At 64.2% G+C, this 57,671-nt stretch carries 44 protein-coding genes and 1 tRNA gene (1 of these 45 cut by a window edge); 22 read left to right on the top strand and 23 right to left on the bottom strand.

Annotated elements, in window-relative coordinates; genetic code table 11:
* Positions 1 to 635, top strand: the 3' portion of a protein-coding gene (locus Sj15T_RS14455; protein ID WP_013038781.1) for a class II aldolase/adducin family protein. It extends 241 nt beyond the left edge of the window; the window shows 635 of its 876 coding nt (coding positions 242-876); its start codon lies off the left edge, out of view; its stop codon occupies positions 633 to 635.
* A gap of 57 nt (positions 636 to 692) precedes the next feature.
* On the opposite strand, the gene Sj15T_RS14460 is transcribed toward Sj15T_RS14455, so the two are convergent.
* Positions 693 to 3,164, bottom strand: a complete 2,472-nt coding sequence (locus Sj15T_RS14460) for a TonB-dependent receptor (RefSeq protein ID WP_070108711.1) — start codon at positions 3,162 to 3,164, stop codon at positions 693 to 695.
* Between the two features lie 382 nt (positions 3,165 to 3,546).
* Between Sj15T_RS14460 and Sj15T_RS14465 the strand changes: the two genes are divergently transcribed.
* Positions 3,547 to 4,545, top strand: a complete 999-nt coding sequence (locus Sj15T_RS14465; protein WP_013038783.1) for an ABC transporter substrate-binding protein — start codon at positions 3,547 to 3,549, stop codon at positions 4,543 to 4,545.
* A gap of 68 nt (positions 4,546 to 4,613) precedes the next feature.
* Here the strand turns inward: Sj15T_RS14465 and Sj15T_RS14470 are convergent, their stop codons facing one another.
* Both Sj15T_RS14470 and Sj15T_RS14475 read right to left on the bottom strand, forming a co-directional pair.
* Positions 4,614 to 5,981, bottom strand: coding sequence for an LLM class flavin-dependent oxidoreductase (locus Sj15T_RS14470; RefSeq protein ID WP_013038784.1), 1,368 nt, complete (start codon positions 5,979 to 5,981; stop codon positions 4,614 to 4,616).
* Positions 5,982 to 6,113: 132 nt separating this feature from the next.
* Positions 6,114 to 8,507, bottom strand: coding sequence for a TonB-dependent receptor (locus Sj15T_RS14475; protein ID WP_013038785.1), 2,394 nt, complete (start codon positions 8,505 to 8,507; stop codon positions 6,114 to 6,116).
* Positions 8,508 to 8,690: 183 nt separating this feature from the next.
* On the opposite strand from Sj15T_RS14475, the gene Sj15T_RS14480 reads away from it, so the two are divergent.
* The 13 genes from Sj15T_RS14480 (at position 8,691) to Sj15T_RS14540 (ending at position 27,322) form a co-directional block, all read left to right on the top strand.
* Positions 8,691 to 10,436 carry an arylsulfatase gene (locus tag Sj15T_RS14480; RefSeq protein ID WP_013038786.1) on the top strand — a complete coding sequence of 582 codons (1,746 nt, stop codon included), beginning with the start codon at positions 8,691 to 8,693 and terminating at the stop codon, positions 10,434 to 10,436.
* Positions 10,433 to 11,314: an SUMF1/EgtB/PvdO family nonheme iron enzyme gene (locus Sj15T_RS14485; RefSeq protein WP_013038787.1), complete on the top strand. Its 882-nt coding sequence runs from the start codon at positions 10,433 to 10,435 to the stop codon at positions 11,312 to 11,314. Before Sj15T_RS14480 ends, Sj15T_RS14485 begins: the two co-directional genes overlap by 4 nt.
* A 958-nt stretch (positions 11,315 to 12,272) precedes the next feature.
* Positions 12,273 to 14,798, top strand: a complete 2,526-nt coding sequence (locus tag Sj15T_RS14490) for a TonB-dependent receptor (protein ID WP_253720671.1) — start codon at positions 12,273 to 12,275, stop codon at positions 14,796 to 14,798.
* A 27-nt stretch (positions 14,799 to 14,825) separates the two neighbouring features.
* A complete protein-coding gene (locus tag Sj15T_RS14495) occupies positions 14,826 to 15,602 on the top strand; it encodes an SDR family oxidoreductase (RefSeq protein WP_013038792.1) in 777 nt (258 codons plus the stop codon).
* A 56-nt stretch (positions 15,603 to 15,658) separates the two neighbouring features.
* A complete protein-coding gene (locus Sj15T_RS14500) occupies positions 15,659 to 16,834 on the top strand; it encodes an acetyl-CoA C-acyltransferase (RefSeq protein WP_013038793.1) in 1,176 nt (391 codons plus the stop codon).
* 51 nt (positions 16,835 to 16,885) lie between these two features.
* Positions 16,886 to 17,362, top strand: coding sequence for a MarR family winged helix-turn-helix transcriptional regulator (locus tag Sj15T_RS14505; protein WP_007685109.1), 477 nt, complete (start codon positions 16,886 to 16,888; stop codon positions 17,360 to 17,362).
* Between the two features lie 714 nt (positions 17,363 to 18,076).
* Complete coding sequence (locus Sj15T_RS14510) at positions 18,077 to 18,868, top strand: enoyl-CoA hydratase/isomerase family protein (protein WP_013038795.1); 792 nt, start codon at positions 18,077 to 18,079, stop codon at positions 18,866 to 18,868.
* 72 nt (positions 18,869 to 18,940) lie between these two features.
* Positions 18,941 to 21,058, top strand: a complete 2,118-nt coding sequence (locus tag Sj15T_RS14515) for a 3-hydroxyacyl-CoA dehydrogenase NAD-binding domain-containing protein (protein WP_013038796.1) — start codon at positions 18,941 to 18,943, stop codon at positions 21,056 to 21,058.
* Positions 21,055 to 22,854, top strand: a complete 1,800-nt coding sequence (locus Sj15T_RS14520; RefSeq protein ID WP_013038797.1) for an acyl-CoA dehydrogenase — start codon at positions 21,055 to 21,057, stop codon at positions 22,852 to 22,854. Before Sj15T_RS14515 ends, Sj15T_RS14520 begins: the two co-directional genes overlap by 4 nt.
* 12 nt (positions 22,855 to 22,866) lie before the next feature.
* Entirely contained in the window at positions 22,867 to 23,868 is a 1,002-nt protein-coding gene (locus Sj15T_RS14525) for an NADP-dependent oxidoreductase (RefSeq protein WP_013038798.1), read from the top strand.
* A 16-nt stretch (positions 23,869 to 23,884) separates the two neighbouring features.
* Complete coding sequence (locus Sj15T_RS14530; protein WP_013038799.1) at positions 23,885 to 25,450, top strand: AMP-binding protein; 1,566 nt, start codon at positions 23,885 to 23,887, stop codon at positions 25,448 to 25,450.
* A gap of 207 nt (positions 25,451 to 25,657) precedes the next feature.
* Positions 25,658 to 26,572 (top strand): SDR family NAD(P)-dependent oxidoreductase, encoded by a 915-nt coding sequence (locus Sj15T_RS14535; protein WP_013038800.1) that lies wholly within the window; start codon positions 25,658 to 25,660, stop codon positions 26,570 to 26,572.
* A gap of 33 nt (positions 26,573 to 26,605) precedes the next feature.
* Complete coding sequence (locus tag Sj15T_RS14540; RefSeq protein ID WP_013038801.1) at positions 26,606 to 27,322, top strand: hypothetical protein; 717 nt, start codon at positions 26,606 to 26,608, stop codon at positions 27,320 to 27,322.
* A gap of 137 nt (positions 27,323 to 27,459) precedes the next feature.
* Here the strand turns inward: Sj15T_RS14540 and Sj15T_RS14545 are convergent, their stop codons facing one another.
* Positions 27,460 to 28,995 (bottom strand): Fic family protein, encoded by a 1,536-nt coding sequence (locus Sj15T_RS14545; protein WP_253720673.1) that lies wholly within the window; start codon positions 28,993 to 28,995, stop codon positions 27,460 to 27,462.
* Positions 28,996 to 29,511: 516 nt separating this feature from the next.
* A tRNA-Thr gene (locus tag Sj15T_RS14550) sits at positions 29,512 to 29,586 on the bottom strand.
* Positions 29,587 to 29,700: 114 nt separating this feature from the next.
* Between Sj15T_RS14550 and Sj15T_RS14555 the strand changes: the two genes are divergently transcribed.
* Positions 29,701 to 29,835, top strand: a complete 135-nt coding sequence (locus Sj15T_RS14555) for a hypothetical protein (RefSeq protein ID WP_257787142.1) — start codon at positions 29,701 to 29,703, stop codon at positions 29,833 to 29,835.
* Between the two features lie 10 nt (positions 29,836 to 29,845).
* Here the strand turns inward: Sj15T_RS14555 and Sj15T_RS14560 are convergent, their stop codons facing one another.
* Complete coding sequence (locus tag Sj15T_RS14560; protein ID WP_013038804.1) at positions 29,846 to 31,627, bottom strand: aminopeptidase P family protein; 1,782 nt, start codon at positions 31,625 to 31,627, stop codon at positions 29,846 to 29,848.
* A gap of 93 nt (positions 31,628 to 31,720) precedes the next feature.
* Here Sj15T_RS14560 and Sj15T_RS14565 point away from each other — a divergent pair, with 93 nt between their 5' ends.
* Positions 31,721 to 33,793 (top strand): S9 family peptidase, encoded by a 2,073-nt coding sequence (locus Sj15T_RS14565; RefSeq protein WP_013038805.1) that lies wholly within the window; start codon positions 31,721 to 31,723, stop codon positions 33,791 to 33,793.
* A gap of 69 nt (positions 33,794 to 33,862) precedes the next feature.
* Positions 33,863 to 34,261 carry an acyl-CoA thioesterase gene (locus tag Sj15T_RS14570; protein ID WP_013038806.1) on the top strand — a complete coding sequence of 133 codons (399 nt, stop codon included), beginning with the start codon at positions 33,863 to 33,865 and terminating at the stop codon, positions 34,259 to 34,261.
* An 88-nt stretch (positions 34,262 to 34,349) separates the two neighbouring features.
* Here the strand turns inward: Sj15T_RS14570 and Sj15T_RS14575 are convergent, their stop codons facing one another.
* The 7 genes from Sj15T_RS14575 to crtY form a co-directional block, all read right to left on the bottom strand.
* Positions 34,350 to 35,330 (bottom strand): TerC family protein, encoded by a 981-nt coding sequence (locus Sj15T_RS14575; RefSeq protein WP_013038807.1) that lies wholly within the window; start codon positions 35,328 to 35,330, stop codon positions 34,350 to 34,352.
* Positions 35,331 to 35,709: 379 nt separating this feature from the next.
* A complete protein-coding gene (locus Sj15T_RS14580) occupies positions 35,710 to 37,569 on the bottom strand; it encodes an ABC transporter ATP-binding protein/permease (protein WP_013038808.1) in 1,860 nt (619 codons plus the stop codon).
* A 155-nt stretch (positions 37,570 to 37,724) separates the two neighbouring features.
* Positions 37,725 to 38,564 carry a 2,3,4,5-tetrahydropyridine-2,6-dicarboxylate N-succinyltransferase gene (dapD, locus tag Sj15T_RS14585; RefSeq protein ID WP_007685477.1) on the bottom strand — a complete coding sequence of 280 codons (840 nt, stop codon included), beginning with the start codon at positions 38,562 to 38,564 and terminating at the stop codon, positions 37,725 to 37,727.
* A complete protein-coding gene (locus Sj15T_RS14590) occupies positions 38,561 to 39,232 on the bottom strand; it encodes a pyrimidine 5'-nucleotidase (protein ID WP_007685475.1) in 672 nt (223 codons plus the stop codon). Before Sj15T_RS14590 ends, dapD begins: the two co-directional genes overlap by 4 nt.
* A gap of 229 nt (positions 39,233 to 39,461) precedes the next feature.
* The gene (locus Sj15T_RS14595; RefSeq protein WP_013038809.1) at positions 39,462 to 40,043 is read right to left on the bottom strand and encodes a TIGR00730 family Rossman fold protein; all 582 of its coding nucleotides are present in this window, start codon (positions 40,041 to 40,043) and stop codon (positions 39,462 to 39,464) included.
* Positions 40,044 to 40,052: 9 nt separating this feature from the next.
* Positions 40,053 to 41,534 carry a phytoene desaturase gene (locus Sj15T_RS14600; protein ID WP_007686867.1) on the bottom strand — a complete coding sequence of 494 codons (1,482 nt, stop codon included), beginning with the start codon at positions 41,532 to 41,534 and terminating at the stop codon, positions 40,053 to 40,055.
* A gap of 13 nt (positions 41,535 to 41,547) precedes the next feature.
* Entirely contained in the window at positions 41,548 to 42,708 is a 1,161-nt protein-coding gene (gene crtY / locus Sj15T_RS14605) for a lycopene beta-cyclase CrtY (protein ID WP_013038810.1), read from the bottom strand.
* 222 nt (positions 42,709 to 42,930) lie between these two features.
* Between crtY and Sj15T_RS14610 the strand changes: the two genes are divergently transcribed.
* Positions 42,931 to 43,203 carry a metal/formaldehyde-sensitive transcriptional repressor gene (locus tag Sj15T_RS14610; RefSeq protein WP_007686869.1) on the top strand — a complete coding sequence of 91 codons (273 nt, stop codon included), beginning with the start codon at positions 42,931 to 42,933 and terminating at the stop codon, positions 43,201 to 43,203.
* Positions 43,200 to 44,186: a CDF family Co(II)/Ni(II) efflux transporter DmeF gene (gene dmeF / locus Sj15T_RS14615; protein WP_013038812.1), complete on the top strand. Its 987-nt coding sequence runs from the start codon at positions 43,200 to 43,202 to the stop codon at positions 44,184 to 44,186. The genes Sj15T_RS14610 and dmeF overlap by 4 nt, the downstream gene beginning before the upstream one ends.
* Before the next feature lie 194 nt (positions 44,187 to 44,380).
* Here dmeF and Sj15T_RS14620 read toward each other — a convergent pair whose 3' ends face one another.
* The 4 genes from Sj15T_RS14620 to Sj15T_RS14635 all read right to left on the bottom strand — a co-directional run bounded on the left by Sj15T_RS14620 (position 44,381) and on the right by Sj15T_RS14635 (position 48,611).
* Positions 44,381 to 45,565, bottom strand: coding sequence for an NAD(P)/FAD-dependent oxidoreductase (locus Sj15T_RS14620; RefSeq protein WP_013038813.1), 1,185 nt, complete (start codon positions 45,563 to 45,565; stop codon positions 44,381 to 44,383).
* Positions 45,565 to 45,993 carry a TIGR01244 family sulfur transferase gene (locus Sj15T_RS14625; protein WP_007686872.1) on the bottom strand — a complete coding sequence of 143 codons (429 nt, stop codon included), beginning with the start codon at positions 45,991 to 45,993 and terminating at the stop codon, positions 45,565 to 45,567. The genes Sj15T_RS14620 and Sj15T_RS14625 overlap by 1 nt, the downstream gene beginning before the upstream one ends.
* 368 nt (positions 45,994 to 46,361) lie before the next feature.
* Entirely contained in the window at positions 46,362 to 48,134 is a 1,773-nt protein-coding gene (recQ, locus tag Sj15T_RS14630) for a DNA helicase RecQ (protein WP_013038814.1), read from the bottom strand.
* Positions 48,135 to 48,296: 162 nt separating this feature from the next.
* A complete protein-coding gene (locus tag Sj15T_RS14635; RefSeq protein WP_013038815.1) occupies positions 48,297 to 48,611 on the bottom strand; it encodes a hypothetical protein in 315 nt (104 codons plus the stop codon).
* Positions 48,612 to 48,649: 38 nt separating this feature from the next.
* On the opposite strand from Sj15T_RS14635, the gene Sj15T_RS14640 reads away from it, so the two are divergent.
* Complete coding sequence (locus Sj15T_RS14640; RefSeq protein WP_007683145.1) at positions 48,650 to 49,774, top strand: serine hydrolase; 1,125 nt, start codon at positions 48,650 to 48,652, stop codon at positions 49,772 to 49,774.
* A 192-nt stretch (positions 49,775 to 49,966) separates the two neighbouring features.
* Here Sj15T_RS14640 and Sj15T_RS14645 read toward each other — a convergent pair whose 3' ends face one another.
* The 6 genes from Sj15T_RS14645 to Sj15T_RS14670 form a co-directional block, all read right to left on the bottom strand.
* On the bottom strand, positions 49,967 to 50,755 hold the full coding sequence (locus tag Sj15T_RS14645; RefSeq protein WP_041386186.1) for a PhzF family phenazine biosynthesis protein: 789 nt from the start codon (positions 50,753 to 50,755) through the stop codon (positions 49,967 to 49,969).
* 93 nt (positions 50,756 to 50,848) lie between these two features.
* Positions 50,849 to 52,627 (bottom strand): SLC13 family permease, encoded by a 1,779-nt coding sequence (locus Sj15T_RS14650; RefSeq protein ID WP_013038817.1) that lies wholly within the window; start codon positions 52,625 to 52,627, stop codon positions 50,849 to 50,851.
* Positions 52,628 to 53,008: 381 nt separating this feature from the next.
* Positions 53,009 to 54,085: a chorismate synthase gene (aroC, locus tag Sj15T_RS14655; protein ID WP_013038819.1), complete on the bottom strand. Its 1,077-nt coding sequence runs from the start codon at positions 54,083 to 54,085 to the stop codon at positions 53,009 to 53,011.
* A gap of 89 nt (positions 54,086 to 54,174) precedes the next feature.
* A complete protein-coding gene (fabI, locus tag Sj15T_RS14660; protein WP_041385610.1) occupies positions 54,175 to 54,981 on the bottom strand; it encodes an enoyl-ACP reductase FabI in 807 nt (268 codons plus the stop codon).
* Positions 54,978 to 55,949, bottom strand: coding sequence for a YihY/virulence factor BrkB family protein (locus Sj15T_RS14665; RefSeq protein WP_013038821.1), 972 nt, complete (start codon positions 55,947 to 55,949; stop codon positions 54,978 to 54,980). Before Sj15T_RS14665 ends, fabI begins: the two co-directional genes overlap by 4 nt.
* 14 nt (positions 55,950 to 55,963) lie before the next feature.
* Positions 55,964 to 56,899: a J domain-containing protein gene (locus Sj15T_RS14670; RefSeq protein WP_020820258.1), complete on the bottom strand. Its 936-nt coding sequence runs from the start codon at positions 56,897 to 56,899 to the stop codon at positions 55,964 to 55,966.
* Positions 56,900 to 57,022: 123 nt separating this feature from the next.
* On the opposite strand from Sj15T_RS14670, the gene pdxH reads away from it, so the two are divergent.
* Positions 57,023 to 57,598, top strand: coding sequence for a pyridoxamine 5'-phosphate oxidase (pdxH, locus tag Sj15T_RS14675; protein WP_013038823.1), 576 nt, complete (start codon positions 57,023 to 57,025; stop codon positions 57,596 to 57,598).
* The last annotated feature ends 73 nt before the right edge of the window (positions 57,599 to 57,671 follow it).

Below are 57,671 nucleotides of genomic sequence, written 5' to 3' on the forward strand. Positions count from 1 at the left end.
CGGGTCATGTCACCGTGCGCGATCCGGAACTGACCGATCATTTCTGGGTCAATCCGCAGGGCGTAAATTTCTGCCATATACGGGTATCGGACTTGCTGCTGGTGGATGATGGCGGCCGGGTCGTCGAAGGCAGCGGCGCGCTGAACGAAGCGGCCTATGCCATTCATGCCGCGATCCATCGCGCGCACCCCGGCGTCAATGCGGCTGCGCATACTCATTCCTTCTATGGCAAGGCCTGGTCCACAACGGGAAGGCTGCTCGACCCCATCAGCCAGGACGCCTGCATGTTCCATGACGATCATGGCCTGTTCGATGATTATGGCGGTGTCGTACTGGACCAGACCGAAGGCGACAGGATCGCTGCCGCACTCGGCGGCCGTAAGGCGCTGATCCTGCAAAATCACGGGCTGCTGACGGCGGGCCGCTCGATCGAGGCGACGGCCTTCTGGTATCTGGCGCTCGAACGCGCGGCGCACGGGCAGATCGTGGCGGAAGCGCTTGGAAAGCCACGGATCATCCCGGCGGAGGTGGCGGCGCAAACGGCGCGCATGGTCGGCAGCGAAGCCGTCGCATGGATGTGCTTCCAGCCGGAATGGGACATGCTGGTTCAGCAGGAACCCGACTTTCTGCTCTGAGCGTGCGATAGCGACCACCGCTCCCCCTGCTTCGGGGAGCGGTGGTCCCATTCCGTTTCAGAACGTCCAGTTGATCCGCCCGTAATAGAAGCCGCCCGAAGAATCGAACGGCGGGCTGCCGTAGTTGAACAGCGTCACGCCGCTCGTTGGCTCATTCACCCCGCTATTGTCGGGGCGCACGCTGAACAGGTTGGCGGCGCCCACAGCGACGCCCAGGCGCGATGTCAGCGCGAGGGAGACTTCGAGATCGGTGATCCAGCGTCCGCCATAGCTGAGATTCTGCGCCGGATTTTCCGTTCGCAGATAACGATATCGGCCATAGCGCGTCACCCGCAGATCGACCGACACCGGGTCGAGCGACCATTTGCTGGCGAGCGCGAGCTTGGATCGTGGCTGGTTGTCGGCGATTTCGCCCCGAAATACGTTCCCGAACGCCACCAGGCTTCCGCCGGGGTTGGGGCCGAGGCCGACGAGCGCCGCCGGAGTCGCCGCCACATGCCGGATCTTCGTGCGGCTGTAGGAATAGGCGGCCGACAGCGACAATTGCCCCAGGGTCGACAGGTCGGCGGTATAATTGCCGACGATATCGACGCCCCTCGTGCGGGTGTCGGCGGCGTTGGCGAAATATTGGACGAATGTGCCGGGCGGGAGACCGTTCGCCGCGAAGATGGCGTTGAGAGCAGGGCCGCTCAGGCTGGCGGTGCGGGCGATCCGATCATCGATGTCGATCTGGTATCCGTCAATCGTCAGCGACAGGTTGCGCGTTGGCTGAAGGGCGATGCCGAGCCCGGCATTCCAGGTTTTTTCAGGCTTCAGGGTGGCGGCGCCCAAAGCGGTCGCCAATGCCGAGGTGGTCGGCGCGGTTTGCGTCGTCGCCGCGACCAGGAGGCCGGTCGCGGGGCTGATCGCCGTGCGGTTGTCAGTCTGGGCATAGCCGATCTGCGAGAGCGAGGGCGCGCGGAAGCCGGTGCCCACCGTGCCGCGAACAGCGAGCCAGGACGATAATTCATACCGGCTGTTGACCTTGCCGCCGACCGTCGATCCCGCGCCCAGCCCATAATGTTCGGCGCGTCCGGCGATGTCGACATACCAGCGCGGCGTGATCGTCAGGCCCAGGTCGATATAGCCCGCAAAGACGTTGCGCGAGACATGGGCGGTCGTCGCGGGGGAAATGGTGATCGCCCCCTGCGCGCCGATCGACGCGATGCTTCCGACATTGGGGTTGCCTTCCTGGTCGCCGGCCTTGATGACATATCCGCCATTGGCATAGCCCAGCGGATCGCCGGCAAAGGTCTGGAAAACCTCGCGCCGCGCCTCAAGCCCCCACTGGACGTGCAGTGGCTTCGCCAGGCCGATATCGATATCGCGGGACACATCGAGATTGTTGGTCCACTGCGAAAAACGGAACCGCGCGAGATTGTCGAAGCTGGTCGGCCCGGTCGGCCCGAGCGACGGATTGAGAGTCAGGTCGCTGTACATGCGCACCTGATTGCGCCCGTAGCTGGAACTGAAATCCCATTGCCAGCCCGACAGATCGCCCCTGATGCCGGCCAGAAACTGAAAGTCCGTCTCGCTGGTGTTGTTGACCGGGAAATAGCCATCGGGAAAGACCGTGGAAAAGGATGCGGTGCCGCTGGGACGGCGGATCATGTTGCCGATCTCGGCCTTGCGTCGCCCGAATGTCGCCTGGGTATAGAGAGTGACGTCCCCGGCCGGCAGCGCGGCATCCAGCCCCAGGTTGAAGGCGCGAATGCGCGGGTCGCCATTATGCGCGCCGATGCCGTCCCAGGCGGCGTTCTTCGGATTGGAAGCCGGTGCGTACAGCAGGCGGTTGGTCGCCCGGAAACCGCGCCATGACATGCCGCGTCCGCGCAGATCGCCGCTCAGGTTGACATAGCCGCCATCGCCCAGCCCGAAGCCCAGGCCGCCTTCGGCCTTTGCGCTCCACGGATCGCCATAGCTCTTGTAGTGGTCGCCATAGGTCACTGAGACATGGTTCGGCTGGGGCCGGTCATTCAGCACGAAGTTGATGACGCCGGCCACGGCGTCGGACCCATATTGGGCGGCGGCGCTGTCCTTGAGCACCTCGACCGAACGAACCCCTGCGATCGGAATGAAATCGAGGTCGACCGGGCCGAAGCCGCTGGTATCTCCGCCCCCGTTGGTCAACAGCGCACTGTTGTGGCGCCGCTTTCCGTCGACAAGGATCAGCGTATAGGCAGGCGGCAGGCTGCGGTTGAAGATCGGCCGAACGATCGACGCCACACCCGCGCCCGTGCGCCCGAAATTGATGGACGGCAACGTCCGCGCCAGCGCCTCGCCAATTTCCTGTCGGCCGGTTCCGGTCAGTCGGTCAGCCGGGACGATATCGATCGGCGCCGGACTCTCCACCGCCGTCTTTGACGACAGACCCCGCAATCCGGTGACGACGATGGCTTCGCCAGCGTCCGCTTCGGCGGATGCAGCGGCGATTTGCGCATGCGCCGCCATGCCGATCCCGCCAATGGAGAGCGCTGCGCCGGTAGCCATGAGTCGAGCCAGCAGCGCTGCATATCTTTTTTTCTTCGGCATTTTCGTCCCCATTTGATCACGGTCGACATCGCCAATTTTCCGGCCATCAGGCAGCCGGACAGGCTATCGAGCGAGCGAAGGCATAGGGAATGAGGCCGAGATATAGATATTGATTATTAAATCGGAACAATGATCTTTTCTTATTATTCCATATTAGTAATTATTATATATGGAGGCATGATTTATTGTAAAAATAAAATGCTCAAATTATTCTTCCTTATATATGGATTAATATTATAAATTTATCAGCTTCGTGTCCCCCGGCTAGGCAAGGCATGATTTTTCCAAATTCGCCGGTCAGGGCCGCTGGCGCTGCCCTGGCATTCTCATGGAGCGAAATATGGCCGGTCATCCCCGCAAGCGTCCGATCTGGCAGGGCGCCAGCGTCGTCCTGGCGCTGCTTTCCGCCGCGGCCTCACTGGCCGGCTGCGGCGGAAAACAACCCGACGCGGCGCAAGTGCTGCGCGTCGGCAACCAGCGTGGCGGCACGCATGCGCTGATGCTTGCGGCGGGGCAGCTCAAGGATGTGCCTTACAAGATCGAATGGGCGGAATTCCCCAACGCCCAGCCGCTGATCGAAGCCATCGCCACCAACGCGCTCGACCTGGGCCTGGTGGGCGGGCCATCCTTCCTGTTCGCTTACAAGAACGACCCGCGCCTCCGCGCTATTCAGGCGCTGAGCGGCGGGACGAAGCAGGAAGTGGCCGGCGTGCTCGTGCACAAGAACGCGTCCTTCGCCAGCATGCGGGATCTGCGTGGCAAAGCCATCGGCACGACGCGCGGATCGGTGGGGCACTCGCTTCTCCTTCAGGCACTTCGGCAGAGCGGCATGAAGCCGTCGGACGTCAGGATCAGCTTCGTGGCGCCGACGGAAGCCGTCGCGGCGTTTGCCAGCGGCGATCTGGATGCGCTGGCGATCTGGGTGCCCTATCTCGCGACGGCGGTTCTCCGTCACGACGCCCGCGTGCTGACCTATGCGCACAGGGGCACCTCATCCTATTTGTTCCAGGTCACGAGCGAGAGTTCGATCGAGGACAAGCGCGCCTTGCTGGAGGATTTTTCCCGCCGCTATGGCCGGGCACAGTCCTGGGCCAACAGTCATCCCCGCCAGTGGGGAGAAATTCTCGCCAAGGAAACGGGACTGCCGCTCGATGTCGCGAACTATACCGCCGAACATATGCGCTGGTGGCCGGTGCCGATCGACGCGCAGGTGATCGAGTCCCAGCGTGTTGCCGCCAAGGATTTCGGCACGGGCGGGCCTGCGCAGAATTTCGATATCGCGCGGGGCTTCGACGCATCGCTGAACACCGATCCCACCGCAAAGGGCAAGCCGGACTGACGCCAAACGCCCCTATGCGCAAAGGCCCGCCGGAGAAATCCGGCGGGCTTTTGCTCGCGGTTTCGCAGTCAGGCGTTTGCAGGCTCCTTGCGGGCCACGTCGGTCTCGGCCGCGTTATGGCGTTGCGCCACGTAGCGATTCTCAGGCACGGCCAACCCCAGATGGCCGCGTAGCGTATCGCTGCTATAGTCGGACCGGAACAAGCCGCGCGCCTGAAGGATCGGAACGACCTGCTCCACGAAAATCTCGAACTGTCCGGGGAGGGATTCACCGAGCATGAAGCCATCGACGGCGCCGCTTTCGAACCAGTCCTGAAGCTGGTCGGCCACTTCCTCCGGCGATCCTTCGAAACTGTCCATCGGCTTGCCGAAACGCAGCGCCGTCTCCCGCAGGGTCAGCTTGTCCTGCTCGACCGCCGCCAGCACGGTCTTCACATTGCCCTGGCTGCTGCTCAGCCATTCTTCCTTCACCGCCGGGAATGGCGCATCCAGATCATGCTGCGAAAAATCATAGTCGTTGAAGGATTGCCCCAGCGACAACAGCGCGCCCTCGATAGAAGCATAGCTGTTGCGTTCGGCGCTGAGGCGCTGGACCTCTTCCCTGGTCGAACCGACGATCGTGCTGATCCCGCCGAATACGAACAGCGTGTCCGGATCCCGCCCGGCGGCGGCCGTCCGTTCGCGAAGATCGGCGCGATAGGCGAAGGCGGCTTCCTTGTTCCGGGGCAGGCTGAAGATGGCGTCCGCATTGGCCGCCGCAAAGGCCCGGCCATCGTCGGAATTTCCGGCCTGGAACAGGACCGGGTGCCCCTGCGGCATGCGATCGAGATTCAGGGGACCGCGAACACTGAAAAATTCGCCCTTGTGATTGAGTTGATGGAGGGTTCCGGGCTTCAGGAACACGCCGCCCTGCTTGTCGCCGACGATCGCGCCCGGCTCATAGCTGTCCCACAATCCCTTTACGACCTGCACATATTCATTGGCCAACCGATATCGCTCGCCATGGCCGATATGATGGTCGCGGCTGAAATTGGCGGCGGTGCCCTCCAGCCAGGACGTCACTACATTCCAACCTGCCCGTCCCCGGCTCAGCTTGTCCAGCGACGCGAATTGCCGGGCCAGATTGAACGGTTCGGTATAACTGACGGAAAAGGTGCCGACCAGGCCGATATGCTGCGTCACCATGGCCAGCGCGGACAGGATCGTCGCCGGCTCGAAGCGGCTGAGATAATGCGGCATGGAGCGTTCGTCGATATGCAGGCTGTCGGCGACGAAAACGAAATCGAATTTCCCTTTTTCGGCGATCTTTGCTTGCTTCACGTAAAGATCGATGTTGGTGCTGCCGTCGATTACTGCCTCGGGGTGCCTCCAACTGTCCCAGCCGCGCCCCACGCCATGCAAGATAAAGCCCAGCTTCAAACCGTTTTTCACGCCCATGGGAAAGTCTCCTTCGGACATGCGCTACGCAAAGATCCGGCTGGCCGCGAACGAGTTTTCCTTGGTCTTGATTGAATAATACACATAATGATCACCAGTTATCCTGCCATGGGGCGGCGAGCGTCGATCGACCTAGAAACGCGTCCGGAGAGTCACGCCATAGGTTCGCGGATCCCCCAATGTGCCGGTGATCGCCCCGGTATTGGCGGCTGACAGGCTCTGGAAATAATCCTTGTCGAAGAGGTTGCGGCCCCACAACTGCAGGTCCAGCGCTCCATCCAAAGCTCGTACGCCGATGCGCGCGTTGAGCAGGCTGTAGCCGGGAATCAGCGAATAGCGCGACAGGCTCGCCGTCGTGTAGAAGTTGGAGCGATAGCTGAAATCAGCGCCGGCATAGACCTCCGCCTCATGTCCCAGGCGATTGCCGATTGCAGCCTTGGCCTCGCCGCCGGCGGAGAAGGCCCATTTCGATACGCCCGGCAATCTGTCGCCCGACAGATTGCAGGACACGATGCCCGTCGTCTCGATCGGACAAGGTGCGTTGGGATAGCTCACATATTGCGCGTCGGTATAGGTGCCTGAGCCATAGAGCGAGAGCCATGCGGCGGGGACGAGGCGAATGTCTCCCTCGAACCCGCGCGTGCGCACCTTGCCCACATTGGTGAAGTAGGAGATGTTGTTGCGATCCGGAGCGGTATCGACGATCGTCGTCTGATAATCGCTGACGTCGGTCCAGAAGCCGGCAAGGTTCACCGTAAGCTTGCCGCCCGACCAACTGGTCTTCAATCCCAGTTCATAGCTGTCGATGGTTTCCGGCTTGATGACCGGATCGACGGCGAACTGGCCGGTCGTGACGATATTGGCAAGGTTCAGCCCGCCGAACTTGTTTCCACGTCCATAGGTGGCGTAGAGCAATGCGTCCGGCGTCACCTTCCAGGACAGCGTCGCCTGACCCGACAAGCGGCCTTCCTTCGTCTTCGCCTCATAATGGTTGGCGACGCCGTATCGCGCGCGGATCGCCTGCGCGGCAGCCTGCTGCGCGGTCGTCAAACCGCTCAGATCGGCGCCCGTCGCCTCCTGATCGAACCAGCCGCTCTTGGTTTCATAGGTGTAGCGCAGGCCGGTGGTGAGGTCGATCGTCGGCGTGACATGCCAGATCGTCTGGCCGAATGCGGCGTAGCTGTTCGTCACGGGTTTCGAATGGCTGAGAACGGTGTAGTTGTTGAGTGCCGCCGCCCCGACAGCCGGATCGACCGTGGGCGCCAGGAACCAGGGAGCCGCGTCCGCGCCATAGGCATTGAGCGCTTCCGCCTTGATCGACTGCCACAGATAATAGAGGCCGGCGATATAATCGACTTTGCGCTCGCCCTCGGAAGCGATGCGCAACTCCTGACTGAACTGCTGCTGGTTGTTGCTCTGGTGAAAATCCCGACCTGCATCCAGACGGGTGCTGTCGCCATCATTGTGCGGATACCAGTCCCACCGACGCCAGGAAGTGACGGAGGTCAGGGAATGTCCCGGCAGGGCGAGGTCCGCGATGGCGGACACGCCGCCCTGGCGCATCTTGTATCGGGGATTGCCATCCATATCGACGATGCGCTCGCCCGGCGCATCGGCAACGACCGGCACGCCGAGCCGGGCAGTCCGATCGGTATAGTTGTTCGCGAAATTGCCGCCATTGTCATAGGTGCGGATGACGCCGGTCAAGACGGCCGCCGCAGTCCGCTGTTTCTGGAAGCCATAGTCGCCGATCAGCCGCAGCTTGAAATTGTCGGTCGGCGTGAACAGCAACTGTCCGCGCAGGCCGAAATCATGATAATCCTGTGTCCTGCTGTCGTCATAGCGATTGGTGACATAGCCGTCCCGATCCGTCTTGGAGACATAGATGCGGGCCGCAAGCTTGTCGTCGATCAGCGCGCCGCTCGCATAGGCGTGCAACTGGCGGAAATCATAATTGCCATAGGTCAGATCGCCGCCGATCTCCGGCTCGAAAGTCGGTGATTTGGTGGTGATGACGACCGCGCCCGCCGATGTATTCTTGCCGAAGAGGGTGCCCTGCGGACCACGCAGAACCTCGATCCGCTCAATGTCGGCGAGATCGAAGACCGCCTGGCCGGGCCGGGCGAGATAGACCTGGTCCATGTAGACGCCGACCGCCGGCTCCAGCCCGTCATTGTAAACGGAGACATTGTTGCCGAGGCCGCGGATGTTGATGCTGGTGTTGCGCGGATTGGTGACCGTCACCACGAGGCTGGGACTGAGGGCCTGAAGATCGCGCAGATTGTAGGTCCGCGTAGCTTCGATCTGCTCGCCGCCATAGCTGTTCGCGGCGACGGGCACGTCCTGGATTTTCTCGTTCCGGCGCCGGGCGGTGATGATGATTGCGCTGCCGGCATCAGCGGAATCGACAGCGTCGACGGCTGCCATGTCGGCGGCGGCTTCGCGCTCCGCCGCCTGGGTCTGCGGCGATGTTGCGGCAAGAATGATGGCGAGGGCAAGCGGAGATGCAGTGTGACGGATAGACATGAAACCCCTTTTTCATGATGACGATGACGGTTGAGTCTTTCTCAACGGAACGACTAGAGAATTATCTGGACATATGGCGAGACAGTTTTTCTATCGATGCGGTAGACAATAGATTGTTTCGGAATCGCGCGATGTCCGCTTAGGTCCGGCGGGCAATTTCTCTTTCGGTTCCGGAGATCGGCTATGAATAAGATGTTGAAATTATCTGCCTTTCTGACGGCGACCGCACTTGCGGGCGTCGCTGCGCCGGTGGTGCGGGCTGCGCCGGCGGCCGATCCCGTTGCTGCGCCGGGTGCGACTCAGCGTCAGCCAAACTTCCTTGTCATCGTCGCCGACGACCTTGGCTGGTCCGATCTGGGAGCCTTCGGCGGCGAGATTCAAACCCCCAATCTGGACGCCATCGCCAATGCCGGGGTGCGCTTCACCGGCTTCCACACCGCGCCGACCTGCTCGCCCACCCGCTCCATGCTGCTGAGCGGCGTCGACAATCACCAGGCCGGCGTGGGTTCGATGGCCGAAACCCTTCAGCCCAACCAGATCGGCCAGCCCGGCTATGAAGGCTATCTCAACGACCGGGTCGCCTCTATCGCCGAACTGCTGCATCAGGGCGGCTATCGCACGCTCATGTCCGGCAAATGGCATCTGGGCCTGACGCCCGAGCGCGGCCCGGCCGCGCGCGGGTTCGAGCGTTCCTATGCGTTGCTCCAGGGGCTGGGCAATCATTTCGGCGCCGACCAGAACAAGGCCTGGGCGGCGATCGGCGGCGCATCCACCTATCGCGACAATGGCAGGATCGTGAAATATCCCAAGGGACGTTATTCGGCCGATTATTTCACCGACCGGCTGATCGGCTTCCTGGAGGAAGGCGCGAAGGACCAGCGGCCCTTCTTCGCCTATCTGCCCTACACCACGCCGCACTGGCCGATGCAGGCGCCGGCGGAAACGATCGCCAAATATAAGGGCCGCTATGACGCTGGCTATGAAGCATTGCGCGACGCGCGGCTGGCGCGGCAGAAGCAATTGGGCCTCGTCCCCGTCGACCTGAAACCGCACGACTGGGAGGGAGTGAAGCCCTGGGCCTCGCTCAGCGCCGACGAAAAGGCCATCGAGGCGCGCAAGATGGAAGTCTATGCCGCGATGGTCGATCGCATGGACCAGAATGTCGGCCGCGTGGTGGAGGTGCTCAAGAAGCTGGGCCGCTATGACGATACGGTCATCATCTTCCTCGCCGACAACGGGCCGGAGGGCAATGTGATCGAGGCACCCTTCCAAGCGGCGCTGAAGCCCGACAAGCTGCCCGCGCTCAGGATCGACAACAGCCTCGACAATATCGGCAAGGCTTCCTCCTATGTCGGCTATGGCCCCGGCTGGGCGCAGGCGAACAGTTCGCCGTCCTGGCTGGTGAAGAGCTATCCGACCGAGGGCGGCACCCGCGTCACCGCTTTCGCTGCCGGGCGCGGCGTCGCAGGGCGGCGGATCGCGGGCGGTCTGTTCAGCGTCACGGACGTCGCGCCGACCCTGCTGGACCTCGCCGGGCTGCAACAGCCCGCGACCTTCGCCGGCCACGCGATCCTGCCCTTCCAGGGGCATAGCCTGGCGCCGGTGCTGACCGGCGGGCAGGCGGAAGTGCGCCAGCCGACCGAAGCGGTCGGGACCGAACTTTTCTACCGCCGCGCGCTGCGCAAGGGCGACTGGAAGGCGGTCTATCTGCCGACGTCGAGCAGCGCCTATCCGCGCAACAGCGTCGGCACCGGCGTCTGGCAATTGTTCAACGTTGCCCAGGATCCGGCCGAAGCCCATGATCTGGCAGCGGCCGAACCAGCGAAACTCAAGGAGCTGGTCGCCGACTGGGACAGCTATGCCAAGGACAAGGGCGTGGTCCTGCCACCGCCCGAAGCCGCCAAGCCGGAAGGCGCGGCAAAGCCATGAGCCATGGACGGCGGCATGCGGGAGCATTCGCGGCCTGCGCGATTGCGCTGCTGGGCGCCGCGCCGCCGCCTGCCGCCAGTCCCGGCCCACGCTGCGACGCGCGCGACGGCCGCGTGCTGGTGCCCGCCGGGACGGTGCTGCTGGGCGAGGATGGAGATGGGCGGCCGGGCCAGGCGGTCGCCGTCCCCGCCTTCTGGATCGACCGGCATGAAGTGACCAATCGCCAGTTCGCCGCCTTCGTCGCCGCCACCGGCTATCGCACCGCCGCTGAGCAGGAAGGGGGGTCGGCCGTCTTCGTCCAGCCGACCGGCCCGGTGGACCTCAACAATGCCGGCAATTGGTGGCGCTATCGGCAGCGGGCGGACTGGCGCCATCCCGACGGCCCCGGCAGCGACATTGCGGGCCGGGAGGACTGGCCCGTCGTCCACGTCAATTACCAGGATGCCGCCGCCTATGCCCGTTGGGCCGGGGCGGCCCTGCCGGATGAAGCGCAATGGGAAAGGGCGGCGCGGGGCGATCAGTCCGGCCCGCGCGATCCGCGTAGCTGGGCCTATGATGGCGAAGGGCATCCGACCGCCAATAGCTGGCAGGGCGTGTTCCCGGTCCGCGATACCGGCCAGGACGGCCATGTCGGCTTGGCGCCGGTCGGCTGCTTTGATGGTAACGGCTTCGGCCTGCACGACATGGTCGGCAATGTCTGGGAATGGACCAGCGAAAGGCGCGGCGGCAACGGACTGATCAAGGGCGGCTCCTATCTCTGCGCGATGAACTATTGCGCCAATTTCAGGCCCGCCGCTTTCCAGGCCCAGGAACTGGACCTTGGCACGTCCCACATCGGGTTCAGGACGATCGCAACAGAGCCGGACCCATCGAGCTGAAAACCGGAACAGGCTGACCGGGATGGCGCACGTCCTCGCTGCCAATGTTAGGCAGCGTGGACAAATTCAAGACTTGCCGGACTGAGTGATTTGGGTGGAGAGCGGACGCTTCCTCTATTCGTCACCCCGGACTTGATCCGGGGTCCCGCTGCCTTGGACAAGGCGGGCACTCAGACAAGAAAGCGGGACCCCGGATCAAGTCCGGGGTGACGGTGGGGCAATGACCGAAATTGGCCATTTCACGACATTTTCGAATTTGTCCACGCTGCCTAGCTACGCTCCGCTCCGGCTCGCGAAAGGCCGGCATTTTCGGCTCGACATCTTCTGAAATGTCGATACGGCCCAGGACCGATCGACGGCACTGACGCTGCCGATCCGAGAGTATCGCCAACCTGCAAGCCCTCCGGCGCGATATTGCCCGTGAGGATGCCGTTCCGCGTCACGCGCTCCAGGTTGCCGTAGGTGCAAGATCCTTAAAATAGCAGCTTGACGCTATCGGACTGCGACTATATCTGTATATACAGATAAAAGGAGGGGTAGGCGATGCTGGACGTTGCCGGAAATCGATATGGCCAAGGGAGAGGCGGTGAACAAAGGTAACCCAATCTGGGGACTCATGCCGCTTGGCTGTCGTTGCTGAAGCAGGGCGCGGATCGGAAGTTCCTCTGAGATGATGGCTCATCGCAATGCTTTCGGTCCTGGCAGATGTGCGGGAAGCAGGCCGACATAGCAGGGCCGTGTGCAAAAGCATGGCTGTTCCGGGCGTGCAGATGTCTCGCTGTCCCGTCCATTCAAAGCTTGGGTGATTCCATGACAGAATTCGTCAAAGTCCAACTTCATGGCGGCATTTGTACCGCAACGCTGGCGAGAGCTGGAGAAGGGGAACGCGCCGACCGCGGCCAAGCGACCTGGTAGGCGCCGCCTTTTTACATAAATTACCTGTATATACATGTAATTTATGTACGACAATATAAGAATTGATGAAAGACGAGGGGAGAGAGATATCATGATTGCTGACGTAAAACGCAAGCTGCTGCATGGGTCCGCATTTTGCCTGGCCCTGCTTACGGCAGGGGGGCATGCGGCCGCCCAAATTCCTGACGCAGTGAGCCAGGAGGCGCCTGCTCAGGACGGCCAGAATGAGGGCGGGCTGCAGGAAATCATCGTCACGGCGCAGACCCGCGCGCAGAAGCTGCAGGAGGTTCCGATCTCCGTGGTGGCCGTGCAGGGTACCGATCTTGCGACGAAAGCCGTCATTCGCCCGATCGATCTTCAGATCGCCGCGCCCGGCTTCACCGCCACGGAGACGGCGTTCGCGACGCAATTCTTCATCCGCGGCATCGGTTCCGGCCTGAATGCCGGGTTCGAGCAGTCGGTCGGCCTCTATGTCGATGGCGTCCATCTGCCGCGGTCGCTCCAGACCCGCATACCGTTCCTGGACGTGGACCGGGTCGAAGTGTTGAGGGGACCGCAATCCATCTTGCTCGGCAAGAACGCCATTGCCGGGGCCTTGAACGTGACGACGGCCAAACCCACGCAGGATTTTTTCGGCCGCCTCACCTCGTCTTACGAGTTCAACGCCAATGAATTGGGTCTGGAGGGAGCTGTCTCCGGCCCCATCACGGATACGATCCGCGTCCGCGTGGCCGGCAAATATCGCAGCAGCGACGGCTATATCAGGAACCTGACTCTCAACCGGCTCGAACCGGCGAGAGACGAAGCTGCCATTCGCGTGACAGCGGACATCGACGTCACCCAAGACCTCCAGCTTTCCTTCAAGAGCGAATACAACCAGTTCAATACAGATGGCAAAGCCATGGAGATATATGGCGAGGAACCTGCAAAAGCGGGGCCTTTTGCCGGGCTCACTTATGCCCAGGTGCTCGTCAACGTGTTCCACCTCGATCCTACGCTTCTCGACAACCGGATCGACGGCCGCCGGACGTCCGACGGCGAGAAAAGCCGGGCCCACGCCACCGCCAACGTCCTGACGCTGAACTGGCAGACGGGCGGATACACCCTGCGTTCGACCACGGCCTACACGACCGCCCTCGCGGACGATGACGCGATCAATCCGGATCTGCTGGGGGCACGGATCATCACCGGCCATATCCGCGACAATTACACGCAGTTCAGCCAGGAACTCCGGCTGATTTCGCCCAAATTCGACAGTTTCGACTTTATCGCGGGCGCCTATTACGCCAATGGCCTGCAGCGTTATCGTCAGGCCGTCGGGTTCCCCTCGGATTCGACGTTCGTCACGATCGTGAATGCGCGCCAGCCCGGTGCCGGCACGCTGGTGGCCAATACCTGGATCAACCGGCGGGTGAGGGTGGAGGCGGATACTTTCTCCGCCTTCGGCCAGTTGAACTGGAGGCCGATATCCGATGTTACGGTCCAGCTCGGCGGCCGTCTGAGCTACAGCAAGATCCAAGGCTCGAAGATCCTCACTGTCGAACCGATAGGCGGCGGAGCGCTTCCGGCCGCCCAGGTCAATGCGCCCCTGGTCTATGCGCAGGTTCTGGCGGCGTCGTCCTCCAATCTCGCCGGGCTGGGGGCGGCCGGGAATGCGATGATCAACCGCCTCGGCGAATTCCCCGTCGCCGGGACGAGGCGGGAAACGCGATTCACGCCCGACGTGAAGATCCTGTACCGGCCGACTCCGCAAGTCATGCTTTATGCGGGCTATGCGCGTGGTCAAAAGAGCGGCGGGTTCGATTTCGCCGCCAACAACAGGTTGACTTATCCGACCGCGCGCGATGCCTTCGAATTTGACGATGAAAAGGCACAGAATTTCGAGGTCGGCAGCAAGATGTCGCTGCTCGGAGGACGTGCCGAACTCAATCTCGCAGCTTATTACACCAAGCTCACGAACCTGCAGATCTCCATCTTCGACGGCCGTTTGGGTTTCAATGTCGGCAATGCCGCAAGCGCGCGGGCGCAGGGGATCGAGGCCAATGGGCGGATGCAGTTGGGACGGCATTTTACGCTGTCGACCGGCGTCAACTATACGGATTTCAAATATCTCCGCTTCCCCAATGGCCAATGCTATTTCGGACAGACGCCCACCGTGGACGGCAATGGCGACGGCGTGCCGGAATTTTGCGACTATAAAGGAAAATCCAGCCAGTTGACGTCAAAGGTTACAGCCAATGCCAGCCTGACATCGGTCTTTCCGATATTCGATGGCTACCAGATCGGCACGACGACCGAGGTCTTCTATGCGAGCGCCTATGACGCGGCGGCCAATTACGACCCCGCCGGTCGGCAGGCCAAATATGCCTTGCTCAACATGCGCGTCGGAGTCGGTCCGGAGAACGGGTCCTGGGAATTGGCTTTCGTCGGCAGGAACCTTACCGACAAGCAGGTTTTCCAGTTTGTCGGGGACACCGCAATCGCGGCCACCGTTGCCCAGGCCAAGTCGAACTACGCCATCCTTTCACAGGGTCGGACGCTGGCCATTCAATTGAACGCAAAGTTCTGAACAAAATAAATCCAAAAAGGAATTACAATGGACGCTCGAAAACTGTTCAATCTTGAAGGAAAAACGGCCCTCATTACCGGAGGGACGCGCGGAATCGGGTTCATGATCGCCCAGGGTCTCGTTCAAGTTGGCGTCAAGACCTATGTCACGTCGCGAAAGGCCGAAACCTGTCAGGAAGCCGAGGCGGAGCTTCGCAAGATTGGCGAAGCCTACGCCATACCCGCCGACGTCGCAGATGCGGATCAGGTCGCTGCCCTGGCCGCGGAATTCTCCCGACGCGAGGACAAGCTGCACATCCTCGTCAACAATGCGGGGACCTCCTGGGGCGAGCCGTTCGACCAGTTTCCGCAATCGGGCTGGGACAAGGTCATGCATCTGAACCTCGGCGCGGTCTTCTTCTTGACGCAGAAGCTCGCTCCGTTGCTGCGGAACGCCGCGACATCGGATGATCCGGCGCGGGTCATCAACATCGGTTCGGTCGACGGCCTGACCGCGCCGGCGGTCGAAAATTATCCCTATTCGGCCAGCAAGGCGGCGGTGCATCATCTCACCCGCCACTTGGCCCGGTTCCTCGCCGAATCCCATATCAACGTCAATGCCATCGCCCCCGGACCGTTCCCGACCAAAATGACCGAGTGGCTGCTCCAGGAACATGGGGAGGAAATCAATTCGATGATCCCGCGTCGACGCACCGGCACGCCCGGCGATGCGGCAGGGACCACCATATTCCTCGCCTCTCCCGCATCCTCCTACATCACCGGCGCAGTCATTCCGCTGGACGGCGGCTTCTCCACCACCCGGTGAGGCAGCGCCTCGATCAAGCCCGGCACCAAATTCGTTGAGCATTTGAAGGAACAGACATGCGCGACGCAGTAATCGTCTCCACCGCCCGCACGCCGATTGGGAAGGCATATCGCGGCGCTTTCAACAATCTTCCCGCTCCGACGCTTGCCAGCCATGCGATCAGCGCAGCGGTCAGCAGGGCAAAGTTGGATCCCGCGGACATCGACGACTGCATCATGGGCAGTGCATTGCAGCAGGGGAGCCAGGCCACGATCGGTCGGAACGCGGCGCTGCGCGCTGGCCTTCCGGTCACGGTCGCGGGCATGTCGATAGACCGGCAGTGCGCATCCGGCCTGATGGCGATTGCGACCGCCGCCAAGCAGATCATCGTCGATCGCATGGACATCGTGGTGGCAGGGGGCGTGGAGTCGATCTCATTGGTCCAGACCGACGCCCTTCGCGTCGACGAAGACCCGGAATTGGTCGCGCTTCATGGCGATGCCTACATCGCCATGATCGACACGGCGGAAAATGTCGCGCGGCGCTATGGCGTCAGCCGCGCGGCCCAGGACGAATATTCGCTCCAGTCGCAACAGCGCACCGCCGCGGCACAGGCCGCTGGACTGTTCGCGGACGAGATCGTGCCCGTGACCGCGACAATGATCGTGACGGACAAGGCGACTGGAGAAAAGACGCCCAGGATCGTCACTCTCACGCAGGATGAAGGAAATCGCGCCGACACCACTCTTGAGGGGCTGGCCGGTCTGAAGCCGGTCCGCGGGCCCGACGCCTTCATCACCGCCGGCAATGCCAGCCAGTTGTCGGACGGTGCGTCCGCATCGGTGCTGATGGAGCGCCAGGTCGCCGAGGAGCGGGGACTGCAACCGCTTGGACGCTATCTCGGAATGGCCGTTGCAGGCACCGAGCCCGATGAAATGGGGATAGGGCCCGTGTTCGCCATTCCCAAACTCCTCGATCGCTTCGGCCTCGGCATCGGCGACATCGGCCTTTGGGAATTGAACGAGGCCTTTGCAAGCCAGGTCCTCTACTGCCGCGACGCGCTGGGCCTGCCCAATGACCGCCTCAACGTGAACGGAGGGGGCATCTCGATCGGCCATCCTTATGGTATGACGGGTGCCCGGTTAGTGGGTCATGCGCTGCTCGAAGGGCGGCGGCGCGGCGAGAAATATGTCGTCATCACCATGTGCGTCGGAGGCGGCATGGGGGCGGCCGGACTGTTCGAAGTGCTGTAAAGGCAACGGGACGGTTGACTGCCTGATTTTTAGCTGTATATACATGCAATTATGCGTGATGTAGATGCTTCGCTTCTCTCCGCCCAACATGGGCTTGACTGCACTTGCTTCAGGTTGCGGCAGGCAACGCGCCGCGTATCCCAGATCTACGACAGTTATCTGGGCGAACTGGATCTCAAGAACACCCAGTTCACGCTGCTTGCACACCTCACCTTGAAGGAGTTTACCATCGGGGAACTGGCGGACTGGATGGTCATCGACCCCACGACGCTCAATCGCAATCTGCGATATCTCCAGGAGCGCGGTCTTATTGAGAGCGCGCCCGGCGAACGTGACCGGCGGGAACGTTGCCTCAAGGCAACCCCTGCCGGTCGCGATCTCTACAAGCAGGCGGTCCCGTACTGGAAGGCGGCGCAGGCTGCCATACGGAAGGCGCTGAGCAGGGAGACGAGCGACCAACTCCATTCGGTGTTGTTGCATGCAAGCAAGCTCGATCTGCCCGAAGAGGCTGTGATCGCCCAGAATTGATCGACATTCGGCCCTCTCGGGCTGCAAATGGCTTTTCCTGTGTTTCCAGTGTTCGCCCGCTTTGTCCACGCGGCGCTGGACCGTCTACCGCGTCCGCTCTTTGACTGAGCACGGCTCGTTCCAGACTGTGGCGGGAGAGTTGCGTCGAGTCGCCGAAGTATCTTCAACGTAGAGACGAGTCGTGAAGCGTTCCGGCCAAGTCTTCGCCGGATTCCAAGGTAATGCTAGGCCGCGTGGACAAATTCGGAATATCGGGAAAAGGCCAATGGCGGACATCAGTTTCCGTCACCCCGGACTTGATCCGGGGTCCCGCTGCCTTGGGATAGGCGTGCACTCGGAAGAAAGCGGGACCCCGGATCAAGTCCGGGGTGACGAATAGGGGGGCGTCCGCTCTCCACTCAAATCACTCAGTCCGGCAAGTCTTGAATTTGTCCACGCTGCCTAGGGTATGGAGCTTGCGCGCCGGACTTGACCATTTTCCGGTTTCCGTCCCCGTTGATTTCGTGAAGCATGGCCCGGCCATAGCTGCAATTTGCACCGCCTTGGGAGTCTGCGCGCTGATCTGATGCGACCTGCGCAAAAGTCCGATTCCATCAAATCCGAGAGCCGGTTCAACCCTCCCAGAAATCGGCTTGACTTGATCGGCGGGCAGATGCATGCACCTACAGGCATTTTATCTGTATATACAGATATATTGAAATCGGGAGAGACGACATGTCTGAGTTTTGTACTTTTGAGCTCGATGGGAATGTCGGCGTGCTTACCTTCGCCAACGCCCCACTCAACCTCATCACCTTTCCGCTGATGGACCTGTTTGACGAAGCGCTGAACCAGGCGGCTCTGTCGGACATGCGCGCCCTTATCGTGCGGAGCGAGGGCCCTCACTTCTGCGCCGGCGCCGACGTCAAGATGTTCCTCGATCGGTCGGAGGCCTATGCCCGCCACCAGTTCAGCCGCGCGCTTCCGCTGATCATTCAGCGCCTGGAGGAGCTCCCCGTTCCCGTCATTGCACAGGTTCAGGGCTTCTGCTTGGCCGCCGGTCTGGAAATCGCCATGGCCTGCGACATCATCGTCGCGGGCAAAAGCGCGGAATTCGCCCAGGTCGAAGTGCATATCGGCGCTTCCACCTTCCTGGGCGGCATCGAACGCCTTGCCACCCTTTGCGGCGCCAATCGGGCCCGTGAGATCGTTTTTGGCGGCGATCGCTATTCGGCCGAGCAGTTCGAACGCTGGAACATCGTCAATCGCGTGGTCGAGGATGAGCAGCTTGCCGAAAAAACCATGAAATATGCTCGTCGGATCGCGAGCGGTCCGACCCGGGCCCATGCGGTCAGCAAGCGCCTTGTCCGGGCGGCGCTGGACGATGGCGTGCGCGGCGCGGACCGCCTGATCGGCGATATCGCCGCGCCGTTGTTCGAGACCAAGGACATGCAGCATGGCGTGCGCGTCCTGCTTGAGCACGGCTCGCGCAACATGATCGGCAAGGCGAAATTCGAGGGCAACTAAGTCCCCTCGATCTGTGCGGTTCAGGAGGGCGGCCGTGTCGCCCTCCTGCACAATCTCAATGTGGAACATCTGATGACCAGTGCGCTTGCAATACATGACGGCGTTGCCGTCATTGCCTTGGACAATCCGCCTGTAAATGGCCTTTCGCACGCGCTGCGATGCTCCATTGTGGACGCCGTTGCCGAGGTCAACCTCAATGAAAATATCGTGGCAGCCGTCCTTATCGGGGCTGCGCTCCCCTTTTCTGGAGGGGCGGACATCACCGAATTCGGTACGCCGAAAAGCTGGGAACAGCCCGATCTCGTAGCGGTCATAGAGGCGGTTGAAGCCTCGGCGAAGCCTGTGGTGGCCGCCATCGCCGGGGTGGCGCTTGGCGGCGGACTCGAACTGGCATTGGGATGTCACGCGCGCGTCGCCCTTCGCAACGCCCGCGTCGGATTGCCTGAGGTGAAGCTCGGACTTCTCCCGGGCGCGGGCGGCACCCAGCGCCTCCCACGGCTTGTCGGCGTCGAGACTGCACTGGATCTTATTACCAGCGGCCGGCTGCTGCCGGCCGGCGCGGCGGAGCTCAAGGGCATGTTCGCTGCGCTCGTCGAGCCGGACGAGGATCTGCTCGAAGTGGCGTCTTCCATCGCCCGCTCGGTCGCGCGTTCCGGTGAACTGCCATCCATCTCCAGCCTGCCGCCAGCACAGCCGCGACCCGAAATCTTCGATGCCGCGCGCGCTCGGTTGAGCGGATCGGGTGAACGATATCCCGCTTTGCCTGAGATCATCGCCGCCGTCGAGGCGGCAACCGTCCTGGATTTCGCGGCCGGGATGGAGGTCGAGAAGGCCGCGTTCAAGCGGCTTATCGAGACCGACGTCTCCAAGGCCCTGCGCCACGGCTTCCTCGCCGAACGGCGTGCCTCGCACGTCCGGGAGATTGGCGCGGACGTGGGCGTTCGTCGCCTGGACACCGCCGCCGTCATTGGCGCGGGCCTTATGGGGACGGGTATCGCCCAATGCCTGGCGGCTGCGGGTATCGAGGTCACCCTGCTCGAAACCAGCGAGCAGGCCACGGTCCGTTCGGAAAAGAGCGTCGATGACGTCCTTGGCCGTGCGGTGGCCAAGGGGCGCCTGACCGCGAAGCAGGCGGAAGCGCAGAAGGCGCTCATCCGCTGGACCACGGATTATGGCGATCTGCGCAATGTCGATATCGCCATCGAGGCCGTCTTTGAATCGCTCGAAGCAAAGCGCGCGGTTTTTGAGGAGCTGGACAGGAATCTGCGTCCTGGCGCGATCCTGGCTTCGAATACCTCGACCCTGGATCTCAACGCGATTGCCGCGTTCACGCAGCGGCCGGCCGATGTCGTGGGAACGCATTTCTTCAGTCCCGCGAACGTGATGCGCCTGCTGGAGGTCGTCCGCGGCGACCGGACGGCGCCCGATGTGGTCAAGACAGCGATGCAATTCGGCCGCCGGATCGGCAAGGTCAGCGTCCTGTCCGGCGTCTGCGACGGCTTCATCGGCAATCGCATGGTCGAGGAATATTTCCGCCAGGCGATGTTCTTGGTCGAAGAGGGGGCGCTGCCTTTTGAAGTCGACGAGGCGCTGGAGGAATTCGGCTTCTCCATGGGGCCGTTCAAGGTCGCCGACCTTGCCGGGCTGGATATCGGCTGGTCGATCAGGAAACGGCGCGCGCAGGAACGGCCCGACATGCCCTATTCGCCCGTGCTCGACGGGCTTTGCGAGCAGGGAAGATTCGGCCAGAAGACCAAGGCCGGAGTCTATCTCTATGCCGATGGCCGCACGGCCGTGCGGGATCCGGAGGTTGAACGGTCGATTGCCGCCTTCTCGCAGTCTCAAAATATAGCGCGGCGCGAGATTTCAAAATCCGAAATCGTCGACCGTTGCGTCCTTGCTCTCGTCAACGAAGGCGCGAAGATCCTGGAGGAAGGGATCGCCCAGCGAGCGAGCGATATCGATGTCGTCTACCTCGCGGGATACGGCTTCCCGGACTTCCGCGGCGGACCGATGTTCCATGCCGACAGTGTCGGCCTCGACAAGGTCGTCGAACGCATGACCGTCTTCGAACGGCTCCAGACGCGTGACCCGGCTTTCTGGCGGCCCGCGCCCCTGCTTCAGCACCTCGTTTCAACCCATTCCAACTTTGCGGATTGGACCAATCGGTCCGCCATGGAGAATTTATGACAACCCTGAACTCGAAACTGCTCTCAAGGACGAATCTCGACTTCCTTCTCTATGATTGGCTCGAAGCTGAAGCCATGACCGGACGGGAGCGTTTCGCGGATCACGATCGCGCGACCTTCAGCACGATGATCGATACGGCTGAAAAGATCGCCACCGACTGGTTCGCCAACCACAATGCCAAGGGCGACAAGCACGAGCCCTATATGGAAGATGGAAAGGTCGTGCTGATCCCGGAGATCGCGAAGGCCTATGGCGCCTTCCGCGATGCCGGGTTCCTGGCGACGACCAATGACGCGCAATATGGCGGACTCCAACTGCCCTTCGTCATCGATCGGGCGTGCATCGCCTATTTCCTGGCGGCCAATATCGCGACATCGGGCTACGCCTTCCTTACATGTGCCGCGGCCAATCTTCTGCTGGCCCATGGCACGCCCGAACAGATCGACCGCTTCGCCCTGCCGATGCTGGCCGGGCGCTTCACCGGCACCATGTGCATGTCGGAACCGCAGGCAGGCTCGTCGCTCGGCGACATCCGCACCCGCGCCGAACTTCAGCCTGACGGCAGCTACAGGCTCTTCGGCACGAAGATGTGGATTTCGGGCGGGGATCACGAACTCAGCGAGACAATCGTGCATCTCGTGCTGGCCCGGACGGGTCCGGCCGAACATGGCGTACGCGGACTGTCGCTGTTCATCGTACCCAAGCACATCGTGCGGGATGGAAATCCGGCGGAGCGCAACGACGTCGCGTTGGTCGGGCTCAATCACAAGATGGGCAACCGGGCGACGACCAACTGCGTCCTGAGCCTTGGCGACGGACAATTTGCCGTCGACGGCCAGGCGGGAGCGGTGGGCTATCGCATCGGCGAGGAAAATCGTGGCCTCTCCTACATGTTCCATATGATGAACGAGGCGCGCATCGTCGTCGGCCTGGGCGCGGTGATGCTCGGCTACACCGGCTATCTGCACGCTGTGCAATATGCACGCGATCGTCCGCAAGGCCGCGCGCTGACCCAGAAGGGCGGCGATCCGGTGGCGATCATCCAGCATGCGGACGTCCGCCAGATGCTTCTTACGCAAAAGGCCTATGTTGAGGGCGGGCTTGCTCTGTGTCTCTACCTGGCAAAGCTGCTGGACGATCAGTCGACGGGCGACGAGGAGACCGCTCGCCGGGCGTATCTGCTTCTCGACCTGCTTACTCCCATCGGCAAATCCTGGCCCGCGAAATGGTGTCTGGAGGCCAATAATCTGGCGATCCAGGTGCATGGCGGCGCCGGTTACACCCATGACTTCCCGGTCGAGCAATTCTATCGCGACAACCGCATCAACGCGATCCATGAGGGTACGCACGGTATCCAGGCGCTTGACCTGCTCGGGCGGAAGGTCCTGAACGGCGAGGCGATAGCTTATCTGGATTCCGTGATCGATGACCGCTGCACTTCTGCGGCCGGCAGTGCCAATCCGGACACGCAGGAGTGGGCGAGGCGCCTGCGCAGCGCCTGGCAGGATATCCAGCGCGTCACTGAAGGGCTGAGTCGGGAACAGGATGTCGAACGTCGGCTGGCCAATGCGGGCCTGTATCTCGACGCATTCGGTCACGTCATCATCGCCTGGATATGGCTCGAACAGGTCGACGCCCTCGATCGTGCAACCGACGTCTCAGAGGACTTCATCCTCGGGAAGCGCCAGGCGGCCCGATATTTCTTCGATTGGGAATTGCCCAAGATCAACCACTGGCTCGCTATACTCGAACGATTGGATTCCACTGCACTCGAAATGCAGGATTCCTGGTTCTAACAAGGATTCGACATGACCTATTCGAACAGAAAAATAATATTCGCGGAGCGCCCGACCGGAGAAGTCACGAGAAGCGCCTTCAATTTCGTGGAGGAGACGCTCCCGGAACTGAAGGAGGGCGAGGTTCTTGTTAAGAATCACTATATCTCCATCGACCCCTATCAGCGCGGCCGCATGAAGACGGGCAAGAGCTACGCCAAGCCCATGGACATCGGCGATGTCATCGTGGCTGCCACCGTGGGCGAGGTGCTGGAATCGCAGAGCGACGCGCTCCCGGTGGGAACGATGGTCGCGGGCTATCTCGGGTGGCAGGAGAAGGCCATTGCGCGGGCCAAGCACCTGCAAATGATTCCGGCGACCGGCGGCGTGTCCCCATCGGCGTATCTCGGCGCCGCCGGCCTGCCTGGCGTGACCGCCTGGATGGGATTGCGGCTGATCGGCGAACCCAAGCCGGGCGAGACGGTCGTGGTCTCGGCGGCCGCGGGCGCGGTGGGGAGCGTCGCGCTCCAACTGGCGAAGAATGCCGGCGCGCGCACCGTGGGCATCGCCGGCGGCGCGGCCAAATGCGCCTATATCGTCGACAAGTTGGGCGCGGACGCAGCGGTCGACTATCGCGCGGATGACTTCGCGGATCAGCTCGCTGCAGCTACGGGCGATGGCGTCGACGTTTATTTCGACAATGTCGGCGGCCCGGTGAGCGACGCGGTCTTCGCCAGGCTCAACAACTTCGCCCGCGTGCCGCTATGCGGCGCAATTTCCGAATATCAGTCCAAGCCGGCGCCGATCTACAATCTGACGCAGGCGATCATCACCCGCGCCCGCCTGCAGGGTTTCATCTGCACCGACAGAATGGACCTCTGGAATAGCGCGGTGGAGGAGCTTGTGGAGCTGATCGCGCAGGGCAAGATCATCTTCAACGAAAGCGTGGCCGAGGGTCTGGACGCGGCTCCGGAAGCCTTCATCAGCATGCTCAGCGGCGGCAATCTGGGCAAGCAGCTGGTTCGCCTCGCGTAAGGAAAAGGAACGGGAGATGGATGAGGACACGCTGCTTGGCATGTTCGACAAGGCCGTTCGCGAGCATCGCGGCAAGAAGTTCCTGCATGATCGGGGAAATTGGCTGAGCTATGGAGAGGTCGATGATCTCGCTCGCAAGGTCGTCGGCTTCCTTCGCGAGCAGGATGTCGCTGCCGGCGACAGGATATTGGTTGCCCTTCCGAACAGCGCATTGTTCCCGATCATCCTCTATGGGATCCTGCGCATAGGGGCGACCATCGTGCCGGCTAATCCCCTGCTGAAGGGTCGCGAACTGGCGATGCTGGTCGACCATTCGCAGGCGAAGGTCGCCATTCTGGCGCCCGATTCCGCGCGGGAACTGCAACAGGCGCGCCCGGACGGCCTGGCTGCAGCGGCCTTCGTCGCGGGGGGCGTGGCCGAAGGCTTCGTCGAGTTCGAGACGGCTCTGGAGCGCAGTACGCCCGCGAATGACTGGCCGCAGGCGGGGAAAGACGACATAGCGGCTTTTCTCTATACTTCGGGTACGACGGGCGACCCCAAGGCGACGATGCTGTCTCATGGCGCTCTCGCGGCGGCGATCCGGGCCTGGGTCGAGAAATTCGCCCTCACCTCCGACGACCGGCAGATCGCCATGCTGCCGATGTTCCATTCTTTCGGCTTCATCGTTGTCCTGAACACGACGATGTCGGTCGGCGGCAGCTTGATCATCATTCCCAGATTTCTGCCGGAGCCGGCGCTTGAGGCGATTTCCGAGCACAAGATCACGGTGCTCACGGCGGTCACGACGATGTTCGGCGCCCTGCTGGATGTCGCGGAAAACCGCACGCCGGCGCTGGAATTCCCTGCGATGAGGCTGGCCGGCGGCGGAGCAGCCTCCATCCCTCCCGATATCGTGAGCCGGGCGGTTGCGACCTTCGGCTGTCCCATGGGGCAGGGATATGGGATGACCGAATGCGGCACCGCCGCCACATTCACCGCCCACAAGACGGAGCTTGCCCTGGGCGAAGTCGGCACGCCCATGTTCAACATCGAACTGGGGATCGTCGATGATCGCGGCGTTCCTCTCCCGGATGGCGAAGTGGGGGAGATCGTGGTCCGCGGCCCGGCGGTAATGACCGGCTATTACCAGAATCCGGAAGCTACCGCCGCGGCGCTCAAGGACGGCTGGCTCTATACCGGAGATCTGGGACTGCGCACGCCTGATGGGCAGTATTTCTTCAAGGATCGCAAGAAGGAACTCATCATAAGAGGTGGATTCAATGTTTCGCCCGGCGAGGTGGAGGCGGTTCTTTACGAGCATCCCGATGTGAAGACCGCCGCCGTCATGGGCATTCCGGATAGCCGTCTGGGCGAGGAAGTGGTTGCCTTCGTCGTCCGCAAGAGCAAAGAGCCTATCGACACGCTGGCCCTTCGGGAATTCGTGCAGGGCCGGGTCGCACCCTATAAATATCCAAGGCATGTCGTGGAGCTGGAAGCATTGCCGCTGGCGCCGAACGGCAAGGTTTTGAAGAAGAATATCGATGCGTGGGGGATCGTGCGCAAGCATCTCGCATCCAGCGGGAGCGGCGGCGCAGGCACCTGATGCCAAAGGCGGAAATCGGAGTGGCCATCTGAGGGACATAGGACCCGATTTGCAAGTTGGCCGGTGATTTCCCGTCCGGTGGCGGCGGTGAGGATGGAATATCGGCCCTGCGGTGAAAGGCGAGGGTTCACGCCCGTCCTCCAGGGTCGGGGCAGGGCTGGTCCGGGGCAAAAAGCGTTGGGCGCAAACATATGGACAGAGGTTTGAATGGCAATTGATCTTCGAGGCCGCGTTGCGATCGTCACCGGCGCCGGTGGCGGACTGGGCAGGGAACATGCGTTGCTGTTGGCAAAGCGTGGCGCCCGGGTCTTGGTCAACGACTTGGGCGGCGCCAGCGACGGGCGGTCCGCCGCGGCCGAAGCAGTGGCGGAGGAGATTCGCCGCAACGGTGGCGAGGCAATCTCGAACGGTGCCGATGTCACGGACGTCGACCAGGTGGCCGCGATGGTCGAGCAGGCCAAGGCGGCGTGGGGCCGGATCGATATCTTGGTGAACAATGCGGGAATTTTGCGCGACCGAACCTTCGTCAAGCAGAGTTTGGACGATTTTCGCCTTGTCATCGAAGTGCATCTCATGGGCTCGGTCAATTGCACCAAGGCTGTCTGGGGTGAAATGATCGAGCAGGGCTATGGCCGTATCGTGATGACGACCTCTTCGTCCGGGCTCTACGGCAATTTCGGTCAATCCCAATATGGCGCGGCCAAGATGGGGCTTGTAGGATTGATGAAGACGCTATCCCTGGAAGGGCGCAGGAACGATGTCCGCGTCAACTGCCTGGCGCCCACGGCCGCGACCGGCATGACAGAGGGAATTCTTGACGAACAGGCGCTCGCTGCATTGGACCCGGCTCTCGTCGCCCCCGGAATGCTTGCCCTGGTATGCGACGATGCGCCTAACGGCATGATCCTGTGCGCAGGCGCCGGCAGCTTCGAGTGCGCGCATATTACGCTTACCCAGGGCCTTTACGTGGGTGCCGACGCCCACGCGCCCGAACGGATACTCGCCGGCATCGATCGCATCCGCGAGCGCGCGGGCGAAATGGTGCCGGTCGCGGGTATGGAGCAATCGAACCATGAACTGTCTCGGGTGCCCGCCCTCCAATCGGCCGCCGCCGATGGTTAGGGGCCTGGCAAATGCCCACGAAAGGAAGCCGATATGAACAAGCTGATCGCGGATGCCATCGACGCCCATGGAGGGTGGGAGCGATGGGAAGCGCTCAAATCGGTGCAGGTCGATGTGGTGACCGGCGGCGAATTGCTTGACCGGAAAACGGCTCCCGGTTCCGGCACGCTGCGGATAACGGCCAAGACGCAGCGCCAGGAATGCCGCATGGGTCCGATCGACGGTGACATGATCACGATTCTGGAACCGGGCCGGGTAGCGATTGAAACTGCGGACGGGACGTTGGTCGCAGAGCGGCACGACCCGCGCGCGGCCTTCAACGGTCATGAACTGGATACGCCCTGGGATCCGCTGCATCGCACCTATTTCGGCTGCTATGCGATGTGGAGCTATTTGACCGTGCCCTTCTCCCTCGCGATGCCGGGAGTGCAGGTGTGGGACATTGATCCGCTTGAAGAGGATGGGGAGCTCTGGCAGGGCGTTCGTGTCGTCATGCCGGATGAAATCGCGACCCATAGCCGGGCGCAGGAATTCTATTTCGGCGACGATATGCTCATCCGGCGCCAAGACTATACGCTCGACATCGCCGGCGGCCATAGAATTGCGAACTATGCCCTGGATATTGTGAGCGTGGATGGCCTAAAGTTCGCCTCGAAACGCCGGGCCTATATGTGCAACAAGAAATATGAGGTTCTGCGCGATCGGCTGCTCATCCGGCTGGACCTCTCCAACTTTCAGTTGATCGCGTGAAAGGCGTTTTCACCGCTGGATGCGGGGAGCGCCGGATGCAATGAATTCGCCTGCGCCAACAGCTCTTTTTTCCGCGCTGGAGCATTTTCAAGTTGACCGGCTACGGTCAACGACTCGGAAAATGCGGCATCAAAAGACTAAGGCTTGTGGGGATTTACTTTTTCAGGCCCAAACGCATCTGCGTAGACTGCCTCCACCTGTTCGACTTCGGCGGGGGTGAGCGCCTCGAATTCCCTCGATCGGGCAGGCTGCGACAGGCGTCCCTCATTCTGCTCCAGAAACTTCAGCAACAGTTCGACCTGGGCGGTGGGCATGTCGACGATCTGCTGCACCGCCTCGTTGAAGCTGTCGAAGGCTTCGAGGAAGCGAGCTTCGCGGGGCAGGTCCTCCTCGATGGTCTGCTGGACGCAGGCGTACAGGAATTCGACATGCGCGGTGGCGTCGAAAAATCGGTAGAAGTCGGCCGTGTCGTTCAGCACCCGCACATTGCCCTCCGGCGTCGGTTCCCATTCGATGAAGGGAAGCAGCGGTCCCGAATAGGAGGTGAGCGTGCCCTTGTACGCGTCGATCCGGCGCAGGATCACCGCGCTGATCGGGAACACCATGCCCGGCGGATTGAAGCGCGCGGACGCCAGGACGTGGTGAAAGAGCCAGCGATGCAGGCGGCCGTTTCCGTCGACATAGGGGTGGATGTAGACAAAGCCGAAAGCGAGCACGGCCGCCGCCGCGACCGGGTCCATGCCGCCGGCGACGGCTCGCGCCGAATAGGCGACCAGACCCTCCACGAGATCGCGCAGATCGCTTTCGCGGGCGCTGACATGGTCGGGCACGGGCAATCCCGTCTCCCGGTGGTGGACGCCGACGAACCCACCCTCTTCGCGAAGGCCCAGCCGGACGAAGCGTTGATCGCCGATGACGATGCGTTGCAGCCGGTCGAACTCCGCCAGGCTCAGCGGCCGCGATCCGGCTTCGGCGATCGCCTGTCCCCAGCGGGCGGCTCTCGTCCCCGAAGGCTTCTCCCCTTCGATGGCGAAGGAGGACTTCGAATCGTTGAGCAGCAGGAAGGCGGCGGCGCGGGCGACGAGGTCGGCGCGAATGCGCCCGACCACGGCGCGGGCGCGCTCGTCGAATGCCTGCGCCTCATAGGCGAGGATCGCGTCGGTCCTGCGCACCATCGGGCAATATCGCGGCGTGCCGGGCAGGTTGTTGGCGACGCGATGGCGCGGCGACGCAACGCCGTCCGCCAGCGCCAGTTGCAGCCTTGTATCGACGACCGGCACCAGGCGCACCTTGCCGGCATCCGGCACGTCCAGCCGGTCGCCGGTCATCCATTCGTAGAGAAACCAGATCCTGCGAGCGAAGCTGCCCGTCGGCGCATCGCGCACGATCCGGGCGAACGCAGCCGGCTCCTCGGCCCGGAAAAGCTGGGCAAGAATGGAAAGATCGATACCTTCATAGCGGAAAGCGAATGTCAGATGGCCGATCAGTGTCGCGTCGGGCATGTGCCGCGGCGTCATCATCTGCCATTCGGCGGTGGATCGAGGATGATGCCGCTCGGCGATCGCGGCCAGGCGGGCGGGCAGCGGCAGGCGAAGGCCATAGCGTTCGATCAGCGCCGCGTAGCCGGCGGGCGTTCCCGGCTCGGCAAGCGGCCGCCCGCGAAAGTCAGTCACTGGTTGCGAAAGCCATTCACTCATGATCAATCCCGCGAAGAACATTCACCTGGTCTAGGGTGTGTAGGGATTCAGTCCATGGCGGGCTGCAAATAGCGGCTTCCTGCGCTTCCGGTGCTCACGTACTGAAGTACGCTGCGCGCCGGTTCTCGAAATCCACTATTTTCGCCGCGCCCTGAACTGAATCCCTACACACCCTAGGCCGCCTTGCGAAAAGCGTTCACCCGTTGCGAATATCTATCACAGAAATTTCATAATGCGAATATCGTTCACCATTGCGCCATGAACCAGGCCGGCGCCGACGGTGGCGCGTAGAACCGGCCCGCCAGCGGTTCGACGCGTCCCGCGTGGATAGAAAGCGGCTACAGCGTGGGATGATTTCGGCATGCGGGCGAAGCTGGATGCAGCCGACGCCGACCTGCCCCCGCAGGATGGCGCGGGCAAGATCTGACGGTGGAACCGCGCCTGCCGCCATCGCATGCCGGCTGTCGAAATGGCTGATCTGCTGGGGAAAAATGGTGCTGCCGGCGAGGATTGAACTCGCGACCTCAGCCTTACCAAGGATGCGCTCTACCACTGAGCTACGGCAGCACTATTTCAGTTCCATCCGGCTTATCGCGCCGGCGGAGCCGGGCCTATGGCTGCCTCCTCGCGCCATGTCAAGGCGGCTTGCGGCGGAAGATGCAATTTGATTATGGGCGGGCCATGACAAACGGTCAGGACGAACGGAAAGAGCGCTTGGCACAGGCGTTGCGGGACAATCTGCGTCGCCGCAAGGCCCAGTCCCGCGAATCGCGCGACGCGGAAAACCCCCGGCGCCCGGACGACGCCAAGGGGTGATCCCGTTCCGCTACAGCGGGGCGCAGGCCGCCTTGAGCCAGTCGAGCGCCCCGCCCTCCAGTTGCGGCCCGACGATCTCCAGCACCCTGGCGTGATAGGCGTCCAGCCATGCGCGCTCCTCGCCCGTCAGCATCTCCGTCGCGATCGCGTTGCGGTCGATCGGCGCGAAGGTCAGCGTTTCGAAGCCCAGCATCTCCCGCTCCGCGCCCGGCACGTCGCGGGGTTCGACCAGCACCAGATTCTCAATGCGGATGCCATATTCGCCTGTCTTGTAATAACCCGGCTCGTTGGAAAGGATCATGCCCGGCTGGAGCGGCTCGTCCCCGCCGCCGAAGGTCGCGATCCGCTGCGGCCCCTCATGCACCGACAGGAAGCTGCCGACGCCATGGCCGGTGCCATGGGCGTAATCCAGCCCTTCGGCCCACAGGAACTGCCGCGCCAGCACGTCGAGCTGCCCGCCCCGCGTCCCCTTCGGGAATTGCGCGCGGCCCAGCGCGATATGCCCCTTCAGCACCAGGGTGAAGCGCCGCTTCATCTCCTCGCTCGGCGTGCCGATGGCGATGGTGCGCGTCACGTCGGTGGTGCCGTCGCGATATTGCCCGCCCGAATCGACCAGATAGAAGCTGCCCGTCTCTATGGGCCGGTTGGTCCTTTCCTCGACCCGGTAATGCACCACCGCGCCGTTCGGCCCCGCGCCGGAAATGGTGTCGAAGGACAGATCCTCCAGCAGCCCGGTCTCCTTGCGGAACGCCTCCAGCTTCGCCGCCGCGCCCAGTTCATCGACGCCGCCCTTGGGCGCCTCGGTCGCGATCCAGTGCAGGAACCGGCTGAGCGCCGCGCCGTCCCGTGCCTGCGCCGCCTTGTGCCCTGCGATCTCGACGGGGTTCTTCACCGCCTTGGGCAACACCGCCGGATCGCGCAGCGCCAATATGTTCGCGCCGCCCGCCTCCAGCGCTTCGAAGATGGCGGCCACCGCCCGCTCCGGATCGGCGACCACCGTTTTCCCTGCGAAATCCGCCAGCGCTCCGGCGAAATCGGCGCGGTCATGCACGCGCACCGCATTGCCCAGATGCTGCACCACCGCCTCGTCGATCTTCTCAGGCGCGACATAGAGGTCCGCCGTCGCGTCGGCATGGACGATGGCATAGGCCAGCGCCACCGGCGTCCGCTCCACATCCTTGCCCCGGATGTTGAAGGTCCAGGCCAGCGAATCCAGCGCCGACAGCACCGCCGCGTCGGCATGCTTCGCCACCAGCCAATCGGCCATGGCCTGCCGCTTCTCCGCCGCCGACTGACCGGCATAGCGGTCCTCATGCACCACCAGCTTGGCGTCGCTGGGCGCGGGGCGGTCCGGCCACACGGCGTCGACCGGATTGGTGTCGACCGCCACCAGTTCCGCGCCGCGCTCGGCCAGCGCCTCGCCCGCCGCCTTCACCCAGGCGCGCGTGTGCAGCCAGGGATCGTAACCGATGCGCCCGCCCGCCGGGACATGCTCGCCCAGCCAGGCCGCGACGGAGGTCTGCGGCACGCTCTCATATTGCCAGTGCGCCCCGTCCACCTGCTCCCGCACCTGCAGCGTATAGCGGCCGTCCACGAAGATCGCCGCTTCCTCCGGCAGCACCACCGCGCTGCCCGCCGACCCCTGAAATCCGGTCAGCCAGGCCAGCCGCTGCGCATAGGCGCCGACATATTCGCTCATATGCTCGTCGGTCAGCGGCACGACAAAGCCGTCCAGCGCCACGCGCACCAGTTGGGCGCGCAGGGCTTTCAGGCGATCTTCATAAGTGGACATCAAATTTCCCTTGGACTTGTCGGCCCTCTTGCGCAGGGCCTATGGCCGCCAACATAAGCAAAGCAGCATCGTTTCGCCAGATCAGGACATTGAATGACCGCATCCCCCAAAGCCCCCGTCGCCGCCCGCCGCCCGCACAGCTTCTCGCATCATGGGATCATGGTGGAGGATCCCTATGCCTGGCTGCGCGACCCCGGCTATCCGGAGGTGAAGGACGGGGAGGTGCTGTCCTATCTGGAGCAGGAGAACGCCTATTTCGAAGCGGCGATGCAGCCGCGCAAGCCGCTGACCGACAGGCTGTTTGCGGAGATGAAGGGCCGCATCAAGGAAGATGACAGTTCCGTCCCGCAGAAGGACGGCGACTATATCTACTGGCGCGCTTTCGAGGTCGGCGCGCAATATCGCAAATGGTATCGAAGGCCCGCCGCCGCCAAAGACGAGGGCGGCGAGGACCAGTTGATCCTGGACGAGCCCGCGCTGGCGGAGGGGCATGATTATTTCCGCCTCGGCGCGCTGTCGGTCAGCCCGGACGGCCGCTACCTTGCCTATGCCATCGACAATAATGGCTCCGAACGGTTCGAGGCGCGTATCAAGGACTTGTTCACCGGCGAGATCCTGCCCGAAATCATCCCCGACACCTTGTCGTCGCTGGTATGGACCAGCGACAGCAAGGGGCTGCTCTACGGCATCGCCAACGACCAGTGGCGCACCGACAATGCCCGGCTCCACTGGCTGGGCCAGCCGGTGGAAAGCGACGCCGAACTGTTCCATGAGGATGATGAGGGCTTCCGCGTCTCGGTCGGCCTCACCTCTTCGGAAAAATGGATCGTGATCGCGACCGGCGACCATGTGACCAGCGAGGTCTGGCTGCTCCCCGCCGACAATCCCGCCGCCCCGCCGCTGCTCGTCGCCCCGCGCAAGCCCGGCCGCGAATATGATGTCGATGAGCATGACGGCACGCTCTACATCCGCACCAACGACACCCACCCCAATTTCCGGCTGGTGAAGGCGCCGCTCGCCAGCCCCGGCGAGTGGGAAGAGGTCATCGCCCCGGACGCGTATTTCTACCTGACCGATTTCACGCTGTTCAAAGGCTTCTACGTCACGGAGGGGCGGCAGGACGGCCTGGACCAGATCGAACTGCGCGATTACGCCACGCACAGCCCCAAGCGCATTCCCTTTCCGGAGGCGAGCTATTCCGCCTCGCTGGACGACAATCCCGAATATGACGTGACGAAGCTGCGCATCGGCTATGAATCGATGGTCACGCCCGACACCATCTACGACTATCATCTCGCCACCGGCGATCTTGAAGTCCTGAAGGTGCAGGAAATCCCGTCCGGCTATGACGCGACCCGCTACGCCACGGAGCGGTTGATGATCCCGGCCCGCGACGGCACGCCGATCCCAGTGTCCATCGTCTATCCCAAGGACCTGCCCCGCGACGGCAGCGCGCCGCTGCACCTCTATGGCTATGGCGCCTATGGCATCGCGATGGAGCCGGGCTTTTCCACCAGCCGCCTGTCGCTGCTAGACCGGGGCTTCGCCTTCGCATTGGCGCATATCCGAGGCGGCGACGACCTCGGCCAGCAATGGTATCTGGACGGCAAGCTCGATAAGCGCACCAACACATTCACCGACTTCGTGGACGTGGCCAAGGGGCTGATCGAACGCGGCTACACGTCGAAGGGCCGGATCAGCATCTCCGGCGGATCGGCGGGCGGCGAGCTGATGGGCGCGGTCATCAACAGCGATCCCGACCTGTGGGGCGCGGTGGTGGCGCATGTGCCCTTCGTCGACGTGCTCAACACCATGCTGGACGAAACGCTGCCGCTGACGCCGGGCGAATGGCCCGAATGGGGCAATCCCATCAAGGACAGGGCGGCGTTCGAGACGATCCTGTCCTACGACCCCTACAGCAATGTGAGCGCGCAGCCCTATCCGCCGCTGATGGTGACGGCGGGGCTCAACGACCCCCGCGTCACCTATTGGGAACCGGCCAAATGGGTGGCGAAACTGCGCGCCACGAAGACGGACGACAATATCCTGCTGCTCAAGACCAATATGGGCGCGGGCCATGGCGGCAAGTCGGGCCGCTTCGAAAGCCTCCACGAAACGGCGGAGGAATTCGCCTTCATCCTCTGGCAGCTCAACATCGCGCAATAACTCCCCTCCCTTTCAGGGAGGGGCGGGGGTGGGTGCGAGCGAAGCGAGCCCAAAAGGAAAGCCAGGAATATGTCCTCCACCTACGCCACCCAGTTCACCGCCGGTCCCGAACATATCGACATGCTCGGCCATGTGAACAACGCCGTCTGGGTCCAGTGGATGGAGCAGGTCGCGACCGAACATTGGGCGCGCGACGCCGCGCCGGATCATCTCGACGCCTATGCCTGGGTCGTGATCCGGCATGAGATCGACTATCGCGGCAATGTGAAGCAGGGCGAAACCGTGTCCGCCCGCACCTGGATTCCGCAGGGGCCGCGCGGCGCCCGCTTCGACCGGCACATGGAATTCACCGGACCCGACGGCAAGGTGAAGGTGTCGGCCAAGTCCACCTGGGCGATCATCGACCTGAAGACGGGCCGCATCCTCCGGGTGCCCCCGGACGTCGCGGCCCGCTTCTTCGAAGGCTAGAGCGTTTTCGCAATGAGCGAAAACGCTCTTGTCCTTTGATGTCGCATTTTCCGAGCCGTTGACCGTGAACGGTCAACTTGAAAATGCCCTAGGCGAGCTTTTCCTCGCCCCGCGTCTTCCACAGCGACCAGCCCACCCCCACGCCGATCAGCGCGAAGGTCACGCCAAGGCTGATGACGGGCGGGAATTTGCCCCCGTCCATCACGAAGTCCGCCACGAATATCTTGGCGCCGATGAACACCAATATCGCGGCCAGCGCATATTTCAGATAGTGGAAGCGATGCACCATCGCCGCCAGCGCGAAATAGAGCGCGCGCAGGCCCAATATCGCCATCACGTTCGACGTGTAGACGATGAACATGTCGGTCGTGATCGCGAAGATGGCGGGCACGCTGTCCACCGCGAACACCAGGTCCGCGAAGTTGATCACCACCAGCGCCAGCAGCAGGGGCGTCGCCGCCATGACGACCTTGCCGGTCTTCGGATCGGTCATGCGCGCCAGGAAATGCTCGCCATGCTGCTCCGGCGTCACTCGCATATGCTTCGAAATGAAGCGGATCAGCGGATTTTTGCCGACATCCATCGGCTCGTCGCCCGCGAACATCATCCTGATGCCGGTAAAGATCAGGAAGGCGGCGAACAGGTACAGCACCCAATAGGCCTGGTGCAGCAGCATCGCCCCGCCCGCGATCATCAGGCCGCGCAGCACGATCACGCCGATAATGCCCCACAGCAGCGCCCGATACTGATATTTCGCCGGAATCGCGAAATAGGTGAAGATCAGGCTGATGACGAAGACATTGTCGATGGACAGCGCCTTTTCGATGAAGAAGCCGGTGAAATACTGCATCCCCGGCTCCGGCCCGCGCACGAACCAGACCCAGGCGCCGAAAGCGCAGGCGATGCCGATGTAGAAGATGGAGAGCTTCAGGCTCTCCCTGATGCCGATCTCCTTGTTCTCCTTGTGCAGGAAACCCAGGTCGAAGGCGGTCAGCGCGACGACGATGGAGAAAAAGGCGAGCCAGAACCATGCGGGCGTCCCCAGCCAGTCGGCGAAAAGAAATTCCATGGGATATGCTCCTCTTGATCAACGACAAAGGTCGATCGGAGAAATCCGGTGCCAGCCATGGGGGAGGGGATAAGCCAGACCGCCATGCGCATCGGATAGTCCGATGCGGTCCGACATCACGCGCTGAAAAAAGCGCGCCAGAGGGGCCCGGTCCGCGAGGCTGAGGATAGGATATAAGGCCGCAAAAATCAATCGGGCTGGGTAGAGGCACGGGTTTTGGTCAGTAGCGGACATTAATGCTTCCCCTCCCCTTCAGGGGAGGGGATTGAGGGGTGGGGGCGTGCCCCACGGGAAAACCTGCCTGTAACGGCACGCCCCCACCCCAACCCCTCCCCTGAAGGGGAGGGGCTTAATGACGGCTTCCCACCCGAACCAACCGTCACCCCCTGCCGCCCGGCACGTCCACCACTTCGAAAATATCCTCGATCCCCGGCTCGACCGGCATGTCGTCCCGCTCGGTCGCCTGTCGCGCCCACATGGCGGCGTACAGCCCGTCCGCCCGCACCAGATCGCCATGCCGCCCGCGCTCGACGATGCGCCCCTTCTCCATGACGATGATCTCGTCCGCGTCGACCACGGTGGACAGCCGGTGCGCCACCACCAGCGTCGTGCGCCTGCGCGATATGGTGCGCAGCACGTCCTGGATTTCCGTCTCCGTCCGGCTGTCGAGCGCGCTGGTCGCCTCGTCCAGCACCAGCACCGGCGGGTCTTTCAGCAGCGTCCGGGCAATCGCCACCCGCTGCTTCTCGCCGCCGGACAGCTTCAACCCGCGCTCGCCCACCCGCGTGTCATAGCCCTGCGGCAGGCCCATGATGAAGTCGTGGATGGACGCCGCTCTGGCCGCCGCCTCGATCTCTTCCTGCGTCGCGCCTTCGCGGCCATAGCCGATATTATAGCCGACCGTGTCGTTGAACAGCACCATGTCCTGCGGCACGATGCCGATGGTGGAGCGCAGGGATTGCTGCGTCACCGCCGATATGTCCTGCCCGTCGACGCTGATCCGCCCGCCCTGAATGTCGTAGAATCGGAACAGCAGCCGGGCGATGGTCGACTTGCCCGCGCCCGAAGGCCCGACGATGGCCAGCGTCCTGCCCGCCGGAACGGTGAAGCTGACGCCATGCAATATCTCCCGTTCCGGATCGTAACCGAAATGCACATGATCGAAGCGCACCTCGCCCGCCTCCACATGCAGCATCGGCGCGCCCGGTGCGTCGCTGATCTCCGCCTGCGTGTCGATCAGCCTGTACATCGCCTCCATATCGATCAGCCCCTGCCGGATCGTCCGATAGACCATCCCCAGCAGGTCGAGCGGCCGGAAAAGCTGGCTCAGCAGCGTGTTCACCAGCACCACGTCGCCGGTCGAGAACTGCCCCCGGCTCCACCCCCAGACGGTATAGCCCATCGCCCCCGCCATCATCAGGTTGGTGATCAGCGACTGGCCGATATTCAGCCAGGCGAGCGAATTTTCCGACTTCACCGCCGCATTGGCATAGCGCCGCATCGCCTTGGCATAGCGGGCCGCTTCGCGCTCCTCCGCGCCGAAATATTTGACCGTCTCGAAATTCAGCAGGCTGTCGACCGCATGGGCGACCGCGTTGGTGTCCATGTCCACCATGTCGCGGCGGAGCTGGTTGCGCCATTCGGTGATCGTCCGGGTGAACCAGATGTAGAGCGCCACCATGACCAGCGTCGCCGCCACCAGTCCGGGACCGAACTTCACGAAGAAGATGACGCAGACCGCCGCCAGTTCCAGCACCGTCGGCGCGATGTTGAACAGCAGGAAATAGAGCATGGTGTCGATGCTCTTGGTGCCGCGCTCCACGATCTTGGTGACGGCCCCGGTGCGCCGGTCGAGATGGAAGCGCAGCGACAGCCGGTGCAGGTGGACGAACACGTCGTCGGCCAGCCGCCGCCCGGCCTCCTGCCCGACCCGCTCGAAAATGGCGTTGCGCAGATTGTCGAACAGCACGCCGCCAAAGCGCGCCCCCGCATAGGCGACGACCAGCGCGATGGCGAGGCCCGCGCCGGATTCCATGCCCGGCGCCATGCGGTCGATCGCGCCCTTATAGGCGAAGGGCATGGCCAGGCTGACGGCCTTCGCCACCAGCACCAGCGCCATGGCGACGGCGACGCGCCGCCGCAGCGCGGGGGCGTCGGCCGGCCAGAGATAAGGAAAGAAACGCCGCATCGTCGCCCAGACGGGCGGAAGGGGGCTATTGTCGGGCGTGGATGGCGGCATGGGGATTATGTAAGGCGAGCTTGCGCCAAATGCCACTTATAAGCCCCTCCCCTTCAGGGGAGGGGTTGGGGTGGGGGGTCTCCCCAAGCGCTGAGGGTGGAGGCGCGCCCCCACCCCCTGCCCCTCCCCTGAAGGGGAGGGGAGTGAGGCAGCCTTCAATCCCGCAACAATTCATTGATCCCGGTCTTCGACCGCGTCTGCGCGTCCACCCGCTTCACGATCACCGCGCAATAGAGGCTCGGCCCGGGCGTGCCGTCGGGCAGCGGCTTGCCGGGCAGCGACCCCGGCACCACCACTGAATAGGGCGGCACTTCGCCCATGAACACTTCTCCGGTGGCGCGGTCGACGATCTTGGTCGACTGGCCGATGAACACGCCCATCGACAGCACCGATCCCTTGCCGACGCGCACGCCCTCCACCACTTCGGACCGGGCGCCGATGAAGCAGTCATCCTCGATGATCACCGGATCGGCCTGCAACGGCTCCAGCACGCCGCCGATGCCGACGCCGCCCGACAGATGGACATTCTTGCCGATCTGCGCGCAGCTACCCACCGTCACCCAGGTGTCGACCATCGTGCCCTCGTCCACGAACGCGCCGATATTCACGAAGCTGGGCATCAGGATCACATTCTTCGCGATATGCGCCCCGGCGCGGGCGAACGACCCCGGCACGGCGCGGAAACCGGCGGCGCGGAAGGCGGCCTCGTCCCAACCGGCGAACTTGCTCGGCACCTTGTCCCACCAATGGCCCGCGCCCGGCCCATTGTCGATCATGACATTGTCGTTCAGGCGGAAGGACAGCAGCACCGCCTTCTTGGCCCACTGATTGACCCGCCAGCCTTCTGCCGTCGGCTCCGCCACGCGCAGTTCGCCGCTGTCCAGCATCGCCAGCGCCTTGTCCACCGCCTGACGCACGGCCCCCTGCGTCGACAGGCTCACATTGGCCCGGTCCTCCCAGGCGGCGTCGATGGTCGCGATCAGTTCGTTGCTCATGGCTGCTCCCCAAAAATATCCGCCAGGAACGGCGTCAGATGGTCGGTTTCGAAATCGATGAAGTCGGGATGATGCCCGTGGTCGCCCGCTTCGGAGCCGTTATTGACCCAGATGGTGGTCATGCCGATGGCCTTGGCCGGCTTCAGGTTGCGCGCCATATCCTCGAAAAAGGCGGCGCGGGCGGGATCGACATGGTGCACCCGGCACAGTTCCGCATAGCCCGACGGATCGGGTTTCGGAATATATTGGCAGGCGTGGATGTCGTGGATCAACTCGAACGCGCCGCTCAGGCCCAGCCGGTCCAGCACCCGCGTGGCGTAGGCGGCATCGCCATTGGTAAAGATCAGCCGCCGCCCCGGCAGCGCCGCGATATGGGCGTTGAGCGCCTCGTCCACCTCCAGCCGGTCCATGGATATGTCGTGGACATAGTCGAGGAAGGCGCGCGGCTCGATGCCATGATGGTGCATCAGGCCGGACAGGGTCGTGCCATGCTCCAGGAAATAGCGCTTCTGCGTCTGCTTCGCGACCACCGGATCGCAACCGAGCAGGCCCTGGATGAACTCGCCCATCTTCACGTCGATCAGCGCGAACAGGTCCGCCTTCGCCGGGTAGAGCGTATTGTCCAGATCGAAGATCCAGGTGTCGACATGGGCAAGGTCGCGACGCATGGCCGCGCCCTAGTCCGCTGGGACGGGGAGGGCAAGGGCCATGGCCCTCAAGCAACGTGCTCCTGCGAAGGCAGGAGCCCAGTCCAGACGGTCGTGCATTGATCAGACGGCGGAACCAGGCCGCTTGGACAAATTCGAAAATGTCGGCAATTGGCCATTTGCCGACATTCCGGATCGTCTACGCGGCCCAGCCATTGTTCGACTCCGCTCGAAACGAGCGAGGTCTTGATCAGAGCCGATCCGCCTTCATCGCGAAGACGGTTTCGTGGGGCTGATAGGCCGCCATCCTGTCGAGCAAGGCTTCGACGGCGTTGGCGTGGATCAGGATATTGGCGTGCTGGGCGCGGATGAAGCCTGCCTCCACCATATGCTGGTTGAAGGCGATAAGCTGGTCGTAGAAGCCCGCGACATTGAGCAGGCCCACCGGCTTTTGGTGATAACCAAGCTGCGCCCAACTGATCGCTTCCCACAATTCGTCCATCGTGCCGACGCCGCCAGGCAGGGTGACGAAGCCGTCGGACAGGTCGGTGAAAAGCTGCTTGCGCTGGTGCATGGTCTGGACGACGCGCAGTTCGGTGCAGCCGCGATGGGCGACTTCGGCGCCGACCAGCGCTTCGGGGATGACCCCGATCACTTCGCCGCCCGCCTCCAGCGCCGCATCCGCCACCGCGCCCATCAGGCCCAGGCGACCGCCGCCATAGACGACGCCGATGCCGCGCCGCGCCAGGACGCGCCCGACATGGCGGGCGGCGTCGACATAGGCGGGGTCGGCCGGGGTGGCCGAGCCGCAATAGACTGCCAGTCTCTTCATATGTCCTCTTTACGCCAGATCTTCCAGCATCAGCGCGGCGGTCGCCTTGGCGCTGCCGACCACGCCGGGGATGCCCGCGCCGGGATGGGTGCCCGCCCCGACCAGATAGAGGTTGGGAATGACATCGTCGCGATTATGGGCGCGGAACCAGGCGCTTTGGGTGAGCAGCGGTTCCAGGCTGAAGGCGCTGCCCAGATGCGCCGACAGGTCGCGGCGGAAATCGGGCGGGGCATAATGGAATTGGGTGACGATGCGCGAACGGATGTCAGGGATCAGGCGATGCTGGATCTCGTCCAATATGCGTTCGGCATAGGCAGGCGCGAACCTGTCCCAGTCGATCGGCAGCTTGCCCAGATGCGGCACCGGGGCGAGCGCGTAGAAGGTCGAATGGCCGTCCGGCGCCATCGACGGATCGGTGACGGTCGGGTGGTGCAGGTAGAGCGAGAAATCCTGCGGCAGCACGCCATGATCGTAAATGTCGGTCAGCAGACCCTCATAGCGCGGGCCGAACAGGATCATATGATGCGGTATGCCCGGCCAGCTTCCCCTGATGCCGAAATGCAGCACGAACAGGCTGGGCGACCAGCGCTTCCGGGCGAGCTTTTCCGCCTGTTTCTGGCCACGCGGATGATGGCCGATCAGGTCGCGATAGCTGTGCATCAGATCGGCGTTGGAGGCGACGGCATCCGCCTCCCCCCGCCAGCCCGAAGCGGTGCGGACGGCGACGGCGCGGTCGCCATAGGTTTCGATCTGCACCACCGGATCGGCGAGGCGCAGCGTGCCGCCCAGCCGCTCGAAATGGGTCGCCATCGCCTGGACGAGGCGGTTGGTGCCGCCCTTCGCGAACCAGACGCCGCCGTCCTTCTCCAGCTTGTGAATCAGGGCGTAGATGGAGCTGGTCTGCATCGGATTGCCGCCGACCAGCAGCGTGTGGAAGGAGAGCGCCTGGCGCAGCTTCTCATTCTTCACATGGGAGGAGACGACCGAATAGACGGAGCGCCACGCCTGATGCTTCATCAGCGCGGGGGCGGCGCGGACCATGGAGGCGAAGTCGAGGAAGGCGACCGAGCCGAGCTTGCGATATCCCTCTTCATAGACGCCGCCCGCATAGTCGAGGAAGCTCTCATAGCCCGCGACATCTTCGGGATTGAGCCTGGCGATCTGGGCGCGGAGGGCAGTTTCGTCGTTGGAATAGTCGAAATTGGTGCCGTCGCGCCAGTTGAGCCGGTAGAAGGGGGAGACGGGGACCAGGCTGACATCCTCCGCCATGTCGTGGCCGGACAGGCGCCACAACTCGCCCAGGCAGTCGGGGTCGGTGATGACGGTCGGCCCGGCGTCGAAGACGAAGCCGTCCTTTTCCCACATATAGGCGCGCCCGCCCGGCCGGTCCCGCGCCTCGACCAGCGTGGTGTCGATTCCGGCGGATTGCAGGCGGATGGCGAGCGCGAGGCCGCCAAAGCCCGCGCCGATGACGATCGCTTTCCGGTTCATCGGGTTCGCTTCATCAGGCGGGAGGGCTCATCAATGCACGCATGGCGTCCCTTATGGGCACCGGCGGCCGCCCGCACAAGATGCGGATGCGATCCCGAAGCGTCGAGCGGCCCGCATAGAAGCGGCCGATCAAGGGGGGGCTGAGCCGATAGAAACGTTCGAAGATGCGCCAGCGCTGCGCGGGGCGGGCTGCGCCGAACAGCATGCGGCCGAGCAGCCGGTAATAGCGCCCCTGCCGCCAATGGAGGGCGGCCCATTCCCGCGTCGCATGCGCCAGCAGCCGTCCCTCCATCGGCCATTCGTCCGCCAGCCATTGGGCGAAGCGCACGGCGTCGGGCAGGGAATAGCCGGTCATGGGCTGGAACATCGCCGCCCTCACGCCGATCCGCGCCACCGGGTCATGCTGCGGCCAGAAAAGGTCGAAATCGCCGCCATGGACGACGGGGAGGACGCCGCTTTCGCCATGGACAACCGCCTCGACCTGCCAGCCCTGCGCATTGGCATAGGCGGCGATGCGGCCCTCCAGCGCGGGGATGTAGAGGTCCGGGTTGTCGCTGTAATAGGTGTCCTCGACAAAGATGGTCCGGTCGTCGCGGGGGAGCAGGTAGACGAAGCGGTAGCCGTCATATTGCTCGACCGTGGCGTCCATAATGACCGGGCGGGTCAGGCCGTGAGGGGCAGTCAGGCGCAGGGTCTGGCCGACGAATTTCTGCCAGCCGCAGCGCAGGGCGGAAAGGTCGCCCCCTCCCCTGGCGTCCAGCACGGCTCCGGCGCGGATGGTGCGGCCATCGGACAAGGTGACGGTGGTGGGCGTCAGTTCGACGGCCTGCGCGCCGGTCAGGACGGCATCGCCCAGCACTTCCCGGACATGGGCGTCGAGGCGAGTCGATGTGATGCTGTTATAGGGCACGGCCAGTTGGCGGCTGTGGCCGGGGAAGCGGACCTCATAGCCTTCGGGCCAGCGATGGGCGACCAGCGGCTCGACCAGCCAGCGGTCGCCCGCATCCACGTCGCTGTCGAAGAAGGACCAGATATGGTTGCCGCCGAGCGTGTCGCCGCTTTCCAGCAGCCGGATGGAGACATGGGGATGGCGCATGGCGAAGGCGAGCGCGGTCAGGCTGCCCGCCAGGCCGCCGCCCACTATCGCCAGATCGCAATCGGTCATGGTCGCCATCGCACCCCTTGTTCGGAAATCCGGCCGAAGCCGGATTTGCCGCACCGGCCCACTCCCCACCCTGCCACCCAACGGCAGTATTCTATGGGTGGCCGGGTGGGGGAGTGGGCCGGTGCGGCGCCGAAAATGTACATATGCGCATTTTCCAAACAGACTCTTAGGGGCTTCGCGAGGAAATGCACGGATTGATTTTCCGCTGCATATAGTATAGGGGGGTATCCTATGCATATCGTGGCGGATCGGGACAAGCTGTTGGCGCGGGTGCGGCGCATAGCCGGGCAGATCGGCGCGGTCGAACGGCAATTGGCGGGTGATGCAGGCTGTTCGGAAACGCTGCAACTGGTCGCCTCCGTCCGGGGAGCCGTGGGCAGCCTGATGGAGGAGCTGATCGACCAGCATATGCGCGAACATGTCGCCCGGCCGGGCATCAGCGACGCAGCGCGACAGGCCGCGGCGGAGGAGATGCTGGCGCTGATCCGGCGCTACGGGAAATGAGCATGCATGACGATCACGACCATGGCCATCATCCCGAGGAGCATGATCATGCCCGTGCCATGCCCGCGACCGGCGCGGACGATGGGGAGGAGAGCCATTATTTCGACCATATCTATCTGAGCCGGGGGCATGACGAGAATGCCCGCAAGACGATGTGGGTCGTGTGGCTGACGGCGGCGACCATGGTGGTGGAGATCGTCTTCGGCTGGCTGAGCGGGTCGATGGCGCTGCTGGCCGATGGCTTCCACATGGCGACCCATGCGGGCGCGCTGGCGGTGGCGGCGGCTGCCTATGGCTATGCGCGGCGGCATGCGCGCAATCCGCGCTATACTTTCGGGACCGGCAAGGTGGGGGATCTGTCCGGCTTCGCCTCCGCGCTGATCCTGGCCTTCACGGCGCTGTTCATCGCCGTCGAATCGGCGATGCGCCTGTTCGACCCGGTGCAGGTGGCTTTCGGCGAAGCGACGCTGGTGGCGGTGATCGGCCTGGTCATCAACCTGATCAGCGCCCTGCTGCTGGGGCATGACCATAGCCATGATCACGGGCATCACGGCCATGCCCATGATCATAAGCAGGGCCATGCCGACAATAATCTGCGCGCCGCCTATATGCATGTGCTGACCGACGCGCTGACGTCCGTGTTGGCCATCACGGCGCTGCTGGCGGGGCGCTATATGGGTTGGTGGTGGCTGGACCCGGCCGTGGGCCTGCTGGGCGCGGCGGTGATCGCGCGCTGGGCCTGGGGGCTGATGAAGGATACCGCCGCGATCCTGCTCGACACCGCCGAACCGGCGCTGACGGCGCGGATCAAGGGACTGGTGGAGGCGGAGGGGGCGACCATCCGCGACCTGCATGTCTGGCGCATCGGGCCGCATGCCCATGCCGCCATCGTCAGCCTGGCCCCCGGCGCGGACGCCGCCGCCGTGCGCCGCCAGGTCCGCGCCCTGCCGCGCATGGAGCATGTGACGGTGGAGTGCGGGTAGCCGGGTTTCGGAGATGCATGCGGGAACGTCCAGACAGGGCGAGGCATGCGCGAGAAAATTCTCCGTAGCATCTTGAAACGTAAATAGGCCTTCCTATTTCCCTTTTGTCCCGGCTCTCCCCCCCCCCTCCCGCCGGGACATCCCTCTTTGTGGCCCCGGCGTTCCCTTGCGCCGGGGCTGCTTTTTTGGAGGGATCAAAGAAACTGGGCCGCTACCCAGCCGCTCGCCCACGCCCATTGGAAATTATAGCCGCCCAGCCAGCCGGTGACGTCGACCGCTTCGCCTATGGCGTAGAGGCCGGGAAGGTGGCGCGCCTCCATCGTCTGCGAGGATAGCCCGACGGTCGAGATGCCGCCGATGGTGACTTCCGCCTTGGCGAAGCCTTCGGTGCCATTGGGGGTGAAGGACCAGGCCGAGAGGCGGCGTTCGGCATCCTGCAACTTGCGGTCCGGGATATTGCCGAGATCGCCGGGCAGCGCGAGCCGTTCGGCCAGCGCGTCGGCCAGACGGTCGGGCAGGTGGCCGCGCAGGCTCTGCGTCAGCGTGGCGCGGGGCTTGCCGCGCTTCGCCTCCGTAAGCCAGCCCGGCGCCTGGTCGGGCAGGAAGTCGAGGGCGATGGCGTCCCCATGCCGCCAATAGGAGGAAATCTGCAAGATCGCCGGGCCGGACAGGCCGCGATGGGTGAGCAAGGCGGCTTCGCGGAAGGCGGCCTTGCCATGGCAGGCGACGACCTCGGTCGAGACGCCGGAGAGGGAGCGGAACAACAGGTCTTCGCCGCCGAGCGTCAGGGGGACGAGCGCGGGGCGGGGTTCGACCACCTTCAGGCCGAACTGGCGGGCGAGATCGTAGGCGAAGGCGGTCGCGCCGATCTTCGGGATGGAGGGGCCGCCCGTGGCGATGACCAGCGCGGGGGCGGTGGCGGTCCTGCCGCCATGGGTGACGCTGTAGCGGCCATCGGCATGGGTGACGGCGGTGATGGCGTGGCCGAGGCGGATCGCGACGCCGCCTGCCTCGCATTCGGCGAGCAGCATGGCGACGATCTGGCGGGCGCTCTGGTCGCAGAAAAGCTGGCCCAGCGTCTTTTCATGCCAGGCGATGCCGTGGCGTTCGACAAGGGCGAGGAAATCCTGCGGCGTGTAGCGGCCCAGCGCCGATTTGGCGAAATGGGGATTGGCCGACAGATAGCGGTCGGGCGCGGTGTGGATATTGGTGAAATTGCAGCGGCCGCCGCCGGAGATCAGGATTTTCTTCCCCGGCTGGTCGGCATGGTCGATGACCAGCACGCGCCTGTCCCGCTGGCCCGCCATGGCCGCGCACATGAGGCCGGCGCCGCCAGCGCCCAGGACGATGGCGTCATAGGTTTCCGGTGCTGCGGACATCAACCGGCGGCGAGCGCGTCCATGATCTGGCGGACGGGCGCGACGTCATATCCGGCCGAGGCGGCCTGCTCGGCCAGCGCCGCCGGGTGATCGCCTGCGCGGGCGCGGGTCAGCGCCCAGAGCAATGTGCTGCGCGTGCCGGAGCGGCAATAGGCGAGGATCTTGCCCTCGCCCGCCTGTTCCAGCGCGGCGGCCATGCCGTCGAGTTGCCAGGGGGAGAAGCCGCCATGGGCCACGGGCACGGCGGCATAGGCGATGCCGGCGGCCTTGGCGGCGGCTTCGATCTCCGCGCCGTTGGTCTGGCCCGGTTCCTCGTCGTCGGGGCGGTTGTTGATGATGACGGTGACGCCCAGCGCCTTGGCCTCCGCTACCTGATCGACGCTGATCTGCGGGGAGACGTAGAGGCTTTTGGTAAGCTGGCGGAACATGGGCGGACTCCTTTGCGGGTCTCCTTGCGCTTGTGGGCGGCGGGATTCAAGGGGGTTGGCCAAAGAGCAATGTGCTCCTGCGAAGGCAGGAGCCTAATTCAGACGTCAGCAACAGGCCGCGTGGACAAATTCGGAATGTCGGGAAATGGCCATGAGCGGACATCATTTACCGTCACCCCGGACTTGATCCGGGGTCCCGCTTTCTTTCTGAGTCCGCGCCCAGCCCAAGGCAGCGGGACCCCGGGTCAAGCCCGGGGTGACGAATAGGGGAATGGCCCCTCTCCACCCAAATCCCTCAGTCAGGCGAATCTTGAATTTGTCCACGCGGCCTAGGCTCCTGCCTCCGCAGGAGCGCGTTGCTCTCAAGCTTAAAGATAAGGACGGATCGCCGCCAGAAACGCGTCGCCATAAGCATCCAGCTTGCGCTGCCCTACCCCGCTGATGTGGCCGAGTTCGGTGAGGCTGGTCGGGCGCTGCTCCGCCATTTCGCGCAGGGTCGAATCATGGAAGATGACATAGGGCGGCACCCCAGCCTCCTGCGCCAGTTCGCGGCGGCAGACGCGCAGCGCGTCGAACAGCGGATCGCCCACGGGATTTTCGGCGCTGCCGTTGCGGGCGCTCTTGCGGCGGCGTTCCTTGCGGGGCGGCAGGACCAGGCTGACCTCTTCCTCGCCGCGCAGGATCGGGCGGGCATTGGGGCCGAATTCCAGCCCGCCATGTTCGTTGGTCTGGAGCGCGTCGCGGACCAGCAAGGCGCGGGATACGGGGCGCAGCAGCGCCGTCTCCTCCCCGTCGACGATGCCGTAGACCGAAATCTTGTCATGGCCGCGCTCGCGAATCTTATCGGTGACGGCGCCGGTCAGCACCTGCTCGATATGGCCGACGCCGAAGCTCTGGCCGGTGCGGTAGACGGCGGACAGGAATTTGCGGGCGGTCTGGGTCGCGTCGATGCTGGGCGGCGGGTTCAGGCAATTGTCGCAATTGCCGCAGGTGGGCGACGGATTTTCCCCGAAATGGCGGAGCAATATGGCGCGGCGGCAGGTGCCGGTCTCCACCAGCCCGCCCAGCGCGGTGATGCGGGCGCGCTCGCCCTGCTGGCGCAGGGGGTCGAGTTCGCCGATGCGCTGGCGGGCGCGGGCGAAATCGTCGGCGCCCCAGAAGAGATGGGCTTCGGCGGGTTCGCCGTCGCGGCCTGCGCGGCCCGATTCCTGATAATAGCCCTCGATCGACTTGGGCAGCGCCGCATGGGCGACGAAGCGGACGTCGGGCTTGTCGATGCCCATGCCGAAGGCGATGGTGGCGACCATCACCATATCCTCGCTGGCGATGAAGGCGGCCTGGTTGGCGGCGCGGGTGCGCGGGTCCAGCCCCGCATGATAGGCGCGGGTCGGGCGGCCGGTCTTGCCGAGGGTTTCCGCCAGCTTCTCGGTCGCGGCGCGGGTGGGAGCGTAGACGATGCCGGGGCCGGTCTGGCCAGCGATCAGGTCGGAAAGCTGGCGGGCCAGGCCATCGCGGGGATGGACGGCGTAGCGGATGTTCGGACGGTCGAAACCAGCGATGATCAGGCCTTCGCGGGGAATGCCGAGCTGGACGAGGATGTCATCGCGGGTATGATGGTCTGCGGTGGCGGTCAGCGCGAGGCGGGGAACGTCCGGAAATTCGTCCAGCAGCGGGCGCAGCAGGCGATAGTCCGGGCGGAAATCATGGCCCCATTCGGAAACGCAATGCGCCTCGTCAATCGCGAAGAGGGCGATCTTCGCGGCGCGCAGGAGGGTGCGGAACGCCTCCCCGCTGGCGCGCTCCGGGGCGACGTAGAGCAGGTCGAGATCGCCGTTGCGCAGCCGGTCCTGCGTCTCCCGCCAGTCGGCATCGACGCTGGTGAGGCTGGCGGCGCGGATACCGACCGCCTGGGCGGCGCGAAGCTGGTCGTGCATTAGCGCGATCAGCGGGGAGACGACGACGCAGCAGCCGTCCAGCGCCACGGCGGGAAGCTGGTAGCAGAGCGACTTGCCCGCGCCGGTCGGCATGATCGCCAGCGTCGGCTGCCCCGCCATGATGCGGCCGACCACCTGTTCCTGCACGCCCCGAAAGGCGGGGAAACCGAAAATATCGTGGAGCAGGGTCGGGATGTCGGGACGCATGGGGAGGGGCTGTAGCGATTTGAGGGCGGTGGGGCCAGCTTCCCGCTATCGTCATCCCAGCGAAAGCGGGGATCTCAGGCGATAGGGCACTGCCTGGCGGCACGAAATCCCAGCTTTCGCCGGGATGACGGATGGGCGACTCATGGGATGTCGGATGGGGCCTCAAGGGTCCAGCAGGCAGCCCCAGCCCTTGCGATAGCGCGCCGTGCGGGAGGCGAGCAGCGGAACCGCCGCGTTGACCGATTGCGATTCGGGCAAGTCCTTCAGCGACACGGCCCACATGCCGGGTTCCTTGTCGCCCTTGCAGCTTTCCATCGACCGCCCTTCCACATAGCGGCAGGAGCAGGTTACGCGCGCGCCGAAGCCCGCGCCGACCTGCGCCTGGGCACGCAGGGCGCTCCAGTTCCAGGCCAGCAGCGCCAGCGGCAGCAGCACCGCCGCCAAAGCTCCGTAAATCCATTTCCGGCGACCGGACATGCTCCCCTTTCCCGCGCACCATGCTAAGGCGGCGGCTTATGAGGCTTGAGCGGAACAGCGTAAAGCGCCTTGGCGCGTTGGGCGGGATTTTGGCGGTGCTGGCGGTGGCCGGGCTGTGGACCGTGCGCGCCGCCGCCGGGCCGGAGCCGGTCTATCATGTCGCGGGCGATTCGGACGCGGACGCGGCGACGCTGAGGGCAGCGATCGACCCGCTGTTCGACGATGCGGTGGGCGAAACGCGAGCGCTGGTCATCATGCACGACGGAGAGATCGTGGCGGAGCGCTATGCGCCCGGCTATGGGCCGCGGACGAAGCTGCCGTCCTGGTCCGCGGCCAAGAGCGTGACGGCGGTGCTGATCGGGCTGATGGTGTCGGACGGGCGGCTGGCGCTCGATTCGCCGGTGCCGGTGGCGGCCTGGGGCCAGCCGGGCGATCCCAGGGGGCGCATCACCCTGCGCCAGTTGCTGGCCATGACGTCCGGCCTGGACCATGTCGAGGATGCCGAACCGCTGGCGGAGGCCGACACGATAAGGATGCTGTTCACCGACGGCGCGCAGGACATGGGCGCCTTTGCGGAGGCAAAGCCGCTGGCCCATGCGCCGGGCGCCGCCTTTTCCTATTCGACCGGCAACAGCGTCATCCTGGCCGACCTGATGGCGCGGATGCTGACCAACAGCACCGATCCCGACGTGCGGCGGCGGGCGATGCAGATGTTCATCGACGGCCGGCTGAAGATCCCGGCGCGGCTCGACAGCCTGACCGTGGAATATGATGCGGCAGGGACGATGATCGGCGGCAGCTTCATGCATATGACGGCGCGGGACTATGCCCGTTTCGGGGAATTGCTGCGCAACCATGGGCGCGGCGCGGCGGGGCACCAGATCGTGCCGGAAAAATGGATCGACCATATGCGCGAGCCTTCGCCCCGCAATGCCGCCTATGGGGCGCATCTGTGGCTGAACCGGGACAGCGAGGACAGCGCGCTGATGCCGGGACGGGCGCCGCGCAGCCTGTTCGGCTGCGTCGGCCATGGCGGGCAATATATACTGGTTTCGCCCTCGCAGCGCCTGACGGTCGTGCGGCTGGGCATGTCGCCCCGCAAGGAGGAGCGCGCCGCGCTGAAGGCGGAACTGGCGAAGCTCGTCGGGCTTTATGCGCGGTGAGGGGTGGAGAGCACGCTTCTCCTATTCCTCCCCATCGGGAGATGGGGAGGGGGTCCAGCCGCAGGCTGGTGGAGGGGAATGGGGCACGACCTCCCAATTACCCCTCCACCATCGGCTGCGCCGACGTCGAAGAGAGTCACGTGCCTCTCTTCGACCCTCCCCACGCTGCGCGCGGGGAGGATTGAAGGTCACTTAAAGCAGGAAATTGCCTTCGATCACCGTGCGGCAGGCGCCGGTCAGGATCACCCTGTCGCCGGAAAGCCGGCACGACAGGCGCCCGCCGCGCCGCGATGCCTGAAAGGCCGTGAGCGCGGCCTTGTCCAGCCGTTTCGCCCAATAAGGGGTGAGCAGGCAATGGGCGGAGCCGGTGACGGGATCTTCGTCTATGCCCGCGCCGGGGACGAAGACGCGGCTGACGATGTCGCTGTCATCGCCGGGCGCGGTGGCGATCAGCAGGATGGGACCGGCCTTCTTCAACGTCGCGAAGTCCGGTTCCAGCGCACGGATCGCGGCCGCGTCGCGATAAAGGAAGATCGCATAGCCCCCTTCGCGCCATTGGGTTTCCAGGATGTCCCCGCCCATGGCCTCGGCCAGTTCGGGCAAGGGCGTGGGTCCGGTAGGCCAGGCGGGAAGGGAGAGGGCATAGCCGTCGCGGTCGCGCGACACGCTGAGGATGCCCGCCTGCCGCGTGCGGAAGCGGACGGCGGTGCGCCCGCCCATCAGCACATGGCCGCTCGCCAGCGTGGCATGGCCGCAGAGCTTGACCTCCACGGCCGGCGTGAACCAGCGCAGCGCATAGTCCGCCTCCGGATCGTCGGGGGTGGGCACGGTGAAGGCGGTTTCGGAGAGGTTGTTTTCCGCCGCTATCGCCTGAAGCGTCGCATCGTCCAGCCATTGGCCGAGCGGCATGACCGCGGCCGGATTGCCGGTGAAGGGCGCGTCGGCGAAGGCGTCGACCTGGATGATGGGCAGGCTGGTCACGGGCAATCCTTTGATCTGCCGATCATCATGGCGATGCGCCCGGCGCCGGGACAGGGCCGGTCGGCCGAAAATGGCTTGGCGCGGCCCAGGGCCTCATCCCAGCAGGACGAGCGCGGTGCAGACCGCCAGCCCGACGACGAGGTTGAGCGGAATCCCGATCCGCACGAAATCGGAAAAGCGATAATCGCCCGCCGCATAGACCAGCGCATTGGTCTGATAGCCGATCGGCGTGGCGAAGCAGGCCGACGCGCCGATCATCAGCGCGATCACAAGCGGGCGCGGATCGGCGCCTAACTGATGGGCGAGCGCGATGGTGAGCGGCGTGAGGAGCGCCGCGACCGCATTGTTGCTGAGCAGTTCGGACAGGAGCAGCGCGAAGAAATAGATGAGGAACACCAGCGACCATGCGGGCGCGGCGGCGAGCAACGGATCGATCCAGCCGACCATCAGCGCGACGCTGCCCGCCTGTTCGAGCGCCAGTCCCACCGCAAGCATCGCGAAGATGAGGATCAGCACGTCGCCGTCGATCGCGGCCCATGCCTCCTCCGGATCGATGCAGCGGGTGACGAGGATCACGCCCACCGCGATGAAGGCGGCCAGCCCGATGCCGATGACGTCGATGGCCGAAAGCAGCACCACCGCCGTCAGGGCGAGAATGGCGATCCACGCCTTTCGCGGGCGGAAGGCGCGGGCGCGGCTGATGTCGACGCCGATCAGATGGGCATTGTCCTTGAGCGAGCGGATGCTGTCGTCGCTGCCCGCGATCAGCAGGCGGTCCGCGCCGCGCACGCGGGTTTCGCTGAGGTCGGGTCCGGGCAGGTGGCGCGCCCGGTGAATGCCGATGATCCGCACCCGCAGCGCGTGGAGGAAGGGAATGTCGATCAGCCGTTCCCCGATGGACGGATGGCTGGGCGCGATCATCGCTTCGATGACGGTGCCGCCGCCGGGAGTTTCCGACGCCGCGGCCAGGCCGATTTCGAAGTCGCCGGATTCGCGCAGGGTCATGATCGTCGCGCCGTCGGCATGGACCAGCAGGTGGTCGCCGGCGTGCAGTTCCTCTTCCTCTATCCCCCGGCGCCGTATCTCCCCCGCCCGCTTGAGGCCGAGCAGGCTGGCGGAGCGGCCGAAGATCGACAGGGAGCCGACGGTGCGACCGATCAGGTCGCTGTCCCGCGACAGGATGAGTTCGGTCAGATAATCCTGCACATTGCCGCCATCCTCCCCCGCGATGGAGGGCGGATCGCTGGGCAGCAGGAAGGACAGGCCGGCCAGCGCGGCGATGCCGGCCGCGACCCCGGCCAACCCATAGGGCGTGATGTCGAATATGCCGAAGGGCGCCATGCCCTGGTCGGCGGCGATGCCCGCGACGATCAGGTTGGTCGATGTGCCGATCAGCGTCACGCAACCGCCCATCACCGCGACGGCGTTCATCGGGATCAGCAGTTTCTTGACCGGATAGCCGGTCGCCTGCGCCAGCTTGAACATGATCGGGATCAGCAGGATCACGACCGGCGTGTTGTTGAGGAAGGCCGAAAGGACGACCGTGCCGAGCGTGACTTCGGCCAGCGCCAGGCGGGGGTGTCGCTGGGCGCGGGCCATGACCAGGTCGGCGACGCGGTTGATCGTCCCCGTGCGGATCAGCGCGCCGGAAAGCACGAACATCGCCCCGACCGTCAGCGGCGCGCTGTTGGAGAAGACGGAGAACAGATCCTTTTCGTCGAGCAGGCCCAGCAGCGCGAAGGCGCAGGCCCCGACCACCGACACGACAGTGGGCGAATAGCGTTCGCGCACGAAGGCGACGAACATCAGGGCGAGGATGACAAGCCCGATCTCCGCGCGATAGATGCCGATCAGCGCGGTGATGAAATGCATGCGTCTTGTGCCCCGGATCGCGTTTTCGCGTCCTGCTTCAACGAAATGGGCCAGCCATGGTTGCATGGCTGGCCCGTGTTCGCGGCTGAAGGGGACGTTTTGACCGTCAATCCATGCGGGGCATGGTGACGCTCCCCAGGCTTACGCGCTGCCGCTCGCCCTCCCGCGGGCGATCCGTGACGGCGATGGTATCGCAGATTGGGTGAGTCGTCTCGCCGGAATCGCGCCTTTGCCGGAATTATGGCTCGATTCGGCGCGTTGTGGGGGGTGGCGAGCAGGATTCTCCTTCGTGCTCCTGGGGAAGGCATTTGAGCCTCGCGAGAACCGGACCTGACGGCAGGACTGGACTCCTGCCTTCGCAGGAGCAGGGCACGGCCTGGATCAGCCCTCGCCGCACTGGGCGCGGTGGAGCAGTTTCTGGTCCGCCAGCACCAGCGCCATCATCGCTTCGACCACCGGCACGCCGCGAATGCCGACGCAGGGGTCGTGGCGGCCCTTGGTCACGATGTCCGACGCCTCGCCCTCGCGGGTGACGGTTTCGACCGGGATCAGGATCGAACTGGTCGGCTTGAAGGCGATGCGGACCTTGACGGGCTGCCCGGTGGAGATGCCCCCCGCAATGCCGCCCGCATGGTTGGCGAGGAAGACGGGGTTGCCTTCATTACCGGGCCGCATCGGATCGGCATTCTGCTCGCCGCGCAGGCGGGCGGCGGCGAAACCGTCCCCGATCTCCACGCCCTTGACCGCGTTGATGCTCATCATCGCGGCGGCCAGTTCGCTGTCGAGCTTGGCATAGAGGGGCGCGCCCCAACCGGCCGGAACGCCGCTGGCGATGCATTCCACCACCGCGCCGAGCGAGGAACCGTCCTTGCGGGCGTCGTCCACCAGCTTCTCCCAGCGCTTCGCCGCCTGCCGATCGGGGCAGAAGAAGGGGTTGTTGTCGATCTCGCTCGCGTCGAAACGGGCAGGGTCGATGGCGTCGCCGCCGATTTCGGTCACATAGGCGAAGATGTCGACATCGGGAATGACCAGCCGCGCCACTGCGCCCGCCGCCACGCGGCTGGCGGTCTCCCGCGCCGAGGATCGCCCGCCGCCGCGATAGTCGCGGAAGCCATATTTGGCGTCATAGGCATAGTCGGCATGGCCGGGGCGATAGGCCTTGGCGACCTCGCTGTAATCCTTCGACCGCTGGTCGGTATTTTCGATCATCAGGCTGATCGGAGTGCCGGTGGTGCGCCCTTCGAACACGCCCGACAGGATGCGGACCTCATCGGCTTCGCGGCGCCGGGTGGTGAATTTCGAGGTGCCGGGCTTGCGCTTGTCCAGGAAAGGCTGGATGTCGGCTTCGGTCAGGGGCAGGCCCGGAGGACAGCCGTCGACCATCGCGCCGATGGCGGGACCGTGGGACTCGCCCCAGGTCGAGAAGCGGAATACGCGGCCGAAGGTGTTGAAGCTCATATCTGCCTTTCGTGGGTGAGGTGGTTCGCCCTCACCCTCCCACCGCTTCGCGGCGGGCCCCTCCCTCTCCCGGTGGGAGAGGGGTTTTGTTACTTGTCCAATGCGATGTCCGGCGCGTCTTCGGCCTTCATGCCGATGACATTGTAGCCCGCGTCGACATGATGGACTTCGCCGGTCACGCCCGACGCCAGGTCGGAGAGGAGATAGAGGCCGGCGCCGCCCACATCCTCTATCGTCACGTTGCGGCGGAGCGGGCTGTTCAGTTCGTTCCACTTCATGATGTAGCGGAAATCGCCGATGCCGCTGGCCGCCAGCGTCTTGATCGGCCCGGCGGAGATGGCGTTGACGCGGATATTTTCCGGACCCAGGTCCATCGCCAGATATTTGACGCTGGTTTCCAGCGCCGCCTTGGCCACGCCCATGACGTTATAATGGGGGATCACCTTTTCCGCGCCATAATAGCTGAGCGTCAGCAGGCTGCCGCCCTCCGGCATCAGCGCTCGCGCCCGCTTGGCGACGGCGACGAAGCTGTAGGCGGAGATATTCATCGTCAGCAGGAAATTTTCCAGGCTGGTGTCGACATAGAGGCCGCGCAGCTCATTCTTGTCGGAAAAGCCGATGGCGTGGACCACGAAGTCCAGCCTGCCCCATTTCGCCTCGATCTCGGCAAAGGCGGCGTCCAGCTTTTCCATGTCCGACACGTCGCAGTCGATCAGGAAATCGGACCCCAGCTCCTCCGCCAGCGGCCTCACCCGCTTGGCCAGCGCCTCGCCCTGATAGGAGAAGGCGAGTTCCGCGCCCTGCGCATGCAGCGCCTTCGATATGCCCCAGGCGAGCGACTTGTCGTTCGCCAGCCCCATGATCAGACCGCGTTTTCCCGCCATCAAGCCTGTCATACCGTCGTCCCATTCCCTTTATCGACCTGCGCGGCGGCCGCGGCCTCCTCTTCCGGGAACTCCGCCAGCGCCGCATTCAATTCCGCGCCAATTACCACGCCAAGCCCGACAAGAAAGAAGAAAATGAGCGTGATCATCACCCCGGCCAGGCTGCCATAGGTCATGTCATAGCCGCCGAGCATGGAAAGCGTGACCGGCAGCAGCAGGGTGACGCCATACCACCAGAGCGCCGTGGCGATGGCGCCGGGCCATTTCGGGAAGCGCGGATCCTTGTACAGGCTGGGGGTCAGGGAAACGTAGAGATAATAAAGCGCGACGCACAGGATCGCCATGGGCGCCAGCTTCGTCAGGCTGACAATCTGTATCGCCTGGTCGGCAAAGGGCAGGATCTGGTGCAGGAACTGGTCGATGCCGGTGATGATCACCTGCATGGAGAAGGCGAACATCACCGCGAACACGCTGACCAGCGTGATGCCGATGGCGGTCAGGCGATAGTGCCAGAAGGGGCGCGTGCTCCTGGTCCCATAGGCGCGGCGCAATATGTCGCGGATCGTCTCTATGAGGCTGCCGACGGTCCACAGCCCCACCAGCCCGCCCAGCCAGAGCAGCGGCCCCGTGCGGGCGTTCAGCACGTCGACGATGGGCTGGCGCACCACCTCCGCGACGCCGGGCGGCACCGTTTCCAGAAAGGCGCCGACCGCCGCCAGCCCGTCCTGCGACCGACCGAAGATGCTGGCCACCGCCGCCGCCACGATGAAGAAGGGGAACAGCGTCATCAGCGAGAGATAGGCAAGGTTCCCGGCATGGATGAAGCCGTCATTATAGGTGCCGACCGCCACCCGCTTCGCGATTTCGAACGCGTGGCTGCCGGGCCGCACGCGGGCGATCTGGCGGTGGAACTTGGTGCGGGCTTCTTCAGCGATATGCTTGCGGCGGGATTCCGGCGACAGGGGGGATGGATGCGGCATTCCCCCCTAACCCCTCATACGCCCAGATGGGTCCGCACGGCGCGGCTGTCCCGCCAGCCTTCCACCAGCGCCTTGATCGCCGGATCGTCGGCGGGCACGTCGATCAGCAGGGTGACGAGCTGGTCGCCCCGCTGCCCGTTCCTGCCGGTGAAGCCCTTGCCGCGCAGCCGCAGCGTCTTGCCGGAGGAGGCGCCCGCCGGCACGCCCAGCATCACCGGGCCGTCGACCGTCGGCACCTTGACCTTCGCCCCCTTTACCGCCTCGTCCAGGGTGATGGGCAGGTCCAGCAGCACATTGTCGCCGTCGCGGGTGAAGAAGGGGTGCGGCTTCACCTCTATGGTGACGATGGCGTCGCCCGCGCCGCCGGGGCCCTGCTGGCCCTTGCCGGAAAGGCGCATCTGCGTGCCCGTCTCGACCCCCGCGGGCAGTTTCAGGTCGATGGTCTTGCCGTCCTGGAGCGTGATCCGCTGGGGCGCGAGGGTCGCGGCGTCGACGAACTGGACGGCGAGGCGATAGGTGACGTTCGCGCCCTTCTGCGGCGGCGCGCCCCGGCCGAAACCGCCAAAGCCTCCGCCCGCTCCCCCACGCCGGCCCGCGCCGCCGAAAAGCCCTTCGAATATGTCGCCGAAATCGGCGCCGCCATCCTGGAACTCGAACCCGCCGCCCTGCCCCGGACGGCCGCGAAAGCCCCCCGCCCCGCCGCCGCCGAAGCCGAAGGGCGCGGTCGGATTGCCCTCGCCGTCTATTTCGCCCCGGTCGAAGCGGGCGCGCTTGTCCTTGTCCGACAGCAGGTCATAGGCGCCGGTGACGGCGGAAAATTTCTCCGCCGCCTTCGGATTGTCCTTGTTCCGGTCGGGATGCAGTTCCTTGGCGAGCTTCCGATAGGCCGATTTGATCTCTGCCTCGCTCGCGCCGCGCGCGACGCCCAGGGTGGAGTAGGGATCAGCCATTGCCGTCAACATATCCTTTGCATCAAAAAGCCGTTTGCGTCCTATGTGGCGAAAGGCGCGGGATCGTTCAAGCGTGGGAAAGCCGTATCGACATGGCTTTGTGAGGGGCGTACAGCACCGCGCATGACCGATCCCTTCCTGCTGTTCGACGCCTGGTATGCCGAGGCGCGCGAAACCGAGATCAACGACAGCAACGCCATGGCGCTGGCCACCGCCGACGCGCGCGGGCGGCCGTCGCTGCGCATGGTGCTGCTGAAGGGGCATGGGCCGGACGGCTTTGTCTTCTACACCAATTTCGAGGGGCGCAAGGCGCAGGAACTGCACGCCAATCCGCATGCGGCGCTGCTGTTCCACTGGAAGTCGCTGCGGCGGCAGGTCCGGATCGAAGGGCCGGTCGGGCCGGTGGACGACGCCACCGCCGACGCCTATTTCGCGACGCGCAGCCGCGACAGCCAGTTGGGCGCCTGGGCGTCGGACCAGTCGCGCCCGCTGGAATCGCGCAACCTGTTCATGGCGCGATATGAGGAGGTCAGCCTGCGCTTCGAGGGCGGGCCGGTGCCGCGTCCGCCGCACTGGTCGGGATTTCGCGTCGCGCCGGAGCGCATCGAATTCTGGCAGGACCGCGAACATCGCCTGCATGAGCGACGCCTGTTCGAACGGACGGGCGGGGGCTGGCGCGAAGGGCTGCTTTACCCCTGAGTTCGTCTATTTCCAGCGCCGGACGGGGCGCGGAATATGATTCCTCATTCGTCTAACCGGGATGACGGCATTC

This window comes from Sphingobium sp. TA15, from assembly GCF_037101235.1.
GTDB classification, from domain to species: Bacteria; Pseudomonadota; Alphaproteobacteria; order Sphingomonadales; family Sphingomonadaceae; genus Sphingobium; species Sphingobium indicum.

Bases quoted from the DNA above. Each gene is read 5' to 3' on its own strand.
- Sj15T_RS14460 (WP_070108711.1), bottom strand. From the start codon at position 3,164: ATGGCTACCGGCGCAGCGCTCTCCATTGGCGGGATCGGCATGGCGGCG.
- Sj15T_RS14465 (WP_013038783.1), top strand. From the start codon at position 3,547: ATGGCCGGTCATCCCCGCAAGCGTCCGATCTGGCAGGGCGCCAGCGTC.
- Sj15T_RS14470 (WP_013038784.1), bottom strand. From the start codon at position 5,981: ATGGGCGTGAAAAACGGTTTGAAGCTGGGCTTTATCTTGCATGGCGTG.
- Sj15T_RS14475 (WP_013038785.1), bottom strand. From the start codon at position 8,507: ATGTCTATCCGTCACACTGCATCTCCGCTTGCCCTCGCCATCATTCTT.
- Sj15T_RS14480 (WP_013038786.1), top strand. From the start codon at position 8,691: ATGAATAAGATGTTGAAATTATCTGCCTTTCTGACGGCGACCGCACTT.
- Sj15T_RS14485 (WP_013038787.1), top strand. From the start codon at position 10,433: ATGAGCCATGGACGGCGGCATGCGGGAGCATTCGCGGCCTGCGCGATT.
- Sj15T_RS14490 (WP_253720671.1), top strand. From the start codon at position 12,273: ATGTACGACAATATAAGAATTGATGAAAGACGAGGGGAGAGAGATATC.
- Sj15T_RS14495 (WP_013038792.1), top strand. From the start codon at position 14,826: ATGGACGCTCGAAAACTGTTCAATCTTGAAGGAAAAACGGCCCTCATT.
- Sj15T_RS14500 (WP_013038793.1), top strand. From the start codon at position 15,659: ATGCGCGACGCAGTAATCGTCTCCACCGCCCGCACGCCGATTGGGAAG.
- Sj15T_RS14505 (WP_007685109.1), top strand. From the start codon at position 16,886: ATGCGTGATGTAGATGCTTCGCTTCTCTCCGCCCAACATGGGCTTGAC.
- Sj15T_RS14510 (WP_013038795.1), top strand. From the start codon at position 18,077: ATGTCTGAGTTTTGTACTTTTGAGCTCGATGGGAATGTCGGCGTGCTT.
- Sj15T_RS14515 (WP_013038796.1), top strand. From the start codon at position 18,941: ATGACCAGTGCGCTTGCAATACATGACGGCGTTGCCGTCATTGCCTTG.
- Sj15T_RS14520 (WP_013038797.1), top strand. From the start codon at position 21,055: ATGACAACCCTGAACTCGAAACTGCTCTCAAGGACGAATCTCGACTTC.
- Sj15T_RS14525 (WP_013038798.1), top strand. From the start codon at position 22,867: ATGACCTATTCGAACAGAAAAATAATATTCGCGGAGCGCCCGACCGGA.
- Sj15T_RS14530 (WP_013038799.1), top strand. From the start codon at position 23,885: ATGGATGAGGACACGCTGCTTGGCATGTTCGACAAGGCCGTTCGCGAG.
- Sj15T_RS14535 (WP_013038800.1), top strand. From the start codon at position 25,658: ATGGCAATTGATCTTCGAGGCCGCGTTGCGATCGTCACCGGCGCCGGT.
- Sj15T_RS14540 (WP_013038801.1), top strand. From the start codon at position 26,606: ATGAACAAGCTGATCGCGGATGCCATCGACGCCCATGGAGGGTGGGAG.
- Sj15T_RS14555 (WP_257787142.1), top strand. From the start codon at position 29,701: ATGACAAACGGTCAGGACGAACGGAAAGAGCGCTTGGCACAGGCGTTG.
- Sj15T_RS14560 (WP_013038804.1), bottom strand. From the start codon at position 31,627: ATGTCCACTTATGAAGATCGCCTGAAAGCCCTGCGCGCCCAACTGGTG.
- Sj15T_RS14565 (WP_013038805.1), top strand. From the start codon at position 31,721: ATGACCGCATCCCCCAAAGCCCCCGTCGCCGCCCGCCGCCCGCACAGC.
- Sj15T_RS14570 (WP_013038806.1), top strand. From the start codon at position 33,863: ATGTCCTCCACCTACGCCACCCAGTTCACCGCCGGTCCCGAACATATC.
- Sj15T_RS14575 (WP_013038807.1), bottom strand. From the start codon at position 35,330: ATGGAATTTCTTTTCGCCGACTGGCTGGGGACGCCCGCATGGTTCTGG.
- Sj15T_RS14580 (WP_013038808.1), bottom strand. From the start codon at position 37,569: ATGCCGCCATCCACGCCCGACAATAGCCCCCTTCCGCCCGTCTGGGCG.
- dapD (WP_007685477.1), bottom strand. From the start codon at position 38,564: ATGAGCAACGAACTGATCGCGACCATCGACGCCGCCTGGGAGGACCGG.
- Sj15T_RS14590 (WP_007685475.1), bottom strand. From the start codon at position 39,232: ATGCGTCGCGACCTTGCCCATGTCGACACCTGGATCTTCGATCTGGAC.
- Sj15T_RS14595 (WP_013038809.1), bottom strand. From the start codon at position 40,043: ATGAAGAGACTGGCAGTCTATTGCGGCTCGGCCACCCCGGCCGACCCC.
- Sj15T_RS14600 (WP_007686867.1), bottom strand. From the start codon at position 41,534: ATGAACCGGAAAGCGATCGTCATCGGCGCGGGCTTTGGCGGCCTCGCG.
- crtY (WP_013038810.1), bottom strand. From the start codon at position 42,708: ATGGCGACCATGACCGATTGCGATCTGGCGATAGTGGGCGGCGGCCTG.
- Sj15T_RS14610 (WP_007686869.1), top strand. From the start codon at position 42,931: ATGCATATCGTGGCGGATCGGGACAAGCTGTTGGCGCGGGTGCGGCGC.
- dmeF (WP_013038812.1), top strand. From the start codon at position 43,200: ATGAGCATGCATGACGATCACGACCATGGCCATCATCCCGAGGAGCAT.
- Sj15T_RS14620 (WP_013038813.1), bottom strand. From the start codon at position 45,565: ATGTCCGCAGCACCGGAAACCTATGACGCCATCGTCCTGGGCGCTGGC.
- Sj15T_RS14625 (WP_007686872.1), bottom strand. From the start codon at position 45,993: ATGTTCCGCCAGCTTACCAAAAGCCTCTACGTCTCCCCGCAGATCAGC.
- recQ (WP_013038814.1), bottom strand. From the start codon at position 48,134: ATGCGTCCCGACATCCCGACCCTGCTCCACGATATTTTCGGTTTCCCC.
- Sj15T_RS14635 (WP_013038815.1), bottom strand. From the start codon at position 48,611: ATGTCCGGTCGCCGGAAATGGATTTACGGAGCTTTGGCGGCGGTGCTG.
- Sj15T_RS14640 (WP_007683145.1), top strand. From the start codon at position 48,650: ATGAGGCTTGAGCGGAACAGCGTAAAGCGCCTTGGCGCGTTGGGCGGG.
- Sj15T_RS14650 (WP_013038817.1), bottom strand. From the start codon at position 52,627: ATGCATTTCATCACCGCGCTGATCGGCATCTATCGCGCGGAGATCGGG.
- aroC (WP_013038819.1), bottom strand. From the start codon at position 54,085: ATGAGCTTCAACACCTTCGGCCGCGTATTCCGCTTCTCGACCTGGGGC.
- fabI (WP_041385610.1), bottom strand. From the start codon at position 54,981: ATGACAGGCTTGATGGCGGGAAAACGCGGTCTGATCATGGGGCTGGCG.
- Sj15T_RS14665 (WP_013038821.1), bottom strand. From the start codon at position 55,949: ATGCCGCATCCATCCCCCCTGTCGCCGGAATCCCGCCGCAAGCATATC.
- Sj15T_RS14670 (WP_020820258.1), bottom strand. From the start codon at position 56,899: ATGGCTGATCCCTACTCCACCCTGGGCGTCGCGCGCGGCGCGAGCGAG.
- pdxH (WP_013038823.1), top strand. From the start codon at position 57,023: ATGACCGATCCCTTCCTGCTGTTCGACGCCTGGTATGCCGAGGCGCGC.